General features: G+C 52.9%; 45 protein-coding genes, 2 tRNA genes, 1 rRNA gene and 1 riboswitch. Of the genes, 31 read left to right on the plus strand and 17 right to left on the minus strand.

Annotated features, from left to right (window positions below; all coding sequences use genetic code 11):
• The 6 genes from rrf to aceK form a co-directional block, all read left to right on the plus strand.
• Positions 1-98 (plus strand): 5S ribosomal RNA (gene rrf / locus QWJ20_RS12510); the annotation flags it as partial.
• 117 nt (positions 99-215) lie between these two features.
• Complete coding sequence (locus tag QWJ20_RS12515) at positions 216-587, plus strand: YjaA family stress response protein (protein WP_120358800.1); 372 nt, start codon at positions 216-218, stop codon at positions 585-587.
• 138 nt (positions 588-725) lie between these two features.
• Positions 726-1,655, plus strand: a complete 930-nt coding sequence (gene metA, locus QWJ20_RS12520; RefSeq protein ID WP_433992669.1) for a homoserine O-succinyltransferase MetA — start codon at positions 726-728, stop codon at positions 1,653-1,655.
• Positions 1,656-1,938: 283 nt separating this feature from the next.
• The gene (gene aceB / locus QWJ20_RS12525) at positions 1,939-3,537 is read left to right on the plus strand and encodes a malate synthase A (protein WP_433992670.1); all 1,599 of its coding nucleotides are present in this window, start codon (positions 1,939-1,941) and stop codon (positions 3,535-3,537) included.
• A 31-nt stretch (positions 3,538-3,568) separates the two neighbouring features.
• The gene (gene aceA / locus QWJ20_RS12530) at positions 3,569-4,876 is read left to right on the plus strand and encodes an isocitrate lyase (protein ID WP_109411574.1); all 1,308 of its coding nucleotides are present in this window, start codon (positions 3,569-3,571) and stop codon (positions 4,874-4,876) included.
• Between the two features lie 49 nt (positions 4,877-4,925).
• Positions 4,926-6,701, plus strand: a complete 1,776-nt coding sequence (gene aceK / locus QWJ20_RS12535) for a bifunctional isocitrate dehydrogenase kinase/phosphatase (RefSeq protein WP_433992840.1) — start codon at positions 4,926-4,928, stop codon at positions 6,699-6,701.
• Positions 6,702-6,974: 273 nt separating this feature from the next.
• On the opposite strand, the gene iclR is transcribed toward aceK, so the two are convergent.
• The gene (iclR, locus tag QWJ20_RS12540; RefSeq protein ID WP_039462458.1) at positions 6,975-7,805 is read right to left on the minus strand and encodes a glyoxylate bypass operon transcriptional repressor IclR; all 831 of its coding nucleotides are present in this window, start codon (positions 7,803-7,805) and stop codon (positions 6,975-6,977) included.
• Between the two features lie 316 nt (positions 7,806-8,121).
• Here iclR and metH point away from each other — a divergent pair, with 316 nt between their 5' ends.
• A complete protein-coding gene (gene metH / locus QWJ20_RS12545; protein ID WP_433992671.1) occupies positions 8,122-11,805 on the plus strand; it encodes a methionine synthase in 3,684 nt (1,227 codons plus the stop codon).
• Positions 11,806-12,404: 599 nt separating this feature from the next.
• Here metH and QWJ20_RS12550 read toward each other — a convergent pair.
• Positions 12,405-13,424 (minus strand): IS110 family transposase, encoded by a 1,020-nt coding sequence (locus tag QWJ20_RS12550; RefSeq protein WP_275208354.1) that lies wholly within the window; start codon positions 13,422-13,424, stop codon positions 12,405-12,407.
• A 363-nt stretch (positions 13,425-13,787) separates the two neighbouring features.
• Here QWJ20_RS12550 and QWJ20_RS12555 point away from each other — a divergent pair, with 363 nt between their 5' ends.
• Positions 13,788-14,744, plus strand: coding sequence for a helix-turn-helix transcriptional regulator (locus QWJ20_RS12555; RefSeq protein WP_095700734.1), 957 nt, complete (start codon positions 13,788-13,790; stop codon positions 14,742-14,744).
• A 191-nt stretch (positions 14,745-14,935) separates the two neighbouring features.
• Positions 14,936-17,044, plus strand: a complete 2,109-nt coding sequence (gene foxA / locus QWJ20_RS12560; protein WP_433992672.1) for a ferrioxamine B receptor FoxA — start codon at positions 14,936-14,938, stop codon at positions 17,042-17,044.
• Positions 17,045-17,115: 71 nt separating this feature from the next.
• On the opposite strand, the gene QWJ20_RS12565 is transcribed toward foxA, so the two are convergent.
• Complete coding sequence (locus tag QWJ20_RS12565) at positions 17,116-18,570, minus strand: DASS family sodium-coupled anion symporter (RefSeq protein ID WP_433992673.1); 1,455 nt, start codon at positions 18,568-18,570, stop codon at positions 17,116-17,118.
• 306 nt (positions 18,571-18,876) lie between these two features.
• On the opposite strand from QWJ20_RS12565, the gene QWJ20_RS12570 reads away from it, so the two are divergent.
• A complete protein-coding gene (locus QWJ20_RS12570) occupies positions 18,877-20,523 on the plus strand; it encodes a Na/Pi cotransporter family protein (RefSeq protein WP_039320606.1) in 1,647 nt (548 codons plus the stop codon).
• 43 nt (positions 20,524-20,566) lie between these two features.
• Here QWJ20_RS12570 and lysC read toward each other — a convergent pair whose 3' ends face one another.
• Positions 20,567-21,943: a lysine-sensitive aspartokinase 3 gene (lysC, locus tag QWJ20_RS12575; RefSeq protein WP_433992674.1), complete on the minus strand. Its 1,377-nt coding sequence runs from the start codon at positions 21,941-21,943 to the stop codon at positions 20,567-20,569.
• A gap of 114 nt (positions 21,944-22,057) precedes the next feature.
• Positions 22,058-22,251: riboswitch (Lysine riboswitch) on the minus strand.
• Between the two features lie 198 nt (positions 22,252-22,449).
• Between lysC and pgi the strand changes: the two genes are divergently transcribed.
• Entirely contained in the window at positions 22,450-24,099 is a 1,650-nt protein-coding gene (gene pgi / locus QWJ20_RS12580; protein ID WP_433992675.1) for a glucose-6-phosphate isomerase, read from the plus strand.
• A gap of 43 nt (positions 24,100-24,142) precedes the next feature.
• Positions 24,143-24,487, plus strand: a complete 345-nt coding sequence (locus QWJ20_RS12585; protein WP_039487234.1) for a DUF4156 domain-containing protein — start codon at positions 24,143-24,145, stop codon at positions 24,485-24,487.
• Positions 24,488-24,553: 66 nt separating this feature from the next.
• Here the strand turns inward: QWJ20_RS12585 and epmB are convergent, their stop codons facing one another.
• Positions 24,554-25,606, minus strand: a complete 1,053-nt coding sequence (epmB, locus tag QWJ20_RS12590) for an EF-P beta-lysylation protein EpmB (protein ID WP_433992676.1) — start codon at positions 25,604-25,606, stop codon at positions 24,554-24,556.
• A 41-nt stretch (positions 25,607-25,647) separates the two neighbouring features.
• On the opposite strand from epmB, the gene efp reads away from it, so the two are divergent.
• From efp to QWJ20_RS12605, 3 genes are all read left to right on the plus strand, one after another.
• The gene (gene efp, locus QWJ20_RS12595) at positions 25,648-26,214 is read left to right on the plus strand and encodes an elongation factor P (protein WP_039279757.1); all 567 of its coding nucleotides are present in this window, start codon (positions 25,648-25,650) and stop codon (positions 26,212-26,214) included.
• A gap of 183 nt (positions 26,215-26,397) precedes the next feature.
• Positions 26,398-26,529, plus strand: a complete 132-nt coding sequence (locus QWJ20_RS12600; RefSeq protein ID WP_005972977.1) for an entericidin A/B family lipoprotein — start codon at positions 26,398-26,400, stop codon at positions 26,527-26,529.
• Positions 26,530-26,642: 113 nt separating this feature from the next.
• The gene (locus QWJ20_RS12605) at positions 26,643-26,996 is read left to right on the plus strand and encodes a DMT family protein (protein ID WP_005972979.1); all 354 of its coding nucleotides are present in this window, start codon (positions 26,643-26,645) and stop codon (positions 26,994-26,996) included.
• A 39-nt stretch (positions 26,997-27,035) separates the two neighbouring features.
• Here QWJ20_RS12605 and QWJ20_RS12610 read toward each other — a convergent pair whose 3' ends face one another.
• The 5 genes from QWJ20_RS12610 to frdA form a co-directional block, all read right to left on the minus strand.
• The gene (locus tag QWJ20_RS12610; RefSeq protein ID WP_226300320.1) at positions 27,036-27,620 is read right to left on the minus strand and encodes a lipocalin family protein; all 585 of its coding nucleotides are present in this window, start codon (positions 27,618-27,620) and stop codon (positions 27,036-27,038) included.
• A gap of 125 nt (positions 27,621-27,745) precedes the next feature.
• Positions 27,746-28,102 carry a fumarate reductase subunit FrdD gene (frdD, locus tag QWJ20_RS12615; protein WP_039487228.1) on the minus strand — a complete coding sequence of 119 codons (357 nt, stop codon included), beginning with the start codon at positions 28,100-28,102 and terminating at the stop codon, positions 27,746-27,748.
• A gap of 14 nt (positions 28,103-28,116) precedes the next feature.
• A complete protein-coding gene (gene frdC / locus QWJ20_RS12620; RefSeq protein ID WP_433992841.1) occupies positions 28,117-28,512 on the minus strand; it encodes a fumarate reductase subunit FrdC in 396 nt (131 codons plus the stop codon).
• A gap of 13 nt (positions 28,513-28,525) precedes the next feature.
• A complete protein-coding gene (locus QWJ20_RS12625) occupies positions 28,526-29,263 on the minus strand; it encodes a succinate dehydrogenase/fumarate reductase iron-sulfur subunit (RefSeq protein ID WP_095700727.1) in 738 nt (245 codons plus the stop codon).
• A complete protein-coding gene (gene frdA / locus QWJ20_RS12630) occupies positions 29,256-31,052 on the minus strand; it encodes a fumarate reductase (quinol) flavoprotein subunit (RefSeq protein ID WP_095700726.1) in 1,797 nt (598 codons plus the stop codon). The genes QWJ20_RS12625 and frdA overlap by 8 nt, the downstream gene beginning before the upstream one ends.
• Before the next feature lie 473 nt (positions 31,053-31,525).
• On the opposite strand from frdA, the gene epmA reads away from it, so the two are divergent.
• A complete protein-coding gene (gene epmA, locus QWJ20_RS12635) occupies positions 31,526-32,503 on the plus strand; it encodes an elongation factor P--(R)-beta-lysine ligase (RefSeq protein WP_109411584.1) in 978 nt (325 codons plus the stop codon).
• A 50-nt stretch (positions 32,504-32,553) separates the two neighbouring features.
• Here the strand turns inward: epmA and mscM are convergent, their stop codons facing one another.
• The 3 genes from mscM to rsgA all read right to left on the minus strand — a co-directional run bounded on the left by mscM (position 32,554) and on the right by rsgA (position 38,159).
• Complete coding sequence (gene mscM / locus QWJ20_RS12640) at positions 32,554-35,877, minus strand: miniconductance mechanosensitive channel MscM (RefSeq protein WP_433992677.1); 3,324 nt, start codon at positions 35,875-35,877, stop codon at positions 32,554-32,556.
• Between the two features lie 55 nt (positions 35,878-35,932).
• The gene (gene asd / locus QWJ20_RS12645) at positions 35,933-36,961 is read right to left on the minus strand and encodes an archaetidylserine decarboxylase (RefSeq protein WP_095700723.1); all 1,029 of its coding nucleotides are present in this window, start codon (positions 36,959-36,961) and stop codon (positions 35,933-35,935) included.
• Between the two features lie 148 nt (positions 36,962-37,109).
• On the minus strand, positions 37,110-38,159 hold the full coding sequence (gene rsgA / locus QWJ20_RS12650) for a small ribosomal subunit biogenesis GTPase RsgA (protein WP_095700722.1): 1,050 nt from the start codon (positions 38,157-38,159) through the stop codon (positions 37,110-37,112).
• Positions 38,160-38,342: 183 nt separating this feature from the next.
• Here rsgA and orn point away from each other — a divergent pair, with 183 nt between their 5' ends.
• The 4 genes from orn (at position 38,343) to QWJ20_RS12670 (ending at position 40,342) form a co-directional block, all read left to right on the plus strand.
• On the plus strand, positions 38,343-38,885 hold the full coding sequence (gene orn / locus QWJ20_RS12655; RefSeq protein ID WP_010283124.1) for an oligoribonuclease: 543 nt from the start codon (positions 38,343-38,345) through the stop codon (positions 38,883-38,885).
• A 216-nt stretch (positions 38,886-39,101) separates the two neighbouring features.
• Positions 39,102-39,177: transfer RNA gene (locus QWJ20_RS12660), tRNA-Gly, on the plus strand.
• A gap of 76 nt (positions 39,178-39,253) precedes the next feature.
• Positions 39,254-39,329 (plus strand) — tRNA-Gly (locus tag QWJ20_RS12665).
• Positions 39,330-39,796: 467 nt separating this feature from the next.
• On the plus strand, positions 39,797-40,342 hold the full coding sequence (locus QWJ20_RS12670; RefSeq protein WP_095992977.1) for a hypothetical protein: 546 nt from the start codon (positions 39,797-39,799) through the stop codon (positions 40,340-40,342).
• 96 nt (positions 40,343-40,438) lie between these two features.
• On the opposite strand, the gene QWJ20_RS12675 is transcribed toward QWJ20_RS12670, so the two are convergent.
• Entirely contained in the window at positions 40,439-41,044 is a 606-nt protein-coding gene (locus QWJ20_RS12675; protein WP_433992678.1) for a hypothetical protein, read from the minus strand.
• 186 nt (positions 41,045-41,230) lie between these two features.
• On the opposite strand from QWJ20_RS12675, the gene QWJ20_RS12680 reads away from it, so the two are divergent.
• Both QWJ20_RS12680 and QWJ20_RS12685 read left to right on the plus strand, forming a co-directional pair.
• Entirely contained in the window at positions 41,231-42,427 is a 1,197-nt protein-coding gene (locus QWJ20_RS12680; RefSeq protein ID WP_433992842.1) for an MFS transporter, read from the plus strand.
• A complete protein-coding gene (locus QWJ20_RS12685; RefSeq protein ID WP_277517159.1) occupies positions 42,424-43,119 on the plus strand; it encodes a YjjG family noncanonical pyrimidine nucleotidase in 696 nt (231 codons plus the stop codon). Before QWJ20_RS12680 ends, QWJ20_RS12685 begins: the two co-directional genes overlap by 4 nt.
• Positions 43,120-43,223: 104 nt before the next feature.
• Here the strand turns inward: QWJ20_RS12685 and QWJ20_RS12690 are convergent, their stop codons facing one another.
• Positions 43,224-44,873 (minus strand): DUF1963 domain-containing protein, encoded by a 1,650-nt coding sequence (locus QWJ20_RS12690; protein ID WP_433992679.1) that lies wholly within the window; start codon positions 44,871-44,873, stop codon positions 43,224-43,226.
• 336 nt (positions 44,874-45,209) lie between these two features.
• On the opposite strand from QWJ20_RS12690, the gene QWJ20_RS12695 reads away from it, so the two are divergent.
• The 3 genes from QWJ20_RS12695 to QWJ20_RS12705 are packed head-to-tail and all read left to right on the plus strand — an operon-like array spanning position 45,210 to position 47,824.
• Positions 45,210-46,229, plus strand: coding sequence for an ABC transporter substrate-binding protein (locus QWJ20_RS12695; protein ID WP_433992680.1), 1,020 nt, complete (start codon positions 45,210-45,212; stop codon positions 46,227-46,229).
• A 15-nt stretch (positions 46,230-46,244) separates the two neighbouring features.
• On the plus strand, positions 46,245-47,009 hold the full coding sequence (locus QWJ20_RS12700; protein WP_095992971.1) for an ABC transporter permease: 765 nt from the start codon (positions 46,245-46,247) through the stop codon (positions 47,007-47,009).
• Positions 47,006-47,824 carry an ABC transporter ATP-binding protein gene (locus QWJ20_RS12705; protein ID WP_433992681.1) on the plus strand — a complete coding sequence of 273 codons (819 nt, stop codon included), beginning with the start codon at positions 47,006-47,008 and terminating at the stop codon, positions 47,822-47,824. The genes QWJ20_RS12700 and QWJ20_RS12705 overlap by 4 nt, the downstream gene beginning before the upstream one ends.
• Positions 47,825-47,893: 69 nt before the next feature.
• Here QWJ20_RS12705 and QWJ20_RS12710 read toward each other — a convergent pair whose 3' ends face one another.
• Positions 47,894-49,060 (minus strand): MFS transporter, encoded by a 1,167-nt coding sequence (locus QWJ20_RS12710; RefSeq protein ID WP_433992682.1) that lies wholly within the window; start codon positions 49,058-49,060, stop codon positions 47,894-47,896.
• Between the two features lie 18 nt (positions 49,061-49,078).
• Positions 49,079-49,963, minus strand: a complete 885-nt coding sequence (locus QWJ20_RS12715; RefSeq protein ID WP_095700711.1) for a LysR substrate-binding domain-containing protein — start codon at positions 49,961-49,963, stop codon at positions 49,079-49,081.
• 251 nt (positions 49,964-50,214) lie between these two features.
• Here QWJ20_RS12715 and QWJ20_RS12720 point away from each other — a divergent pair, with 251 nt between their 5' ends.
• The 6 genes from QWJ20_RS12720 to QWJ20_RS12745 all read left to right on the plus strand — a co-directional run bounded on the left by QWJ20_RS12720 (position 50,215) and on the right by QWJ20_RS12745 (position 57,614).
• Positions 50,215-50,832 (plus strand): LysE family translocator, encoded by a 618-nt coding sequence (locus tag QWJ20_RS12720; RefSeq protein ID WP_095700710.1) that lies wholly within the window; start codon positions 50,215-50,217, stop codon positions 50,830-50,832.
• Positions 50,833-50,971: 139 nt separating this feature from the next.
• On the plus strand, positions 50,972-52,021 hold the full coding sequence (locus QWJ20_RS12725; RefSeq protein WP_095700709.1) for an NAD(P)-dependent alcohol dehydrogenase: 1,050 nt from the start codon (positions 50,972-50,974) through the stop codon (positions 52,019-52,021).
• A gap of 217 nt (positions 52,022-52,238) precedes the next feature.
• Positions 52,239-52,781: a LemA family protein gene (locus QWJ20_RS12730; RefSeq protein ID WP_130621362.1), complete on the plus strand. Its 543-nt coding sequence runs from the start codon at positions 52,239-52,241 to the stop codon at positions 52,779-52,781.
• A gap of 4 nt (positions 52,782-52,785) precedes the next feature.
• Positions 52,786-54,846: a DUF2207 domain-containing protein gene (locus QWJ20_RS12735; protein WP_433992683.1), complete on the plus strand. Its 2,061-nt coding sequence runs from the start codon at positions 52,786-52,788 to the stop codon at positions 54,844-54,846.
• Positions 54,847-54,911: 65 nt separating this feature from the next.
• Positions 54,912-56,618, plus strand: coding sequence for a DUF6138 family protein (locus QWJ20_RS12740; RefSeq protein WP_433992684.1), 1,707 nt, complete (start codon positions 54,912-54,914; stop codon positions 56,616-56,618).
• A gap of 69 nt (positions 56,619-56,687) precedes the next feature.
• Positions 56,688-57,614, plus strand: coding sequence for a D-2-hydroxyacid dehydrogenase (locus QWJ20_RS12745; protein ID WP_095700707.1), 927 nt, complete (start codon positions 56,688-56,690; stop codon positions 57,612-57,614).
• Positions 57,615-57,671 lie beyond the last annotated feature (57 nt).

Raw genomic sequence — 57,671 nt, forward strand, 5'->3', positions numbered from 1 at the left:
GTGGTCCCACCTGACCCCATGCCGAACTCAGAAGTGAAACGCCGTAGCGCCGATGGTAGTGTGGGGTTTCCCCATGTGAGAGTAGGGAACTGCCAGGCATCAAATAAGTGGAAAGCCTCTGTCGAAAGACAGGGGCTTTTTGCTATGGGGAATTTGGGTGGATTTCACCGTTTGTACGTCGAAACCCATACGGAATAATAAATATAGGGAAATAAATGACGATCTTATATATCCAGATCCGTAAGAATAAAATGGTTGTGCGTAATCCTGAGACGCATCAGGAAGTAAGTGACTCTAGCCAGGTTTTTAGTAATTCACGCTTATTGGTTGCTGACTTTTTTCGTGCAGAGAAGGTTCTTCAGGATTTAGCCCACAAATTTATCAAACGTGGCTGGTTTACATTCGGCCAGGATGTGCTGGTTATGCATGCGCTTGAAATGAACGAAGGGGGGCTATCACAGGTTGAAGAACGTATTCTTCTGGAAATAACTGTTGCGGCTTCACCGAGAGCACGGCTGATTATAATAGAACACTCCCGGGTGTTGGTTGATGCGGAAGTGATTGAGCTGGCAAGGAAAAAAAGATAAAGCATGTGGCGCGTTCTCTGGACACAGTGAAACATTTTCACCTTATGCGCTGAGCACTCGACATTAGTACAAAAACTCGCTATCTTCGGGCATCTGGATGTCTAAACGTTTAAACGTATGCTTTGAGGATATAAGGTTATGCCAATTCGGGTTCCTGATGAGTTACCAGCTGTCAATTTTCTGCGGAATGAGAACGTCTTTGTGATGACGTCCTCGCGTGCTAAAACGCAGGAAATTCGCCCCCTCAAAGTGCTGGTGCTGAACCTGATGCCTAAAAAGATCGAGACTGAAAACCAGTTTCTGCGCCTGTTATCCAATTCCCCCTTACAGATCGATATCCAACTGCTACGTATCGATAGCCGCGAGTCGAAGAATACGCCGGCTGAGCATTTGAATAACTTTTACTGTAATTTCGACGATATTCAGGACGAAAATTTTGATGGCCTGATTGTGACTGGCGCACCGCTGGGATTGGTTGATTTCTGCGATGTTGTTTATTGGCCACAGATCGCACGTGTCATCGAATGGGCAAAAGAGCATGTTACCTCCACATTGTTTGTGTGTTGGGCTGTGCAGGCTGCTCTCAATATCCTTTACGGTATTCCCAAGATGACCCGCAAGGAAAAGCTATCCGGCGTTTACCTACATCAAACGTTGCAACCTCATGCGTTGTTGACACGCGGCTTTGATGAAACATTCCTGGCACCACATTCACGCTATGCGGATTTTCCGGCCGATGTAATTCGTCAGCATACGGATTTAGAGATTCTGGTTGAGTCTGAGCAGGCTGGAGTCTACCTGTTTGCCAGCAAGGATAAGCGTCTGGCGTTTGTTACCGGACACCCAGAGTATGATGTTTTGACGCTCGCAGGCGAGTTTTTCCGCGATTGCGATGCTGGATTGGATCCGGCCGTTCCGGTGAATTATTTCCCCAATGACAACCCTGAATTGGCACCGAAAGCGAGCTGGCGTAGCCACGGTCATCTGCTTTTTGTTAACTGGCTGAATTACTATGTTTACCAGATTACGCCTTACGATTTACGCCGGATGAACCCTACGCTGGACTAACCCATTCCCCTTCTTTTCTCTAAGGCACCTTCAAGGGTGCCTTTCTTTTTTGTGCTGAACCCTTTCATTTCTGTTGGTTAGTGAAAGTCATTTCTCTTCCTTTTTGATTTTAATTTTCATTTTTATCATGATGTTACTTTCTGTTTTTAATTAAAATGGAAATTGTTTTTGATTTTGTTTTTTATTGTATTACGCTTAATCCTGTCGGCTAAGAAATGTACATACTGGTTTGCCGATTTGGCGGTTGTTGATAAATGAAGCGGAATCTGAAAAGGAACCACGAATGATGCAGCAGACGATAAACAGAGAATTGGCCTTTAGTCAGCGTTTTGGCGAAGGTGAGAAGCAAATTCTTACGGAAGAAGCGATTGATTTCTTAACGGAGCTGGTCGCGCATTTCACGCCAGCCCGTAATCAATTACTCGCCGAACGGCAGGTACAACAGCGTAATATCGATCAGGGTAAGTTGCCTGATTTTATTTCAGAAACAGCTTCCATTCGTGATAAGGCATGGACAATACGCGGTATTCCCGATGACCTTCAGGATCGTCGTGTTGAGATTACCGGTCCGGTCGAACGCAAGATGGTGATCAACGCATTGAATGCCAACGTGAAAGTATTCATGGCGGACTTTGAGGATTCGTTGTCACCGAGTTGGGAAAAGGTGATCGACGGTCAAATCAATTTGCGTGATGCCGTACGCGGTACGATTTCCTATATCAATGAAACAGGAAAAATCTACCAGCTGAAACCCAATCCTGCCGTATTGATTTGCCGGGTACGCGGTTTGCATTTGCCTGAAAAACACGTGTCCTGGCAGGGAGAAGCGATTCCCGGCAGCCTGTTCGACTTCGCGCTGTATTTTTTCCACAACTATCAGGAGCTGCTGAAGAAAGGTAGCGGCCCTTATTTCTATCTGCCTAAGACCCAATCATGGCAGGAAGCGGCCTGGTGGAATGATGTCTTCTGCTACACGGAAGATCGCTTTGACCTGCCGCGCGGGACGATCAAAGCGACAGTATTGATTGAAACGCTGCCTGCCGTTTTCCAGATGGACGAAATTCTCTATCACTTACGTGACCATATCGTTGGGCTGAATTGCGGCCGCTGGGATTATATCTTCAGCTATATCAAAACATTAAAGAACCACAGCGATCGCGTCCTACCTGACCGCCAGTCGGTGACGATGGAAAAACCGTTCCTTAGTGCTTATTCGCGGCTGTTGATCAAAACCTGTCATCGCCGTGGCGCGTTCGCCATGGGCGGGATGGCGGCGTTCATCCCAAGTAAGGATGCGGAACGCAATAACTGGGTGTTGGATAAGGTACGTAAAGACAAAGAGCTGGAAGCTCACAATGGTCATGACGGCACTTGGGTGGCCCATCCTGGGCTGGCCGATGCGGTGATGGAGGTGTTCGATCGGGCGTTAGGCGAGCGTAAAAATCAGCTCGAAATCAGTCGTGAACACGATGCGCCCATCCGTGCAGAAGAGTTGCTTGAGCCTTGCCCGGGAGAGCGTACGGAAGTGGGGATGCGCGCGAATATCCGTGTGGCGGTGCAGTACATCGAAGCATGGATATCCGGCAATGGCTGCGTCCCGATTTATGGGCTGATGGAAGATGCGGCAACGGCAGAAATTTCCCGTACCTCAATCTGGCAGTGGATTCGCCACGGCAAGACATTGAGCGATGGCCGTGTGATCACCAAAGCGCTGTTCCGCCAGATGCTGGCCGAAGAGATGTTTGTGATTCAAGAGGAGCTCGGTGATGCCCGTTTCAGCGGAGGGCGCTTTGATGAAGCTGCGCGGCTGATGGAGCAAATCACCACGCAAGATGAGTTGATCGACTTCCTGACGCTACCTGGCTACGCATTGCTTGATTAATCCTGACTGATAATAAAAAGGAACCTCTGCTATGACGACCTCTCGTACCCAACAAGTCCAGCATATCGAAAAAGAGTGGAAAACCGCCCGCTGGGAAGGTATTACGCGCCCCTACAGCGCAGAAGATGTGATTAATCTACGGGGATCGGTGAACCCGGAATGCACGCTCGCGCAGCTCGGCGCGGCAAAGCTATGGAACCTACTGCATGGTGACTCTCGCAAAGGCTATGTGAATTGCCTGGGCGCGCTGACGGGAGGACAGGCTTTACAGCAGGCGAAAGCGGGCATCGAAGCGATTTATCTTTCCGGCTGGCAGGTGGCGGCGGATGCCAATCTGGCGTCCAGCATGTATCCCGACCAGTCGCTCTACCCAGCGAACTCCGTACCTGCGGTGATTGAACGCATCAATAACACCTTTCGGCGTGCCGATCAGATTCAGTGGTCGAATCGCATTGAGCCGGGCGATAAGCGTCATACTGACTACTTTCTGCCGATTGTTGCGGATGCGGAGGCGGGGTTTGGCGGCGTGCTGAATGCGTTTGAGCTGATGAAATCGATGATCGAAGCGGGTGCTGCTGCGGTTCACTTTGAGGATCAGCTGGCATCGGCGAAGAAATGCGGGCACATGGGGGGAAAAGTACTGGTGCCGACGCAGGAAGCCATTCAGAAACTGGTTGCGGCGCGTTTGGCGGCGGATGTCTTGGGTGTGCCGACCTTACTGGTTGCGCGAACCGATGCGGATGCGGCGGATTTGCTGACTTCCGATTGCGATGAATATGACCGTGATTTCATCACCGGAGAACGTACGGTGGAAGGCTTTTATCGTACGCGTGCAGGGATCGAGCAGGCAATCAGCCGTGGTCTGGCGTACGCACCGTATGCCGATTTGGTGTGGTGCGAAACCTCAACGCCGGATTTATCGCTGGCGCGTCGTTTTGCTGAGGCTATCCACGCGAAGTTCCCCGGTAAGCTGCTGGCGTATAACTGTTCCCCTTCCTTTAACTGGAAGAAGAATCTGGATGACAGCACGATTGCACGTTTTCAGGACGAGCTGTCGGCGATGGGCTACAAGTACCAATTCATTACGCTGGCTGGCATTCACAGCATGTGGTTCAACATGTTTGACCTGGCGCACGCCTATGCACAGGGCGAGGGGATGAGGCACTACGTAGAAAAAGTGCAGCAGCCTGAATTTGAGGCGATTAAAGATGGCTATACCTTCTCATCGCATCAGCAGGAAGTGGGTACCGGCTACTTCGATAAGGTGACGAACATCATTCAGGGAGGCGAGTCTTCAGTGACGGCGCTGACGGGATCGACGGAAGAACAGCAGTTCTGATCCTAACCCGGTCAGTGTTCGGCTGGCCGGGTTTCATCGGGAGATCATGATGACGCGTGACCTTGAAAAGCTGGTGGCGCAGACGATCCTGCAAGGGTTTGATGCGCAATATGGACGTTTTCTCGAAGTGACGGCGGGTGCGCAGCAGCGCTTTGAACAGGCTGACTGGCCTGCCGTACAACAGGCAATGAAACAGCGTATTCACCTATACGATCACCATGTTGGTCTGGTGGTCGAACAGCTGCGCTGTATTACCGGTATCCGCTGCGATGATGCAGATTTTTTGGCATGCGTGAAGCATATCTATACCCGCTTACTGCCGGACTATCCACGTTTTGAAATTGCTGAGAGTTTCTTTAATTCTGTCTACTGTCGGCTGTTTAACCATCGGGAACTGACGCCTGATAAGCTGTTTGTTTTCAGCTCTCAGCCTGAACAACGCTTTCGTGAAATTCCCCGGCCTATCGCCAAGACGTTTGTGCCCACTGACGGCTGGCAGAACATGTTGGAAAAGCTGCTGAGCGATGTGCCGCTGCGTTTACCGTGGGAAGACTTGCCGCGTGATATTGGTTATATCACTGCGTATTTGCAGCGCACTTTCTCAGCGGAGCAGCTTGCGCAAGCGACGTTACAGCTGGCTAATGAGCTGTTTTATCGTAATAAAGCGGCCTGGTTGGTGGGAAAACTGTCGCTCCCTGACGGTGTTTTTCCGTTCCTGCTGCCGATTCACCACAACGAACGCGGGGCGCTATTTATTGATACCTGCTTAACCAGTCAGGCAGACGCCAGCATTGTGTTTGGTTTCGCCCGCTCTTACTTCATGGTGTATGCCCCGTTGCCGTCGGCGCTGGTAGCCTGGCTGCGGGACATTTTGCCGGGGAAGACAACGGCGGAGCTGTATCTGGCCATCGGCTGCCAGAAGCACAGTAAAACCGAGTATTACCGCGAGTATCTGCACTACATTGCCGAATCAGAAGAGCAGTTTATTATCGCGCCCGGCGTGAAAGGTATGGTGATGCTGGTGTTTACGCTGCCTTCGTTCGATCGCGTATTTAAGGTCATCAAAGATCGCTTCGCGCCGCAGAAAGAGGTAAGTGCAGAGCGGGTAATGGCGTGCTATCAGCTGGTGAAAGAGCACGATCGCGTGGGGCGCATGGCGGATACGCAGGAATATGAAAACTTCGTCATCGATAAGCATCGTATCAGTCCAGAATTGCTGGATGAGCTTTGGCGTGAGGTACCGGAAAAGCTGGAAGATCTGGGCGATCAATTGGTGATCCGACACTTGTACATGGAACGCCGAATGACGCCGCTGAACCTCTATCTGGAGCATGCAAGCGCACAGCAGCTGCACGATGTGATTGAAGAATACGGCAATGCCATCAAACAGCTGGCTGCGGCGAATATTTTCCCCGGCGACATGCTATTCAAGAATTTCGGCGTCACACGTCATGGACGAGTCGTCTTTTATGACTACGATGAGATTTGCTACATGACTGAAGTGAATTTCCGCAAAATTCCGCCACCGCGTTACCCAGAGGACGAACTGGCCGCCGAGCCGTGGTACAGCGTCGCGCCGAATGACGTGTTTCCCGAAGAATTTCCGCATTTCCTGTGCAGTGATCGCCACATTCGCACGCTGTTTGAGGAAATGCACGGTGATCTGTTTTGCGCGGATTACTGGCGAGCATTACAGCAGCGTATCAGAGACGGGTACATTGAGGATGTTTACGCCTACCGACGCCGCAAGCGTTTCAGTCAGCGTGCTGAGCCGCTATACACCACAACTGAGAATGACTCTGGCCTTTGTCGTTATCCGGCGTAAAAAATTATGCTGAGGAGATAGCAGGCTTAGGATGAGCCGCAGGACGCGGCGAAAGCTTGCGCCACGTAGGGAACGTGTCGCAAGCGGTCCGTTAAGCCTGATACCGACGAAGGCACCGCGTCAGCGGCATAATTCCCGCCGAAAGCCTGGGTACACAGGGCGGCGGCGACTGAGCGCCCTGTGTCGGGCGCGTGCTACGACGTAGCATGAAAATAACGGTATTATTGCGCACGAAACCTTCCCACAGTCTGCATAAACATGCGCCTAAAAGGCTTATAACCCGCTGTATTCCTGCATGACCTGCTTCGCGGCTTTGATCACCAGTGCGCCGAGTTCCGTGACGCGGTCGTCCGTTATGCGTGATACGGGGCCGGAGATGGAAATGGCGGCGAACGCTTCATGATGTTCATCCAGAATACAGGCCGCGATACAGCGTAATCCCAGCGCGTGCTCTTCGTCATCAAACGAATAGCCCTGTTTGCGAATCAGAGACAGGTTTTCTTTCAACGCTTGTGGCGAGCTGAAGGTATGTGGCGTGTAGCCGTGCAGCCCTTTCTTGTGCAGCAGTTGAGTGACCTGAGCATCGGGTAAATGCGCCAGAAACGCTTTCCCTGCACCCGAAGCATGCATTGGCAACTTACCGCCGATCGGTGCGGACATGCGCATCAGCGCCGTACACTGTACCTGATCGATGATGATCGCCTGGCTGTCGGTCTGATCGAGCACGGCCAGATTGACGGTTTCACCAGAATCTTCCATTAACTTGCGTACTATCGGATGCACAATCGCCAGCAGGTTGCGGCTTTGCAGAAAGCTGCTGCCGACGATAAACGCGTGTGAAGCAATCGTCCACAGCCCCAAGTCGCCAACCTGACGCACAAAGCCCTGTTGCTGCATGGTGGTGAGCAGACGGTGGGTCGTGGAATTCGGTAAACCGGCCTGCTGAGCGAGATCGGTTAGCGCCACGCTGCCGTTGGCTTTGGCGATATATTCAAGCAGCGTCAGGCCACGGGTCAGCGACTGAACCTGCCCAGTTGGCTGTGCGGCGGTGCCTGCGCTGGCTCTGGGTTTTTTCCCGCGTTTAGCTGGCTCTGGTGGCGTCATGGCGTCGATTCCTTTTTATGGTAATGGAATTGATTTTCGTTTTTTTACCGCAGAATGCAACTCTTCTTTCTCTGCGCTTTTTATCGGCAAATGACCTGAAAAAGTCTCATGCTACACCGCGTTAGCGTGCTCATAACTTATGCTAGGATATACCCGTCATACTCCAAGCTGCATGTGCGTTGGCTTCTCTTACTCACCCCAGTCACTTACTGATGTAAGCTCCTGGGGATTCGTGCGATTGCCGCCTTCCTGCAACTCGAATTATTTTGGGTAGAGACACAACATATCGTATTTATTGGCCGGGAATGGGGTTCGCGTGAGTAATCGGGTAGACGAATTGCGGCGTCAGTTGGCGCAACGCATTATGGTGCTGGATGGTGGTATGGGAACCATGATCCAGGGTTATCGCCTGGAGGAAGCAGATTATCGCGGCGAGCGCTTTGCTGACTGGCCGAGCGATGTGAAAGGGAATAACGATCTGCTGGTGCTGACCAAGCCTCAGGTGATTAGTGAAATCCACGACGCCTATCTGGAAGCCGGTGCCGACATTCTCGAAACCAACACCTTCAACGCCACCACCATTGCAATGGCGGACTATGATATGCAGGCGTTGTCGGCGGAAATTAATACCGTTGCTGCACAGCTGGCGCGTGCTAGTGCGGACAAATGGACGGCCTTAACGCCGGATAAGCCGCGTTATGTTGCCGGAGTGCTCGGCCCGACGAACCGTACCGCGTCGATCTCTCCCGATGTTAACGATCCAGCGTTTCGTAACGTTAGTTTTGATCAACTGGTGGAAGCGTATCGCGAATCGACACGCGCACTGATCGCGGGCGGCGTCGATCTGATCATGATCGAAACCATCTTCGATACGTTGAATGCCAAAGCGGCGAGTTTCGCGGTAGAAAGCGAGTTTGAAGCCTTAGGGATCACACTGCCAGTGATGATTTCCGGCACGATCACGGATGCGTCAGGGCGTACGCTATCCGGTCAGACAACAGAAGCGTTTTACAACTCCTTACGCCATTCCCGCCCGCTATCTTTCGGCCTGAACTGTGCGCTGGGGCCGGATGAACTGCGTCAGTATGTCGCTGAACTGTCACGTATTTCAGAATGCTATGTGAGTGCGCACCCGAACGCAGGGCTGCCCAACGCCTTTGGAGAATACGATCTGGATCCGGCCGATATGGCGAAGCATATCGGCGAATGGGCGCGATCCGGTTTTCTGAATATTGTCGGCGGCTGCTGTGGATCGACACCTGCGCATATTGCCGCGATGGCAAAAGTGGTGGAAGGCGTGCCGCCACGCAAGCTGCCGGAGATTCCGGTGGCCTGCCGCCTGTCTGGTCTGGAACCGCTGAATATCGATGCCAACACGCTGTTTGTTAACGTTGGGGAGCGGACGAATGTCACCGGCTCCGCACGTTTTAAGCGTCTGATCAAAGAAGAAAAATATAACGAAGCGCTGGACGTCGCCCGTCAGCAGGTGGAAAGCGGTGCGCAGATCATCGACATCAATATGGATGAAGGCATGCTGGATGCGGAAGCGGCGATGGTCCGTTTCCTGAATCTGATTGCTGGTGAACCGGATATTGCCCGTGTGCCGATCATGATCGACTCCTCTCGGTGGGAGGTGGTTGAGAAGGGGCTTCAATGTATTCAGGGCAAGGGAATTGTTAACTCGATTTCCATGAAAGAAGGCGTTGAGGCCTTTGTGCATCACGCCAAACTGGTTCGGCGCTACGGTGCGGCTGTGGTGGTGATGGCGTTTGATGAAGTCGGTCAGGCCGATACCCGCGCACGTAAAATTGAAATTTGTAGTCGGGCGTACCGCATCCTGACGGAAGAAGTCGGTTTCCCACCGGAAGATATCATTTTCGATCCGAATATTTTTGCTGTGGCAACGGGGATCGATGAGCACAACAACTACGCGGTGGATTTCATCGAAGCCTGTGCAGACATCAAAGCGCAGCTGCCGCATGCGATGATCTCCGGCGGCGTATCCAACGTTTCCTTCTCATTCCGCGGTAACGATCTGGTGCGTGAAGCGATCCACGCCGTCTTCCTGTATTACGCGATCCGCAATGGTATGGACATGGGGATCGTGAACGCCAGCCAGTTGGCGATCTATGACGATCTTCCTGTTGAACTACGCGATGCCGTTGAAGATGTGATCCTTAACCGTCGCAGCGATGCCACCGAGCGTATGCTCGATCTGGCGGAAAAGTATCGCGGCAGCAAAACGGAAGATGAAGGCAGCAAAACGCAGGCGGAGTGGCGCGGATGGGACGTGCGGAAGCGTCTGGAATATTCGCTGGTTAAAGGAATTACCGAATTTATCGAGCTGGATACCGAAGAAGCGCGCCAGCAAGCGACGCGGCCGATCGAGGTGATTGAAGGCCCGCTGATGGACGGCATGAACGTGGTCGGCGATCTGTTCGGCGCGGGGAAAATGTTTTTGCCGCAGGTGGTGAAATCTGCCCGTGTGATGAAGCAGGCGGTGGCCTACCTCGAACCTTATATTGATGCCAGTAAAGACAAAGGCTCGTCCGCTGGGAAAATCCTGCTGGCGACGGTAAAAGGCGATGTCCACGATATCGGCAAGAATATTGTCGGCGTGGTGCTGCAATGTAACAACTACGAGATTATCGATCTGGGCGTGATGGTGCCGACGGATAAAATCCTGAAGACCGCGCGTGAAGAGAATGTCGATATTATCGGGCTGTCTGGGCTGATTACGCCGTCGCTGGATGAAATGGTCAACGTGGCGAAAGAAATGGAGCGTCAGGGCTTTACGCTGCCGCTGCTGATTGGTGGCGCGACGACGTCTAAAGCACATACCGCCGTGAAGATTGAGCAGAACTATAGCGGCCCGACGGTCTACGTGCAGAATGCCTCGCGCTCTGTGGGCGTGGTATCAGCGCTGCTGTCCAGTGCGCAATATGACGACTTTGTTGTACGTACCCGTAAAGAGTACGAAACCGTGCGTATTCAGCACGCGCGTAAAAAGCCGAGAACGCCACCGGTGACGCTGGAAGCGGCTCGCGCTAACGCCTCCGATCTGGACTGGGAAAATTATACACCGCCGGTTGCGCATCGGCTGGGTGTTCAGGAAGTGACGGCCAGTATTGAAACGCTGCGCAACTACATCGACTGGACGCCGTTTTTTATGACCTGGTCGCTGGCCGGGAAATATCCCCGCATTCTGGAAGATGAGGTGGTGGGTGAAGAGGCTAAGCGCCTGTTTGCCGATGCCAACGCGATGCTGGACGATTTGTCCGAACGCGGTGCGCTGAATCCGCGTGGCGTGGTTGGCTTATTCCCGGCGAACCGCGTTGGGGATGACGTCGTGATTTATACCGATGAATGGCGTGAAACGGTGCTGTCAGTGAGCCACCATCTGCGTCAACAGACGGAAAAAACCGACTTCGCGAACTACTGCCTGTCCGATTTCGTGGCACCGAAGTCCAGCGGTAAGCCGGACTATCTCGGGGCGTTTGCGGTGACCGGTGGACTGGAAGAAGATACGTTGGCCGACCAGTGGGAAGCTCAACATGATGATTACAACAAGATCATGGTGAAGGCGATCTCCGACCGTCTGGCGGAAGCCTTTGCGGAATACCTGCATGAGCGTGTGCGAAAGGTCTACTGGGGCTATGCGCCGAATGAGAACCTCAGTAATGAGCTGCTGATCCGCGAGAACTATCAGGGCATCCGTCCTGCGCCGGGTTATCCGGCTTGCCCTGATCACACGGAGAAAGTGCAAATCTGGCAGTTGCTGGATGTGGAAAAGCATACTGGCATGAAGCTCACCGAATCCTATGCTATGTGGCCGGGCGCGTCGGTATCCGGCTGGTACTTCAGCCACCCGGACAGTAAATACTTCGCCGTCGCGCAAATCCAGCACGATCAGGTAGAGGATTACGCGGTGCGTAAAGGGATGGATGTGAGCGAGGTGGAACGCTGGCTGGCGCCGAATCTAGGTTATGATGCAGATTAAGAGGTTGAGTAAGTAGCTTACAATATTGCTGCCTGAATTATGCATTGTCGGGGGGCGTTTCGGGCGTGATGAGCCACATGATTTCTCTGTGGCGCTCGCACCACGCCCGCTCAGGGCGCTCAGTCGCCGCCGCCCTGAGAACCCAGGCTTTTTGGCGGAAATTATGCCGCTTTGCGGTTCCTTCGGCATTCGAGAACGCTAATCGTGCCGCTAGTGACGCGATTACTCGCCCCATAAATGGGACTCGCCCTTCGGGTCAGCACAAGTGCTGTTCAAAAACGTCTTTGACGTTTTTGTCCGGCGCGCAGCACTAGCTTTCGCAGCGTATATGGACGCTCCCGGTTGAACAAGGCATTTTTCAGCAAGATGTAAAATCGGTAACTGCAGGCATATATCCGGTTTCTGATGAGGCTTCTGCGCCCCGAACCATGATGAAATCCGCCAGGTGAGAACCAAGCATCCACTACGGGCTATCGTGCCCATCGGCGAACCGGTTTACCTCACCTGCGGTCTTACCTGTTTTGCCATCTTTTTGATTACACCTGCAATTCCGGACTGCGTTTTACCCTTTGTGAACCCCAGCAAAGACTGAGCGGTACTCAGGCTACCGCAGGGGGGCGATATTCGGTTTCATGGACCAGCATCGACCACAGTATCCGCGCTGTTTTACTCGCCTGTGCCACTACTGCAACATTGTAATTTTTGCGTTTCAGCAATCCGTCGAGCCACCGCATGTCTTCCCTGTGTCGCTCAATCACGGAAGCGACTGCCCGGGCTCCGTGAACCAGAAGATAACGGAAGTAACCATCGCCCCGTTTGCTTATCCGCCCCAGATGCTGTTTGCCTCCGCTGGAATATTCACGCGGTGTCAAACCCATCCAGGCTGAGAACTGTTTTGCACAGCTGAATTGCTTTCCGTCACCCACTGATGCGACCAGATACGTCGCCGTCAGCAGTCCGACGCCGGGCACTTTTGTCATGCGTTTACAGGCTGCCTGTGTTTCGGCCCATGACTTCAGTTGTTGTTCGATAAGCTCCAAATGGTCATCCAGCGCATCAATATGCGCGATCTGCCGTAATGCGCTGGCACGAACGAACGGGGATAGCTCATTTTCTCCGTCTTCAAGAATTTCTGGAACGCCCTGCTTCAGCGCTTTTCTGCCTGTTGCCATCACAAAACCAAACTCGCTCAGCATGGCCCGCAAGCTGTTCGTACAGGCGACCCGTTCCCGGATAATGATATCCCGCTCCGTATGAAGGGCGAGTACAGCCTGCTGGTCAACGGTTTTGACCTGAACAAAACGCATATTGGGCCGAGTAACGGCTTCGCAGATGGCTTCCGCATCCGTCGCATCGGTCTTGTTGGTTTTGACGTAAGGCTTGACGTACTGCGGTGGCATCAGCCTGACCTGATGGCCGTGGCGGATAAACATGCGGGCAAAATGGTGGCTGGATGAACACGCCTCCATCCCAATAAGACAGGGTTCGAGACGGATAACGAACTCAGCAAACTTTGCCCGCGAGAGTTTCTTTTTCAGAACGGTCTGGCCGGTGTGATCGACACCGTGAAGAACGAAAACGTTTTTTGCCAGATCGATACCAAGGGTAGATACTTGCATTTGGACGCTCCTTCTTTTGAGATTTGACACTCAAACTTTGGCACATCTGATGCCGTAAAGATGGAGCGTCCATCTCATTATCCATGCGGCTCACACGGCGTCCTCGCTCGCCTCAGCATAATTTTTAACGCCACTTGAAAAGCAAAACCGGTTAGGACGCAGATGTTTTCTACTTCTTAGCCTGTCGCCATGCAAGATCGATTGTGATGAGAATAGTTATCAGTCTTATTGATGAGATTTCATGGTAATGGTAAGGTGAGCACCAATTAAGCAGAAAGCATTTTTCTGTCTTCATTCCACGCATTCCCGCTAACCGCTGGCCTGATTCTGGGCGTTAAACAGGATGAGGGTATCTTCCCGCTCATGCTAAAACGACTCTTTTCCATTGAGGATTTCTTCGACATCGGTGAACGTTACGGGATTGATTACCACTTCCCGCAGCTGTCGTCCTGCCGTGAGCGCGCGAAAGAAAAGCGTATCGTGGTGCAGGGTGACGTCGAAGAGATGACGCTATCCTCTGGGATTTGCCTGACGAATTCCAACGTGCAGGTGTTGCAGCCTTACGAATCGACGTCGTTGCACTGCTGCCCGTTTTATACGCTGGTGGTGCTGGAAGGTCGCGTTGCGCTGCGCCTGAATGGCAAGGAATTTGTTGTTCGGTCTGGTATGGCATTCAGCACCCGGCTGGGTGACCCGTTAGTCATGAACGCCAGCCACCTCGCGGACTGTCATCTTCGCACCGTATCACTGGGTATTTTCCCCACCACTTTTGCTTTGGATCCACTGTTAGGCTCGCTGCTTAATGAGTGGGAGCAGGGCGGTAATCCGACATTTTTATGGCAGGTTCCCGGCTATTTATTATCTGGGTTGCAGCATGCGCTGGAAAACACCGTGCCGGGATTATCGCGCCAGCTGATGCTGGAAGGCGTGATGCTACAGCTGCTAGGGCAAGGTCTGTCATTCGGACAACGTGGGGGAGAGCGGCGCGTCTTACCTCCGCCCGGCGAGCAGGATCGGCTGGAGAACGTTCGACGGCTTCTGGCGCAACAGCCTGAAAAAGAGTACACCCTCAATGAATTGGCGCAGCTGGCCGCGATGAGCACCAGTAGCCTGCGCACCAAGTTTCGTCAGGCGTATGGCCATTCGGTCTTTGACTATCTGCGCGATTGCCGTCTGGAACTGGCTCGGCGCTATCTGTTGCAGGGATACAGCGTTCAACAGGCGGCCTGGATGTCGGGCTACCAGCACGCAACCAACTTTGCCACGGCTTTTCGGCGGCGTTACGGCATGGCACCGAGCGATGCGCGCATGGTCAGCTAGCGTTTCCTTTCTTATCACTCTCCTGAGCCTTATTTGTGCCAGATATTGTCACTTGGCTACCCGCTTGACGCTTTCTCGCTGAGTTCCCGTTTTGTCATTGCGCATACACAAGTTGTCACTGCGCATAGCTATCGCAAGACTAAAAACGGTAATAATTCTTATTTACAATAATAAGGTCTGTGGAGATTCCCATGTTCAGAAAAACGCGGCTGGCGCTGGTGGTTGGCTGTTTCACCAGTGGATTAACGGTGTCGGCACTGGCGCAGGATACGCCATCCTCTTCTTCTCAGGGCGATACGTTAGTCGTGACGTCTCAAACGCAGCGCGGCGCGACTAAGCTGGAAACGCCCGATATCGAGACTCCTCAGGCCGTTTCTATCATTACGCGCGACCAAATTCAGGAACAAGGTGCGACCAGCGTTCGTCAGGCGGTCGGCTATACGCCGGGCGTATACAACAACCAAATCGGCGCGTCCAACCGCTTTGACTACATGGTGCTGCGCGGCTTTTCCGACGGCAGCCTCGATAACGTCTATCTCGACGGGCTGAAGATGATGGGGGATACCAACTCCCATAGCTCGCTGGTTATCGATCCCTGGTTCCTCGACAGCATTGAAGTGGTCAGAGGCCCGGCGTCCGTACTCTATGGCCGTTCTTCTCCGGGTGGGATTGTGGCGCTGAATTCCCGTCAGCCGTCGTTCGATCGCAGCGGACAGATCAAACTGTTTGCAGGTAATAATGCACAGCGCGGTGCGGCGTTTGACGTTACCGGTCCGCTGGATGATGACGAGCGTTTTGCGTTCCGTCTGGGCGGGATGGTGCGTGAGGCGGATACTCAATTTGGACCGCTGAAAGAAGAACGCTATGCGATTGCGCCTAGCCTGCTGTGGCGGATTTCCGACAAAACTCGTCTGGAGTTGATGGCGTACCTGCAACGCGATCCTGAAGGCGGCAGTCACTCGGGTTTGCCGTATGAAGGCACGGTGGTCGCGCACAACGGGCGGAAAATCTCGAACACCTTCTATGAAGGGGAAGAGAACTATGAGAAATACGACCGTAAGCAAAACATGGTGGGATACAACGTTGAGCATGGTTTTGATAGCGGCTGGGCAGTGCGCCAAAAAGTGCGTTATCTGCGTACCAAAGTGCATTTGGATCAGGTGTACGCCTATGGCTGGACGCAGCCGACCGCTGATACGTTGACCCGCTATTACTCCGGTTCCCGCGAGTCGCTGTCTGCGCTAACGTTAGATAATCAGCTCGATGGCAGCGTGGATACCGGTGCGGTGAACCACCGTCTGCTGGTGGGGATTGATTATCAACAACGTCATAATGATGTGGATTGGCCTTCGGGTTCCTTCCCGGCGCTCGACGCGTTTAATCCCGTTTACGGTTCCGGTCCAACGGCCATGTCCGGCACGCTGGAAAAACACAAGCTGCAACAGACGGGGATCTATCTACAAGATCAAATGAGCTGGGAGCGTTGGCGTTTAACGTTGGGCGGTCGTCACGATCAGGTAAAAATCACCACTATCAATAAAAATAGCGGTGACCGTGGTGAGCTGGATGAGAATAATTTTAGCTCACGTGCCGCATTGCTCTACCTGTTTGATAATGGCTTTGCGCCTTATGTGAGCTATTCCACGGCCTTCACGCCAACCAGCTTTGCTGATGCGAGTGGCAACATCCTTGAACCGATGAAAGGAAAACAGTGGGAAGCGGGCATGAAGTATCAGCCGGAAGGATCGCAAAACCAGTATAGCCTGTCAGTATTCCGTATTAATCAGAAAAATGTCGCGACGAAGAATCAGCCCAGCGATCCGTATCGTTCCATCGGTGAAATTGAATCGGAAGGCGTGGAGCTGGAGGCTGTGAGTCATATCACCGAAAACCTTCGTTTGCAGGCGGCCTATACCTATACGGATATCCGCTATAAGAAGAGTGATGATGTGAATGAACAAGGCCGACGTGCGGTTTACGCACCGCGTAATCAGGCTAGCGCCTGGGCTAGCTATGATGTCAAAAGCGGTCCGCTGGACGGACTGACGATTGGCTCCGGCGTGCGTTACGTGAACGGTGTGACCTCCGATCGTGCCAACACCCACACGCTGCCTTCTTATACGCTGGTGGATATGGCGGTGGGATACGATCTCTCGAAGGTCGGTCTGAAAGGGCTGAGTGCGCAGCTTAACGTCAATAACCTGACCGATAAACGCTACGTAGCAGCCTGTAACTCGCTGGAGTTCTGCTACTTCGGTGCGGAGCGCAGCGTGGTCGGCAGCGTCTCTTATTCGTTCTGATCGCGCGTGTTGCGACAATGAAACGAAAGCCGGGGAAACCCGGCTTTTTCACATCTTATGTGAACTAACGATCAATACAGGCCAATCGCTTTCCACCACAGCAGACCCGCGCTCATGAAGATCGCCTGATTCACCAGACTGACGACGAAACCGGTGCGCCACCACACCGCGGTGGGTACGTAGCCCGCGCCGAACAGGATGGGGCCGCGAGCGTGGGTATATTGCGTCAGTGAACAGTACAGGCTGCTGGTAAACGCCAGCATGAATGCCATCGGCACTGCTGGAATATTCAGGTTGATCCCGACACTGAGGAACACGGCAAAAAGTGCGGCGATCTGCGCGTTGCCGCTGGCAAAGAAATAGTGGGTGTAGAAATAGGCCGCATTCAGCAGCAGCAACACCAATACCCAGCTGGTTCCCTGCATCAAGTGACCGATGTTGCTGCCGATGAGATCGCCAAACCAGTTGGTGAAACCGAGCTTTTTCAACTGATTCGCCATCATCAGTAGGGCGGCGAACCAAATCAGCGTATCCCAGGCTCCTTTCTCGCTCTTCACGTCTTCCCAGCTCAGTACGCCGGTTAGCAGCAGGAAAGACAGCCCGACGAACGAGGCGGTCGTGGCATCCACGCCTAATTTATCGCCAAAAATCCACAGCACCAGCAGCAGGACAACAGTGAATGCCATCAGCCATTCACCGCGGCTCATGTTGCCCATTTTTGCCAGTTCGGCGACGGCCAGTTTTGGTGCATCTGGCGTATGGCGAATTTCCGGCTTGGTCAGCCAGTAGACGAGCAGGGGAACAACCGCCAGAGAAATCAAACAGGGCACGAGCGCTGCCAGAAACCAGCTTCCCCACGTGATGGTCACGCCCGCGTTGGCGGCGAGCTTCACTGCCAGCAGGTTGCCGGTGTAAGCAGTCATAAACAGCGCCGCCGTCACGTCGTTAACGTTACCGATGCAGGTAATCAGGAAGGTGCCAATCTTACTGCGCGAGGCATCTTCCGGTTTGGAGTCGAAGCTGCGCGACAGCGAATCGGCAATGGGATAAATAATCCCGCCGCAGCGTGCGGTGTTGCTCGGCATTGCGGGGGAAAGCACCAGATCGGCAAAGGCCAGACCGTAAGCCAAACCCAGCGTGCGTTTTCCCAGCATGCGGATCATCTGCAAGGCGATGCGGCGACCCAGCCCTGTTTTGATAAAGCCACGGGCGATCATGAAGGCGACAACAATCAGCCAGATCAACGAGCTGTTCAGGTCGCTGAGCGCGGTTTGTATCGCACCGCTGGCCGTTGTATCTCCCGCAGCGTACGTCAGCGCAAAGAGCGTGATACTGATAATACCGATAGCCCCAATCGGGAGAACATTCGCGACAATGCTCACGATCGTGGCGACGAAGAGGACGGCGGAGTGCCAGGCTGCGGGGCTTAAGCCAGTTGGGGGTTCCATGTGCCAAAAAGAGGCGGCGATGGCGAGAATAATGATTAGCGGAAGCCAGTTCAGTCCATATGAGGTTTTCGTTTTCATCCATTTTCCTTACTCGAGGGCTGCAAGATTGTGCAGCGTTATAACCCATAAGAGTTATAGGGATAAAAAGAGCATAGCGCTAACCGGGAAAGGCGTGAGGCAAAATTATGGGCTTATTGATTTGGATTCTGTTTTTTAAATATTGTCAGTTAAGTAATTTTTATACGTCATTGACCGCTGCACGATTTTGCTTTGGCGCGGGCTGCCTCGCAGTACGGTCCGCCAACATCTGGTAAGATGGTCGTTCATTACGTCATCAACACATTCTATTTCATCAACACACGTTTAGCTGGAGGCGAGGACTTTTTGTTAACACTGCTGAATCTCCTTTCTGCGATTGCGTTACTGGTGTGGGGCACTCACATTGTCCGTACCGGTATCATGCGGGTTTATGGCACCCAGTTACGGCGGGTTCTCAGCGATAGCGTTGAGAAAAAACCGTTGGCTTTTATGGCCGGCATTGGCGTAACCGCGCTGGTGCAGAGCAGCAATGCGACCGCGTTGCTGACGACCTCTTTTGTCTCACAGGGGCTGGTGGCATTAACGCCTGCGCTGGTGATTATTCTCGGGGCGGATGTTGGTACGGCACTGATGGTGCGAATTCTGACTTTCGATCTGTCCTGGCTTTCTCCGCTGCTGATTTTCCTGGGCGTAATATTTTTCCTTAGCCGTAAGCAGACGCGGGTGGGTCAGGTTGGTCGCGTGGCGATTGGGCTCGGGCTGATTTTGCTGGCGCTGGAAATGATTGTCGTGGCCGCGGCTCCGATCACGCAAACGTCGGGCGTGAAAGTGCTGTTTTCCTCGTTGACGGGCGACGTCATGTTGGATGCACTGGCTGGCGCGTTGTTCGCGGTGATTACCTATTCCAGTCTGGCAGCGGTGCTGCTAACGGCAACCTTGACGGCAAGCGGTGTAATTTCGCTGGAAGTGGCGATGTGTCTGGTCATTGGTGCCAATCTGGGCAGCGGATTACTGACGATGATGAGCACCTCGACGCAGAATGCAGCAGGCCGACGCGTGGCGCTCGGCAGCATGTTGTTCAAGCTGATAGGCTGTTTGGTCGTACTGCCGCTGGTTGAACCGCTTTCGCGCTGGCTGACGCGTATTCCGTTAAACGCCGAAGAGCTGGTCATCTACTTCCACCTGTTCTACAACCTGATTCGCTGTCTGCTGCTGATCCCGCTCACCGGCGTGGTGGCGCGGCTGTCCTGCGCGATGATTGCTGACTCGCCGCAAGTCGATCTCCAGATGAAACCGCGCCATCTCGATACCAGCTCTCTGGATACGCCAGCGCTGGCATTGACCAACGCCGCGCGGGAAACGCTGCGCATTGGCGATGTGCTGGAGCAAATGCTGCGTTTGTACCGCGAAGTGTTGCAGGGCGACCATATGCAGCGGCGTGAGATTCGTCGACTCGATGATGATGTCGATATCCTTTACACCGCGATTAAGCTTTATCTGGCGCAGATTCAGAAAGACGGATTGGATGAGCGAGATTCCCGGCGCTGGGCAGAAGTGATTGAAGTGGCGCTGAATCTGGAGCAGGCGGGAGATATTATCGAACGCATGGCAGATGACATTGCCAATCATTCCTCTGGTGTACGCATGGCGTTTTCCGCGCAGGGTCTGGAAGAGTTGAACCATCTGCATGAACAGCTGCTGGCGAATTTGCGTCTGGGGCTATCGGTTTTCCTGTCGGAGGATGTCACCAGCGCGAAACGCCTGCGCCGTGCCAAACACCGTTTCCGCATTATGAACCGCCGTTATGCCCATGCGCATGTCGACCGCTTACATCAGCACAACGTACAGAGTCTGGAAACCAGTTCGCTTCATTTGAGCTTACTTGGGGACATGAACCGACTGAATTCACTGTTCTGTGCGGTAGCGTATAACGTCTTGATTGTGCAACAGGATGGGGACGAAGAGCGCGAAGAATCACCGCTGACGTTATGACAGAATCTTGTGGGGGAGGTTTCCCCCACAAGATAGACGTTGCTTACTCGAATAGGCTGCGGTGCAGCGTTTGCACGACTCGCTCGGCGTCATCACCCGGTACCAGGAAGCACAGGTTGTTGCTGCTGGCGCCGTAGCAGATCAGGCGAATACGGAAGGGTTCCAGTACGCCAAATACTTCTTTCCCGACGCCACAGGCCTGAGACAGATTGTTGCCGATCAGCGCGACCAGCGACAGATTCTCTTCAACCTCAACCCGACACAGCGATGACAGCTCGGTCAGCAAGGCGCTGGACAGCAGGCTGTCGCCCGTTGAGGTGGAGCCAGTTGTGTCGAGCGTCAGCGCGACGTTGACTTCTGACGTGGTGATCAGGTCAACGGAGATGTTGTGACGCGCCAGAATGCTGAACACTTCGGCCAGAAAACCGCGTGCGTGCAGCATGTTCAGGCTATACAGCTTAAGCAGCGTTTGTTTACGACGCAGCGCCAGCGCGCGGAACAGCGGCGGGTTTTCGGTTTTATTGCACACCAGCGTACCGCCAGCGGCCGGATCTTTGCTTGAGCCGACGAACACAGGGATATCGCTACGCACCGCAGGCAGCAGCGTGGCAGGGTGCAGGACTTTCGCGCCAAATGTCGCCATTTCGGCGGCTTCTTCAAACATGATTTGGTCGATGCGTTTTGCCGTCGGCACCACGCGTGGATCGGTGGTGTAGATGCCGGGAACATCGGTCCAGATATCAATCCGGCTGACGTTGAGCGCTTCGCCCAGCAGCGCCGCCGTATAATCGCTACCGCCGCGACCCAACGTGGTCGTGCGACCTTTCGCTTCGCTGCCGATAAAGCCCTGAGTGATCACCAGACCTTGCTCAAGACGCGGCTGCAACTGGCTACGAGTTAGCTCGCCTAAAACCTCGAAGTCCGGCTGTGCACGGCCAAAGTGATCGTCGGTACGCATGATTTTGCGCACATCGAACCATTCTGCAACGACATCACGCTGGCGCAGAATCTCGACAAACAGCAGGGTAGACATCAGTTCGCCGTGGCTGACCAGTTCATCGGTCAGGGCGTTTGACGTCGCGAGCGCCGTCGCTTCCGACAGGGTGGTGATGCTGTCCAACATGCGATCAATCTCATCGCGAATAACGCTTTGGTCAGTCAGTTTGTCGATGATGGCGTATTGGATTTGGCGGATTTTCGCCAGATGCTCGTCGCGCGTTTCCGGCGTTTGGCCTTCCGCGAGCGCGACCAGTAAATTCGTAATACCCGCTGATGCTGACAGCACCACAACGCGCACATTCGGGTTGGATAACACCACATCAGCACTGCGATTCATGGCGTCAAAGTCCGCCACGCTGGTGCCGCCAAATTTGGCAATAACGGTAGAGTTCGCGTTTGCGGATACTTCAATTGCAGACATGTCAAAAAACCTCGTGTCAGGGGGTAGGCTGTTTTCAATAAACAGCATTCCATTAATCAGCCTTGGCACAGGGGGAGAGCAAAGTAGGGGGCAGGCGTAGAAAATGACTACGATACACCCAGAAGCGCTCCACCTTGCTGGACGTCCATCAGGACAAATCCGGTGACAACCCAGAGGATTCAGCCTCTGTAGTCGACAGGGTGAAAACCGTATTTTCACCCCATCTCGGCGTCGCTCCCCCTCGGATATCATCAGCGGATTACGGTTCCTCCGATATCTTACCTGGGCGACGCGCCTCTTCTGGCTTGCACACCGAGTGTGCAAGTACGGTGTTAGAAATAACGGGTTATGCCGTTTCTGTCAATAAACAATCTGTCTGTAAACAATCTGTCAGTGAACTACAGGGCATAAATCGCTTTTAGCAAGAAAAGGGATCTCAATCTGGATTTTAAGGGATACAATCGATTCAGTCACTTTGAACTCATGCTTAGAGAGAAAGTCGCATTATGAAAAATATTAATCCAAGCCAAACTGCCGCCTGGCAGGCATTACAACACCATTTTGACGCGATGAAAGACGTGCAAATCAGTGAGCTGTTTGCACAAGATAGCGATCGTTTCGCGCATTTTTCCGCGACGTTCGACGATCAGATGCTGGTGGATTACTCCAAAAACCGCATCACGGTAGAAACGATGGAAAAACTGCACGCGCTGGCACGAGAAACCGACCTGTCTGCGGCGATTCAGTCCATGTTTGCCGGCGAGAAAATCAACCGCACGGAAGACCGCGCGGTTCTGCACGTTGCCCTGCGTAACCGCAGCAATACGCCGATTCTGGTGGATGGCAAAGATGTGATGCCGGAAGTCAACGCGGTGCTGGCGAAGATGAAAGATTTCAGCGAACGCGTGATTGGCGGTGAGTGGAAAGGCTATACCGGCAAAACAATTACCGACGTGGTTAATATCGGTATCGGCGGCTCCGATCTCGGCCCGTTTATGGTAACGGAAGCGCTGAAGCCTTATAAAAATCACCTCAACATGCACTTTGTCTCCAACGTTGACGGCACGCACATCGCTGAAACGTTGAAGCCGCTGAACCCAGAAACCACGCTGTTCCTCGTCGCGTCGAAAACCTTCACCACGCAGGAAACCATGACCAACGCGCACAGCGCTCGCGACTGGTTCCTGAAAACGGCTCAGGACGATAAGCACGTCGCCAAGCACTTTGCTGCGCTGTCCACCAACGCGAAAGCCGTCGGCGAATTTGGTATCGATACCGACAACATGTTCGAATTCTGGGACTGGGTTGGCGGACGCTACTCTCTGTGGTCGGCGATTGGGCTGTCGATCATTCTCTCTCTGGGCTTTGATAACTTTGAAAAACTGCTCAGCGGCGCGCACGCGATGGACAAGCACTTTGCTTCCACGCCAGCGGAGAAAAACCTGCCTGTGCTGCTGGCGCTGATCGGCATTTGGTACAACAATTTCTTCGGTGCTGAAACTGAAGCGATTCTGCCGTATGACCAATACATGCACCGTTTTGCTGCCTATTTCCAACAGGGAAATATGGAATCCAACGGGAAATCGGCCGATCGCAACGGCAATCCAGTGGATTACCAGACTGGACCGATTATCTGGGGTGAACCGGGTACGAACGGCCAGCATGCCTTCTACCAGTTGATCCATCAGGGTACCAAGCTGGTTCCGTGTGATTTCATTGCGCCGGCGGTTAGCCATAACCCACTGAGCGATCACCACAGCAAGCTGCTGTCGAACTTCTTTGCACAAACGGAAGCGCTGGCGTTCGGGAAGAGCCGTGACGTGGTGGAAGCCGAATTTGCGGCGGCAGGCAAAAGTCCAAAAGAGGTGGAACACGTCGCGCCGTTTAAAGTATTCGAAGGCAATCGCCCGACCAACTCTATCCTGCTGCGCGAAATCACCCCGTACAGCCTGGGAGCGTTGATTGCGCTGTATGAGCACAAGATCTTCACTCAGGGCGCGATCCTGAACATCTTCACATTCGATCAGTGGGGCGTGGAGTTAGGGAAACAACTGGCGAACCGTATTCTGCCAGAGCTGGAAAATGACAGTACGATCGACAGCCATGACAGTTCTACCAACGGACTGATCAACCGCTTCAAGGCGTGGCGTAACTAATCGGGCCTGTGCCCTTTGGTTTTTCAATCGCAAGGAGGAAGACATGCAGGTTCGTATTTTGTTGGGGCTATCAGCCGCCGTTTTGCTGGCGGGGTGCAGCAGCACCAGTCAACTCAGCGCTGCTGGGCAAGCCGTGGCGTTCACGGATACCAAACCAGGAAGCGAATGTCAGCTGTTGGGGCAAGCCAGCGGTAGCCAGTCTAACTGGCTGGCAGGAAACCATAGCGACGGCAGTTCTATGCGCAGTGCGGCAAACGATCTGCGCAATAAAGCGGCGGCGATGGGGGGCAATACCATCTATGGCACAACCAGTTCGAGCGAAACCTTCTGGTCGAGCTTTGCGCCGCTAGACAGCAAGATGAACGGCAGCGTCTACAAATGTCCTTAAGCTAAAGAAAAACCCGGTGAGAGTGGAGTGATCCGCTCTCACCGCATCATTCACTCACTCGGTCGCTCAACGTAATAGATCGGCATCGTCCTGATGCTGCTTCATCCCTAAATCCAGCGGCGTTTTGCTGGCTTCCCCACCAATTTCCCGCGCCAGACGGGGCACCAGATAGCCAGATACCTTCTTCAGCAGCGCTTTAACTAAGACGCGTGCCTCGTTGTCATCTACCAGAAAATGCGCGGCACCCTGAACCTTATCCAGTACGTGCAGGTAATAAGGCAGAATGCCTGCGTCAAATAGCGCATTACTGAGCCTGGCGAGTGTCTCTGCACTGTCATTCACCCCGCGCAGCAGCACGCTTTGGTTGAGCAGCGTCACGCCCGCACGGCGCAAGCGTGCCATACTTTGTGTTAAATCAGGATCAATTTCCTGCGGGTGGTTAATATGCGTCACCAGTAGCACCTGAAGTGAACTGCGTGACAGGCGATCGCATAGCGCGTCGGTAATGCGCGCAGGGATCACCACCGGCAAACGGCTGTGAATGCGCAGACGTTTCAGATGTGGGATGTTTTCCAGCTCGGTGATCAGCCAGTCCAGCTCGTGGTCTTTGGCCATCAGCGGGTCACCACCGGAAAAAATAATTTCATCCAGTTCTGGGTGCAGGCGGATATAATCCAGCGCCTGACGCCAGTTTGCCTTGTTGCCCTGATTATCCTGATAGGGAAAATGGCGGCGGAAGCAGTAGCGGCAGTTTACCGCACAGCCGCCTTTAACCAGCAGCAGGGCGCGGTTGTGATATTTGTGCAGTAGCCCCGGCACGACGCTGTGTTGCTCCTCAAGCGGGTCATGAGTGAAGCCTGGGGTGGCGATAAACTCTTCACGCGCGGTCAATACCTGTAGCAGCAACGGATCGTCAGGATTGCCTTTTTGCATCCGTGCAGCGAATGCGCGCGGTACACGCAGCGCAAAAAGCCTGCGCGCATCACTGCCTTGCCGAAGTTTAGCGTGATCGTTCAGTGCCAAAAGTTGCAGTAATTCATCAGGATCGGTAATTACGTCTGCAAGTTGCTGCAACCAATCTTCTCTGGAAGGTATATTTAGGGTTACAATGTGTGCCATTTTTTGGCTTCGTACCAGTATTAAAATTATAGAGGGCCTTTATGGCGACTTATTCTAGCAACGATTTCCGTTCCGGTCTTAAAATCATATTCGAAGGCGAACCGTATGCCGTCGAATCCAGTGAGTTTGTTAAGCCGGGTAAAGGCCAGGCTTTTGCTCGCGTAAAAATGCGTCGCCTGTTGACGGGCTCTCGCGTTGAAAAAACCTTCAAGTCTACCGATTCTGCAGAAGGCGCAGACGTCGTCGATACCAACATGAACTACCTGTACAACGACGGTGAGTTCTACCACTTCATGCACCCTGAGACGTTTGAACAGCATCAGGTTGAAGAGAAGACCGTTGGTGACGCCGCAAAATGGCTGCAAGACAACGCAGAATGTATCGTTACTCTGTGGAACGGTAGCCCAATCACCGTTCAGCCACCGAATTTCATCGAAGCTGAAATCACCGATACCGATCCAGGCCTGAAAGGCGATACTGCCGGTACCGGTGGTAAGCCAGCAACGCTGAGCACTGGCGCAGTTGTTAAAGTGCCATTGTTCGTGCAGATCGGCGAAGTTGTCAAAGTTGACACCCGTTCTGGCGAATACGTATCACGCGTTAAGTAATTAATGCGAAAAAGGTCGCCTTCTGTGAGGGCGGCCTTTTTAATTCATTTTTTCCTCACTCAAGCCTTCCCCTGCTTTGCTCCTCGTCCGAAAAAACCTCCACAAGAATTAAAATTGGCTACGCTTAAAAAGCAGTCACTTTCGTACCGTTGAAATCCTACTCTCATAAAGAAGGAACCGAGTATGTTGAAGAAAGCTTTTGTTGCCATTTTCTCTCTGGTTATTCTCTCTGCGGTGGTTGGGTGCAATACCACCCGAGGCGTTGGGCAAGATGTTGAAGCGGGTGGGAAGGCTATTCAGCGCAGCGCCCAATAGATAACGTAGGAAATAAGTCGTAATAACTTTTCCGAGTGGAAGAAAATGCCGTTTATGGTGTTTTCTTCCCCGCGGCGAGATAATGTGAAAGTGGATCACTCGGAGAAGTAATAATGTCGCCTCTTTTCATTACTGTCGGCATGCTGACGTTGAGTAATATATTTATGACGTTCGCCTGGTACGGGCATTTACGCTATTTCAGTGGCCGAACGTGGATAATTGCTGCGTTGATCAGTTGGGGTATCGCATTATTTGAATACCTTCTACAGGTGCCGGCCAATCGGATTGGTTATCAGGTTGCCTCTGCCGGTCAATTGAAAATATTGCAGGAAGTGATCAGCCTTTCCGTATTTATCCCTTTCTCCATGTTCATTTTAAAAGAACCGTTCCGCACCGATTATATTTGGGCGGGGTTGTGTCTGCTGGGCGCGGTTTTCTTTATGTTTCGCGATAAGATTATGGGATAACGCACCGGTTATCCCATTGTTGCGCCCAATACGCTTAAATTACTGATTGACCCAGATAAGCGCTTCTGTCGGGAAGCCGTAGCGTTTGGCTGTGGCGACGAGTTTGTCGCGTGTCGCAGCATCTAACGTTGGCGTGCGTGAGAGAATCCACAGGTAGTCGCGGTTCGGCCCGCAAATCAGGGCGTAGCGGTAGTCGTCGTCCAGTTCAATAATGTTGTAACCGCCATAGAACGGCCCGAAGAACGACACTTTCAGTGCGCCCTGCTGGGGCGAACCCGTGAAATACGCTTTCCCAATGCTCTCTTTCCATTCCTGTTTTTCGACGTTAAAGCCGCGATTGATCACTTTGATACCGCCGTCATCCCGCGGGCTGTAGGTTGCCGTCACGCGTTCCATATTGCGTTCAAAGCGGTGGTCGAGGCGGGCGATCTCATACCATGTGCCGAGGTAACGATTGACGTCAAAATTTTCCACGACGGTGACGTTATCGGGCGGCGTTACGCTACAGGCGACAGAAAAGAGTGCTATCAGCGCGGCAATGCACGCTTTCCCACGTCGTCTAATTTTGAAGAGAAGGCTTTTGAATAACGTGGTGTTAAAGCGAATAGCGTTAAAGGGCATCATATTGACATCTCATCGTTTTCATCTTTGTTCCAGTGTAGACGATGGATGTGGTCAGGCGGGGAAATAATACGGCCTGCAATATCGTGCAGGCCGTTAAGTACAGATTCACATCTACAGCGTTGTATCTACAGTGTAACAACACCGATGACGGTAACCACACTCAGGATGGTTGCCAGACCGTAGAACACCCATTTCCCCGCAGGGACGTGGATTTTCAGATCATGCATCGCGTGGTGGATACGGTGCAGGCCACACCAGAGCGGCAATACAATCATCAGCAGTAAAAAGACACGGCCGATAAAGCTCTGGCTGAACGCGGCGATGCGTTCATAGGTTAACGCGTCTGGGAACAAGCCCAGAGGCAGCATCACCCCGACCAGCAGAATGATCACCGGGGCGAAGAACGCGCTCCACATCCCACCGGCGCCGAACAGGCCCCAGAAAGGCGGTTCGTCAGAACGTTTTGGCGTTGGGTTAATCACGTTATTTCTCCTGTTCAGAATAGTAAGGCGATCGCCAGAACGGCTACGGTTACCACCACGGTGACAGCCCACAGCCCTTTAATGATCGGCTCTGGCCCCATTTTTTCATCTTTAATCACGATGATGCTGGCCTTCGGTGCCAGTTCAAACCAGGTTTTGGTATGCAGCGCGGCAGCAAGCAGAGCAACGACATTGATCAGCAGCACCAGTGGGTTTTGCAGGAAGCTGACGAAGCCTGCCCAGCCTTCTGGCCCGTTTTTCAGCGCGAAAACGCCGAACATCAGTACGATGCTGAACCAGACGGCAGGGACGGCAGTCCCTTCACGCACCATATAAAAGCGGTAGAACCCCAGCTTTTTCCACCAGGTCGGCGACATACCGCGAACATACGCTTTACGTTTAGATGTCATCATTGTCCCTCCCTTATTGTGGTTTCAGCATGGCGATCATGAAGTCTTTCGCGCTTTCGACTTTGCCTTGCTGGATAGCCGCGGCAGGGTCGACGTGCTTCGGACACACTTCTGAGCAGTAGCCCACAAACGTACAGCTCCAGACGCCGTTATTCCCGTTCAACTGCGCCATACGCTCTTTCTTGCCGTGATCGCGGTTGTCTAGGTTATAACGGTGCGCCAGCGTAATTGCCGCCGGGCCGATGAACTCAGGGTTCAGGCCGAACTGCGGGCATGCCGCGTAGCACAGACCACAGTTAATACAGCCGGAGAACTGGTGATACTTCGCCATTTGCGCCGGAGTCTGCTTATTCGGGCCATCAGCAGGTTTACGATCGTTGCCGATGATATACGGCTTGATGGCTTCCAGACTCTCGATGAAGTGGGTCATATCGACCACCAAATCGCGCTCGATAGGGAAGTTGCCCAGCGCTTCGACCTTCAGACCGTTCGTGTATTCACGCAGAAAGGTTTTACAGGCCAGTTTAGGGACGTTATTCACCATCATGCCGCAGGAACCACAGATTGCCATACGGCAGGACCAGCGGTAGGACAGATCCGGTGCCAGGTTATCTTTGATGTAACCCAGCGCATCCAGCAGGGACGTCTGCGTGTTGTACGGAACATCGAACGCTTCAAAATACGGTTCGCTGTCCTGTTCAGGGTTATAGCGCATGACTTCCATTTTCAGGGTTTTGATCATCTCAGCCATTCGCCTGCTCCTTCTTGCTGCCTTCCTGCGCATCACCTTCTGCACCGTATACGCGTTTGGCCGGTGGAAGTTTGGTAATCTTCACATCGCTATACTCCAGACGAGGTGCGCCTTCCGGGTTATAGAACGCCAGCGTATGCTTCAGGAAGTTAACGTCATCACGCTCGGTGCAACCGTCATCCAGACGCTGGTGGGCGCCGCGAGATTCTTTACGGTTGATCGCCGAGTGCGCCATACATTCCGCAACATCTAGGCTATGGCCCAGCTCAACGGTGTACAGCAGGTCGGTGTTGAACACGCTGGAGCGGTCGGTGATTTTCACGCGTTTGAAGCGTTCTTTCAGCTCAGCCATCTTATCGACGGTTTTCTGCATCAGATCGGTGGTGCGGTAAATACCACAGCCTTCTTCCATCGACATGCCCATTTCATCGCGGATTTTCGCCCAGCTTTCGGTGCCTTCCTGATTCATCAGATCATGCAGGCGTTGTTCGATGTCGCGGGTTTGTGCGTCCAGCGCGGTGCCATTGGCCGGTGCTGCCGCCTGCGCGCGCTGTACGGCGTGCTCACCTGCAACGCGACCGAAGACCACCAGTTCGGCCAGCGAGTTGGAACCGAGACGGTTCGCGCCGTGCAGACCAACCGAGGAACATTCGCCGACGGCGAACAGACCCTTGATGCGGGTTTCGCAGTTCTGATCGGTTTCAATGCCGCCCATCGTATAGTGCGCAGTAGGACGGATAGGAATCGGCTCTTTCACCGGATCGACGCCGACATAGGCTTTTGCCAGTTCGCAGATGAACGGCAGACGTTCCTGAAGTTTCTTCTCGCCGAGGTGGCGCAGATCGAGGTAAACCACATCGCCCAACGGGGTTGAGACAGTGCGGCCTGCGCGCCATTCGTGCCAGAATGCCTGCGAGACTTTATCGCGCGGCCCCAACTCCATGTATTTGTTTTTCGGTTCGCCGAGCGGCGTTTCCGGGCCCATGCCGTAGTCTTGCAGATAGCGGTAGCCATCTTTGTTGACCATGATGCCGCCTTCGCCGCGACAGCCTTCGGTCATCAGGATACCGGAACCGGGCAAGCCGGTCGGGTGATATTGAACAAATTCCATATCACGCAGCGGAACGCCGTGGCGGAACGCCATGCCCATGCCGTCGCCTGTGACGATGCCGCCGTTGGTGTTGTAACGGTACACGCGACCTGCGCCGCCTGTCGCCAGCACCACGGCGTTAGCGCGGATCTGAATCAGCGAACCTTCCATCATATTGATGGCAACGAGGCCGCGCGCCTGGCCGTCATCGACCAGAACGTCGAGGACAAAGTGCTCGTCGAAGCGTTGGATTTGCGGATATTTAAGGGAAGTTTGGAACAGGGTATGCAGCATGTGGAAGCCGGTCTTATCGGCGGCAAACCAGGTGCGTTCGATCTTCATCCCGCCAAAGCGGCGAACGTTGACAGAACCATCTGGTTTACGGCTCCAGGGGCAGCCCCACTGTTCCAGTTGAATCATCTCTTCCGGGCAGCGCTTGACGAAGTGCTCAACAACGTCTTGTTCACACAGCCAGTCGCCACCAGACACGGTGTCATTGAAGTGATAATCGAAGCTATCGTGTTCCTGAGTCACTGCTGCTGATCCACCTTCTGCCGCCACGGTATGGCTACGCATTGGGTAGACTTTTGAGATCAGCGCAATTTTCAGTTGAGGGTTGGCTTCCGCGGCAGCAATTGCTGCTCGTAGGCCAGCGCCTCCAGCCCCGATAATGGCTAAATCGGCGTTAAAGGTTTGCAATGCATTCCTCCAGTTACTTAAGTTAATTAAGTTAAAATAAAAAAATAATATCTATTCGTTTCTGTCTTTATATCCGAGCTTAATATCAAACCCGCTGAAAATTATGTGATAGATGTATAAAGAATAGATAAACCTATAATTTTTGTGTGGGAATGATTATACCGAATTATGGGTAGATGAAATTTGATGTGATCCTGCATTTTGCGGTTTTTTCAGTGGGTCGCGTATTTATTGATAAAAACGTGATCGAAAGGCTTATTTAGGGGGGAATAATGCTTTTATTTCTTTAATAACCCTTTTGAGGTGGATATAAGAAAATGATCCACTGGATATAATTTACGGCTGCTATCTTGATCGCTCCCTCCTAGAGGGTAGAGCAGCATTGCTGAAAAGCGCGTCTGGCCTTTTTTCCGCTGGAATTTTGGGCTGATGCGGGTAGACTGCACCCCCTGTTTGACTTTGGAGTAAGAACCATGAGCGAGACGACAAGTTGGCAACCTAGTGCTTCTGTCGCTAATTTGTTGAAACGAGCGTCGATCATTGCTGCTGTCCGACGTTTCTTCACCGATCGTGGTGTACTGGAGGTCGAAACGCCCGCGATGAGCCAGGCTACGGTAACGGATATTTTCTTATACCCGTTCCAGACCCGCTTCGTTGGCCCCGGTGCTGCGGATGGCATGACGCTGTATTTGATGACGAGCCCGGAATACCACATGAAACGTCTGCTGGCTGCCGGCAGCGGACCGATCTTTCAACTGGGCCGCAGTTTCCGCAATGAAGAATCAGGCCGACACCACAACCCAGAATTCACGATGCTGGAATGGTATCGCCCTCACTATGATATGTACCGCCTGATGAATGAGGTCGATGACCTGTTGCAGCAGGTACTGGATTGTGAAAGCGCGGAAATGCTCTCCTATCAGCAGGCGTTTTTACGCCATCTGGAGATCGACCCTCTGTCTGTTGATAAAGCGCAGCTGCGCGAAGCAGCAGAAAAACTCGGGCTGGGCGATATCGCCTGCCGTGAAGACGATCGCGATTCTCTGGTACAGATGCTGTTCACCTTTGGCGTTGAGCCGCATATCGGGCGTGACAAACCGGCGTTTGTCTATCATTTCCCGGCAACGCAGGCCTCACTGGCCGAGATCAGTTCGGAAGACCATCGCGTCGCCGAGCGTTTTGAAGTCTATTTCAAGGGGATCGAGCTGGCGAACGGCTTCCGTGAATTGACCGATGCCGATGAGCAACGTCAGCGCTTCGAGCAGGATAACCGCAAGCGTGCCGCGCGTGGTCTGCCACAGCAGCCGATTGATGAAAATCTGCTGGCGGCGCTGAAACACGGTCTGCCGGAGTGTGCCGGTGTGGCGTTAGGTGTGGATCGTTTGATCATGCTGGCGCTGAATGCCGAGAGGCTGAGTGATGTGATCGCGTTCTCCGTCGATCGCGCGTAATCCGTTTGAAGTAGGGCGGGGCCAGATCTGGCCCCGCCCGTTTTCCCTTCTTATAAGCTGCCCGGCGTCCGCTGCCGTGGCGTCAGCGTTTTTCCACTGCGCGACAGATTGTCCATTTTCACCTGGAACGGTGGGAAAGGAAGCTCCAGATTATGTTTGCGGTAGTTTTCCAGAATCAGCTGATGCAGTTCGTGGCGCAGCGGCATACGGTGCCCCATTTCGGCGGCGAACACGCGCAGCTCGAAAATCTGAATCCCCTGTTGCAGGTCAACCAGGAAAGCTTCGGGCTCTGGCGTATCCAGAATCAGCGAACAGCGCTTCACTGCGTCCATCAGCAGTTCCGTGACTTCCTGACTGTTCGCGTTCGCCGGAGCTGGCACCGTCATCACCACACGCGTGACCGAATCCGACAGCGACCAGTTGATAAACTGCTCGGTGATAAATGCCTTGTTCGGCACGATGATCTCTTTGCGATCCCAGTCGGAAATGGTGGTGGCGCGGGTATTAATACGCATGACGCTACCCGTGAGATCGCGGATCGTGACCGTATCGCCGATGCGGATCGGTTTCTCAAACAGGATGATCAGGCCGGAGATAAAGTTGGCGAAGATCTCCTGCAAGCCGAATCCGAGTCCCACACCCAGTGCGGCAACCAGCCATTGCAGTTTCGACCATTCGATCCCGATCAACGAGAAGCCCATCAGACAGCCGATCAGCATCAGAATATATTTGCTGATGGTGGTAATGGCGTAGCCGCTGCCCGGCGACAGATCCAAATGCTGTAGGATCGCCAGCTCCAGCAGGGCGGGTAGGTTACGTACCAGCTGTGCGGTAATAATGAAGATCAGAATCGCGATCAGCACCGATCCCAGCGTAATCGCCTGCACGCTTTCCACGCCTTTGACCGTGCTGGAGACATCCCACAGGCTGATATTTTCCAGGAATGCGAAGGCAGAATGAATTTCCGACCACAGCGCGATAACGGAAACCAGCGCAATCAGCGTCAGAATGGAGCGTACCAGCTGCAAGGATTTGGCGCTGATGGCATCCAGATCGACGACGGGTTCTTCTACCGCTTCCGAACTACTTTCATGGGACGACGCAGACGTCGTGTCTTCTTCACCTTTGGCACGCTGCGCCAGAATTTCTGAACGTCGCTGTTTGGCGCGATCGAAAGCGATGCGGCGACGCTGAATTAGCATCCAACGGCGAATAATGTGGTAAACCACCAGCAGGAAGAACCAGATAGAGACGGAGGTTTCCAGGCGTGCCAGCAGCGCCTGGGCGGTCGCCAAATAGCCGATGCAGGAGGCCAGCGCGGCAACGAGCGGCATGGCGATCAGGATGTTCCACATCGCACGGTTAACGGAGTTTTCCCCCGAACCTTCTTTATCCAGATGCAGCGGGATACCAGCGCGTTTTAGCCCAGCGGTGACCAAACTCAACGCCATACAGAGCAGGATGAAGCAGAGCCGCCCCAGCGTGCTGGAAAACTCGCGATCGTTGAGTTTATCGAACGTAATCAGCGCCATAATCAGCGGCACGATAAAGGCGATGGAGAGGCGATAGTAGCGCATCGCTCTGGCTACGTGCTCCGGCGACCAGCGGAAGTGGACAATGAACAGCCCCTGCGGATGCGAGAATGAGGCGCTGATCATAACCAGCCACATCAACGGCACGGTAGCGGTCACGCTGTCGCCGATAGCGACGGCAATCGGATAAGGCCAGGCGTTTTGTAGCCCGTATCCCAGCGCGGCCCAGAGCACTGGCAGCGGCAGGGCGGTAAGGATGGACCAGAACACGGTACGCAGCGTCAGCATAAAGTGATCGAGTGTGACCTTGCCGACGCGGCTGCTAGCACGCTCCATAAACGCATGATAGTGACGACGAGAGCTGATACTAAAGCCAACCAGCAGCAGTGCGCCCAGCAGCGGCAGCACGGTTTCCTGGCTGGTCACCATCATCACCAGCGCGCTACCCAGCTGCGTCAGCGTATCTAATGACAGCAGGCGCGTCAGATCCTGTACCAGTTTGAGCGGATAAGCGAACGTCACGGGCTCGACATCCGCAACCCAGAACAGGTCACGATGAGCCGCTTCCCGTGTTTCGGTTAGTGCATCCGACAGCTGGTTATTGGCGACTTTGAGTTTGGTTAACTCCAGTATTTGCGAATCACAGCCGGAGATCAGTGAGGTCAGCAGGTCGCGCTGGGTTCGCATCTGGTCGGCCAGAATGCGCTGCTGTTCGCTGGTCAGCGGATCGCCGTTATCCTGTTTGGCGCTATCAGGATCCTGCGGTTTGTTGATCAGATCTTCAAAGTGCAGGCGCTGTACGCGCAGCTGTGCCATGTCGCTATCCAGCAACTGAGGCTTGGGCATTTCCGGCAGGCGGGCGATCTGTGCCCGTAAGGTTTCACCCAATATCGGTGAAACACCGAGCCACTGTGCCTGTTCGCGAATGGTGCTCAGCGCCTGACGAACCTGAATGGTGTGCGTGGCAGCCTGACGCTGCTGAGAAGCAATGAGGTCCATCCGCTGTGCTTGCTGGTTCAGCGCGACGGAGAGCTCGCGATTAACCTGTAGCTGCTTGCTGATGACGCTAGGTAAATCGCCACTTTGTTCGGCGAGCAGCTCTGTGCGCTCTAATGCCTGTTCGGCTTCACGCTGGCGCAGGTTGTTGAGTCTGCTGCGTAAATCCTGTTGCAGCAGATCCATCCTGTCGTAGCGCTTTTTATACAGTTCGACACGTAGCCGAGACAGCTCCTGACGATTGCTGGCTGACAGCTGTGCCAGCTCCAGTTCGTCCACCCGGCTTTTGCGCAGGGCGGATTCGGCCTGAAGCGCGACGAGTTGCGCTTGCCCCAGCGGGGTAGCAGGCGTACCGAGAGACTGAATACGGCGTTCCGCATCGTTTTGCATGCGGCTGGCTTCAGTTTGCTGCTGCGGAAGCTGGCTCAGTGAGTCGCTGATTTCACGCAGCCGATCTTGTTCCTGCTGGAGCTGGCGGGCCTGTTCCAACAACTGGCTGCTGGTTTGCAGTAACTGCTGTTCGAGATCGTTACTGGAGAGACTTTCTGAAATAGACGACGATTTGCCATCTTCGGCATTCAGCTGGCGACGCAGCTCTTGAACCAGCTTAGGGAAATCATCAATGACGCGCTGATACTGTGTGGCGCGCTCCAGTGACTCTTTGCGGTCCTGCAGGGTGTTCAGTGCAGCCTGATATTCTTCAATGACTTTCGCCTGATCGGCTGCACCTTTGTTGGCTTCCGCCTGCTGTAGCTGCTGGCGTAACTGCGCCTCATTGGGCGCAGTGGCAGCCAACGCGGCAGTTGATAATAAACATCCCAAAAGAAAAGTCAGAATCAGACGCACGTTAGCTACCTTTTTACAAACAACACTCTTACAAGCGACTAAAGTCGGACGTTATTTACGGCGCGTCGGGTTTGTGGCCCGTCTGGCCGGCTGCATCAGCTGCAGGATTTTGTCCCTCAACCTGAGCTGGCTCAGATGTTACAGCGGCAGGCGACAGTGCGGCGTCGTTGGCTTCCAGTTCGGTTCCTTCTGGGAAGACAACAGGCGCTTGCTCATCCTGACGGACTTCGGCAAACGGTTCGCCCATACGCGTCACGCTCATGGTATTCAGGTGTGCGGCAAACTGGAGATTATTGCCGGCAGCAAACAGGTTAATCACGGTTGAGCCGAGCTTGAAGCGACCCATTTCCTCGCCTTTCGCCAGCACGACTGCACCTTCTTCACCCGCCTGCGGGTAAGTCCAACGCTTGATGATGCCTTCACGCGGTGGCGTCACAACGCCGGACCACACGGTTTCGATGCTGCCGACAATGGTCGCACCGACCAGAATCTGTGCCAATGGGCCGAATTCAGTATCAAACAGGCAAATGACGCGTTCGTTACGCGCAAACAGATTCGGCACGTTATCGGCCGTCAGCAGATTGACAGAGAACAGGTCACCTGGCACATAAATCATCTCGCGCAGCACGCCGTCGCACGGCATGTGGAGGCGGTGATAATCACGTGGAGAAAGATAAATGGTGGCAAACAGGCCGTCGCGGAACAGATCGGCCATCACATAGTTGCCAGCCAGCAACGCTTCCAGCGTGTAGTCGTGATTCTTCGCCTGAATCAGCTTGCCGTCGGTAATGGGGCCAAACTGCGACAGCACGCCGTCAGCGGGCTGCACCAGACGGTGCGCATGAGGATCGACAGGACGAATGCCTTGGCGCAGAGGGCGAACGAAAAATTCGTTAAACGTGCGGTAGGAGGCGGTATCCGGCTGCTGCGCTTCCTGCATGTTGACGTTGTATTGGCGGACAAACAGATCGATCACCAGCTTGGTGAGTTTTCCTGCACGCTTATTTGCTCCCCAGCCCGCTAAGCGGGTCAGCCAGATCTTGGGAAGCCAATACTGTAATTTGATTTTGATATTATCCAGCACTGTGAGCCTCTTGGATTAATAGTGCGCCATAAAACAAGCTTTCTGGGGGAACACGCTTAGCTTAGTGCTGTCAGCGGTAGCCCAGAGAGAATAAGCGGATTCACTTATCCTCAAAGGGGGCGCATTGTAGCGACGGTTATGATAAATGTCAGTTATCTGTATCCGAAAAGCCTTTACGCGTTTTTACTTGCGCCATGCTCTCCAGAATCCGGTGATAGTTATCAAAGCGCTCTGTGGCAATCTCTCCGCGCGCAAGTGCGGCATTGATCGCGCAGCCTGGATCGTTTTCATGTTTACAGTCGCGGAACTTACACGAGCCGATGTGTTTACGTAACTCAATGAAACCACTCGTCACCTGTTCAGGCTCCAGATGCCACAGACCAAATTCACGCACGCCCGGTGAGTCGATCACGTCGCCGCCATGCGGGAAGTGATAAAGCCGGGAGGCGGTGGTGGTGTGTTGCCCCAACCCTGAGTTATCAGACACCTCATTTACCAGAATGCGTTCTTCACCCAGAGCAAGCAGCGCATTAAGCAGGCTGGATTTCCCGACACCTGACTGTCCGGCGAAAATACTGATACGGTCAGTGAGTGCCTGCTCCAGTTCAGGGATACCCTGTTGAGTATGGCTGGAAACCATCAGCACGCGATAGTCGAGGGCGCGGTAGATATCCATTTGTTTATCAACAAACTGGCGGGATTTGTCATCCAGCAGGTCAATTTTGTTCAGCACGATCAGCGGGTCGATCTCCAGCGTTTCGCAGGCGACCAGATAGCGATCGATAATGTTCAGCGACAGCTCAGGCAAGATCGCCGAGACGATCACGATCTGATCGATATTGGCGGCGATCGGTTTAATGCCATCGTAATAGTCGGGGCGAGTCAGGACGGAATGGCGGGGGTGAACGGCTTCCACGATCCCGCTGATGCCAGCGAGTGATTCATGGCCGGGGCGCCAGACGACGCGGTCGCCCGTGACCAGCGATGAAATGGTCCGACGAATGTTGCAGCGGTGCACCACGCCATCGGCGGCTTCCACATCGGCGTGCATACCGAATCGGCTGATGATAATACCTTCCTGCGCATCGCCCAGTTGGCTATCTTCCCATTCGACTTTGCTTTCCGTTTTTTTCAGGCGACGCTGGTGGTTTGCGCTAACCCGACGCTGCTGACCTTTCGACAGTTTCTTTTTGCTCACTGAGCCTCACTTAAGACGATTTATCGTTCACGACAGCGGGTTGTCGCTCGCCGCGTTTGAACGGACTATAATACACCCTATTTGATTTTAATTAACTGATACCACCTTGTCGGTATCAGCATTGAGATTGTTACTGGTATCCTTGTATCGACGATAGGGCACAATGCAACAGGAATTCCCACGATGGTAGATGAAAATAACCTGATCTGGATCGATCTCGAAATGACGGGTCTGAACCCGGATCACGATCGCATTATTGAGATCGCAACGCTGGTGACGGATGCAAACTTGAACGTGTTGGCTGAAGGGCCGGTCATGGCGGTGCACCAGTCAGACAGCCAACTGGCGCTGATGGATGACTGGAATGTGCGTACGCACGGTGCCAGCGGACTGACGGATCGCGTCAAAGCCAGCACCACGGATGAACGCGCTGCCGAGCTGGAAACGCTGGCGTTTCTACAAAAATGGGTACCGGCGGGTAAATCGCCGATCTGTGGTAACAGCATCGGTCAGGATCGTCGCTTCCTGTTCCGCTATATGCCAGAGCTGGAAGCCTACTTCCACTACCGCTATCTGGATGTCAGCACGCTCAAAGAACTGGCGCGACGCTGGAAGCCAGAAATTCTGACAGGCTTTAAGAAGCAAGGTACGCATCAGGCGATGGACGACATTCGCGAATCACTGGCGGAACTGGCTTATTACCGTGAGAACTTTCTGCGACTGTAGTCGGTGAAGCAAAACGGGTAGGGTGTGATGCACAGCGATCTGCTGCTATTTACGCCATAACGCCTGTTTTGCCAGCGTATTGTTTTTTTTATCAGCAGTCAGACAATTTTTCATTTTGGGGGGCTTGCGGTTAAACGGATTTCTCGTATAATGCGCACCCCATACCGATGAAGAATTTCAATTAAAGAACTTCAACATCGCGTAAAGATTTCCCGGGCGGGAATAGCTCAGTTGGTAGAGCACGACCTTGCCAAGGTCGGGGTCGCGAGTTCGAGTCTCGTTTCCCGCTCCAAGTTTTATCACTGTTTGTCACCATACAAGCAGTGCGCAGTAATCAGACGTAACGCCTGTTAGTGTCTGTTCGATATGCGGGAATAGCTCAGTTGGTAGAGCACGACCTTGCCAAGGTCGGGGTCGCGAGTTCGAGTCTCGTTTCCCGCTCCAATCTTTTAGTCTCTTTCTTTGATTCAGTATCCTTTTCTCTTTTGACGTATAAAACCCGTTAGACATTTTCTGCTTTTTTCATCGCGTAAGAAACCCATGCTGTACGCTGAGTGATGTCTCTGGGTTGTGCCTTGATCGTTGATATCGTAGATAAATCATTTTATTAAATACTTAGCTTGATTATATTTATTCTGATGTCTGTTTCTATTTTATTTTTTTGTGTCGGTTTGATTTTGACGTAATATCAAAATCTGACTATGTTTATAACCAGAATGAATTTATAAAATCACGTCATTTAAAATGATGCTGGTTATTATCGTGCTTTTTCAGTGATTTGTTTTTCTATCCGAGCTTATCTGGGAAATACCTTTAAAATTTCATGAAGTATCCCGGTTAGTTATTTAATAATTAACGGATTGTTAGCATGGTTCATATGGTTTTCCTGTAGATAAAAGAGGATTGAAAAAATGAACGCAATGAATAGCACTATTTTACACGTTGTAGCAACGGCAGCCTTGGTGATGAGTGGGTTTGCTCAGGCTGATGACATGGCAAAAGCACATACCGGAAAAGACCAAGTTGAATTAAAACATATTCATGCTGTCCTGCAAAATGGAACGCCTAGCCCGCAGCACGATGCGATGTGTGAGAAACAGCTGAATATGCCTGAATCAAAATACGTCGGTATGAAAGTGACAACAGAATATAACATTAATACCCAGTCAATGATGATGTCAGCAAAATCCATGTTCCCTTCGCCACACAGTACGCAACCCATGGAATTAACGGCTGACTTATCCCCTCTCGGTTTATCTGATAGCTACTCGTTTGGTGCATTTAAACCTAGTTCCTTACCAAATGCTTATATTATTTTCTCTGTTGATAAAAAAATGAAAAACCCGGTGAGCACTTTTATGGTTATTAATGAAAGTGAAACTTACAATTGCGTTATTAGCAGTTCAAAGGATGGCCTAAGCAAAGAGGCAATGAAAAGCATTGAAATGAAGAAATAATAATTCTTTATTTTCTACCGTAAATTGCAGGTTGTTGCCTGCAATTTACGTTTATAAAACAGAGTTGTGTGAACTTCACCATAGATTATAAACCATTCAAGCCGAAAGAAAGTTAGCTAGCCGACTAAACGCATTAGGTTCACGTCTGGAAGCCGGTTTTGAGAGCAGTAGATGATAGTCATAAGCATGCAGGGTGCTTTTAACTGCATTGGTTGAAACCTGGCTAAATAGTGCCGATTCACTAAAATCACTCTCAATAGTGACAATCGAATATTGTCCTTTTGTACTCCATTGATTAAAGCGAACGACTACGGAGTCCCTTAATATCATGGCCCCTTCTTTCTTATCCTCTGAAAAATAAAAATCAAAAGCAGGTTCAGCAATCCCATCAGCTAAACAAACTGCCTTATAGCATTTCAAAAGAGAAATAAGGCTCGCTCCCCGTCCTATTGAGAAGCCGCTTCCGGCATTTTCATCGAGATAAAAATAGCGTTTAAAAACAATATTCAGCTTTTTATTATGGTAGCCAACAACATAGTCCTTCTCATAAAAATGGAAATCGGTCGGATCGCCGACTAACTCATATCCTTGAGAAACCAGTTCTGTCGGTGAAAAGTCCTTAAGACCAAAAATGTCTGGATGCCGAACGGTCGATGCTTTTAGATACCTGATAAAGAGACTAAAGAAAGAGATTCTCAACATTGTTTGCCCACCGCGTATTGCGCCCCTGAGCACAATGTTACCTGTTTGTATAAGAATGTGATGGTATCATCTCTGTTCAGATGGCCAAATTTAGTGTGTTACTCCATTCCGTGTGTTACGACAGGCCAGTGTTACAGGTAAATAATTATTTTGAGTGCAAATCGAATCCAAACCCCGTCTCTCCCCGTGTTAAAGCTCCTCGCACTTGCGACAGCCGCGTTTCTGACCTTACTGACTGAGATCATGCCGGCAGGGCTCCTCAGTTCGATCGCGACGGGTCTTGATGTCTCTGAAAGTCTGGCCGGCCAGTTCATTACCGCGTTTGCTCTGGGGGCGCTGTTATCTGCGATTCCTGCTACGGCGCTGACGCGCGGCATGCGGCGTAAACCTCTGCTGCTCATCACGATTAGCGGATTTGCCGTCGTGAATGCGGTGACCGCCTTTTCAGACAACTACGTTTTATCACTGGCCGCCCGCTTTGTTGCAGGCCTGTTCGGTGGCGTGGTCTGGTCGATGCTGGCCGGGTACGCCTCGCGTATGGTTCCGAGATGGTTACTCGGGCGTGCAATTGCCATTGTCGGTGCGGGCTCGACGGCAGCGCTGGTTCTCGGCGTACCGATTGGCGGCCTTCTCGGTTCAGTCATCGGCTGGCAGGGCGCATTTGGACTCGTGTCGGTTATCGCGGTACTTCTTGTGGTCTGGATCGCGCTTTTTGCTCCCGATTTTCCGGGTGAATCGGCCGATAAACGGCTATCGCTGCCTCAGGTTGCCGCCAAGCGTGGCGTCGGGGCGACGCTTGCGCTGATCCTCACCTACATCGTCACGCACAATATTCTGTATATTTACATCGAGCCTTTCCTCGTGGCTTCCGCCATGGGGGACTGGCTCAACGGTGTGCTGTTCATTTTCGGTGCGGGTGCGGTCTTTGGCCTTGTACTGTCAGGCATTATCGTTGATGGAAATCTTAAGCGTCTCGGCCCTGCTGAGGTGTTCTTATTCGCCGCGGCGACGCTCCTTCTGGGCCTTTGGTCCGATGTACAGGTCATTCTGATTCTGGCAGTCTTTATGTGGGGCATCTCTTTCGGGGGATTCTCCGTCGTCACGCAAACGGCAATGACTCACCTTTCTTCTGACGCCGTGGACGTCGCACAGTCGATGTCTACCACATCGTGGAACACTGCGGTGGCTTCAGGGGGTGTCATTGGAGGATTACTTCTCAGCAGCGCAGGCCCAGGCGCGTTTCCGTGGGTGATGATCGGGCTATTGACGCTATCATTCCTCGTTGTGCTTCTGGGGGTTAACCGTGCGCTGACCGCCGCTAAGCCAGCGCAGTCCGTCTCCGTCAGAAGTGATTCCTTGATGCAGAGTAACCAACATTTATGAAATACCGCCATTTCCTGTTTGACCTTGACGACACGCTGTTGGATTTCAAAGCCTCTGAGCGTCTTTCGTTTGCGCGTACGCTGACGAACCTTGGCGTCGATATTGAGAATACGACCCTGTTCGCAGACTATCAGCGCGAGAATTCCCAGCTATGGAGCGAGTTTGAGAAGGGGGAAATCTCCAAGGATCTCCTGAAAGTAGAACGATTTCGGCGCACGTTTTCCCTTCATGGCATCGATATCGATCCCCACAAAGCGAGCAATCTCTATCTGGAATGCCTGCCTGAGACCGTGGTGTTGGTGGATGGCGCGGTTCAGATCTGTGAAGCGCTTGCCGAGATTGGTGAAGTTGGCATTATTACCAACGGTATTGAGCATGTGCAGGCGAAGCGGGTGGCGAACTCGGGTCTGGCGGATTGGCTCTCGTTTGTCGCCACTTCTGAGGCTTGCGGCTTCGCCAAGCCGGATGCACGCTTCTTCGAGTTCTCCGCCAGCAAGTTCAGTTCGTTCAAAAAAGCCGAGGCGATCATCGTGGGCGATAGGCTCGATGCCGATATTCTTGGGGCGAACCTCTACGGCATCGACAGCTGCTGGTTCAATGCAGGTGGAGCCGCCAACGATTCGGATATCGCGCCAACCTACGAAGCCGCAACCCTGCAAGCTGTCTTCACGCAACTCAGCGCCAAGTCTTAAGCCTGCACCACGCCACATCGACGACAATCACCACGATTAGCACACTGTGGGTTGTCGTCGCGCTTATCAAGATTGCTCACTTAGCTTTGGCAACATGCACATCCTCAGTAGTCGCAGACCAGAAATATACGGTCAAAGCGTAGGGCTGCAAGGTCGGTACGATGAATGATGAAATTCAGCGTGCCGTCATCCCACTGAAATTGTCCGTCCAGACAGACCTGAAACAGCACCAGCCAGTCCTGCGCTTCGCCGCCCAATTTCTGTGCTGCCTGCAACTCGGGTAATTCATGCTGGCTGAAGCCACAGCCGTTGATTCGGGCAATGCCCTGATACTCGGGCAATGGGGCATCAGGCGAAAAGTCTGACGGCAGCATCTCCCTTTCGACCATCCAGGCGATTTGCTCTTCCGCCGCTTTACTATTAGGTAATAGATTGAATGCCCCCAGTTGCCGTAACTGCCAGGCGTAATATTGGGCAAAGCCAAGGCGGGACAGCGCATCGTCATATACATCATTGTCCAGCTCGGCCTGCTGTTTCAGGCTCATACGCGAGCACAATAGGGCTTCAAGATGAGGATTTTGGCGCAATGCGTAAAAGCTGGGGACGGCGACGCTGGCTCTCGGATGCAGTTTGAATGCGGGCTTCTGCCCGAGCGTCTTCTCGTCATTGAAAGCAAGATCGGCAAAGCGCATGCCGCTGCACAGACGTGCGGCATCCTGCACATAGATGACTTTCCCTCGGGTTGTTACAGGGCTGCTTCCACATTCCAGAAAGAAGAATAACGTGCCTTCGCGCGGTAAATAATCTTGCAACGGTGCCAAAGCGTAGCAGTCTACCTGTGCAATAAATTCCAGCGGTACACGATAGCTCTGTGTGACGTCGTCCCAAGGGAAAATGCACTCGTCTTTTTCGTCTTCACCTTCTTGCCAGCATTCCTCGTATTCGAGCAAGGTGTCTTCTGTGACGCTGACGCAAGGGTAGGGGATATCGACGGGTAAATCCGGCAGACCGCCGAGTCGGTGGTTGCCCAGCGCTGTCTGATCGTCCTCTGCGCCATGATAGAAATCGACGCTGCTGCGTAAGGTGCCAGCCACGGCATGGACTATAGGGGCGATGGCATCCGCCGAGAGCAGCGCATCCACAAGGTGCCGCCGTAACGGAGAATGCTCCGCCAGCAGCGGGTGCAAGGCTGGATCGATGGGCATAGGGGGAGGCGTCTCGGTTGTCTTTTCCTGCTTTTCTATCTTGTTTTCCTGAACTGCGTTGGCCCCCGCTTCTTCTTCCCCTAATGCTTTTCGATGGTGACTCAATGCCATCTCTGGGGTTGTGGTGATAATCCGCAGGCTGCGCAGCGCGGTTTCTAGGGTTTTGAAATGTTCTTGTCGCTGATCCTGCGGGCAGTATCCCCCAGCGAAAAGGCAAACCGTGTCCGTTAAGCGGATAAACGCGAACAGGTAGGCAAAGCCGTAAATCCCTTCAGCCGTCATTAATAATGCACTGTCGTTTTCGAGGGTTAACGTCTTTTCCTCAAGCCAGATGAGTTTGCCATAGCTTTTACTGCAAAAAGCGCGATATCGCTCTGCCTGCCCCGTTTCTACTTTATGCAGCAGTTCCCCACTCACCGGGTAAATGTTTAGCGCAACGACGCCATCGTCAGTGGCGTACTGGCCGAGTCCCCCTTGTCCTATCTGCTCAATGGATGTGAAAGTTGAGGGGAAATCTATAGATAAAACATCCGTGTGCATGATTGGCATGACAATCCCTAACGTAGAAAAGCATATCGCCTCTGATGGATTTTTTATGATGCCACATTTGTCTGCATCAGCAAGAAGGCGATGTGCTGACGGCGAGTCACTCTGCATCACTCGCAATGCATTTTTGTAACGTTTTGCTTTTTTTTGGTGCGCTAACGCAGCCGGATCGGCGTGTTTTCTGGGGTTTTATGGCGCTAATAAACATGGCACGGCCTGTGCTTAGTCTTACATACCATCTTGTGTACAAGATGGCGCGACTCAGGCAATCGACCTGATCGGTTTTTTCAGGCTGGTGGTTATCGGCTGTTGTTAGCTCACCGTTGAAGGGGGAATACAATGAAAAATAACAATGACAAGATCGATCGTAAACGCAGGCAGTTGATGAAGTGGTCAGCAGTTAGCGCGGGCGCGTTGACGCTAAGCGGCTTGCTGCCAGGAATGGCTTTTGCCGCCGAAGGGGAAGAAATCCGCATTGGTTACTGGCCGATTGTGGGCGGCTTGCCTTTATATGTGGGCGTTGAGCGGGGCTTTTTCAAAGAAGCAGGGTTGAATGTGCGAGCGGTGAAATTCGCCAGCCCGCAACAGATTGTCGAGGGGATGATCACGGGCCGCATACACGGATGCGCCAACGGTACGGCCACCGGCGCATTGGGATTAGGAGCGATTACCTCACCCGGCCTGTTCAAGATCATTTGCTCGAATCCTTCTAATCATCGGATGGTATTAGATGAATTTCTGGTGCCGTTAAACAGCGATGTAAAAAGTATCGCGGAGCTGAAAGGCAAGCGCATCGCCTGTGGGCCGGGTATTCAGAATGTGGTGATGACCAAAATCATTCTGGAGAAAAATGGCTTTACGGCGGACGAGCTGCGCGTGACGGAATTGCCGGTTGGGCAACATGTGGCTGCGCTGGCCGCGGGTCAGATTGACGGTGTTTATACTCTGGAACCTACGGGAACCGTCGGCCGGCTGAAAGGGCTATCGCGTACCCTGGAAACCGGTGTGGTCTCGCGTTATGTACTCGATAACCCCGATGCGCCGTGGTTTGGTGGTGCGGCGGCGTTAAATAGCGGTTTTATCGAAAGTCGGGCGGCGGATGCAAAACGCTTCACGCAGGCCTATGCCAAATCGGTGCAGTTTATTCAGCAGAATCCAGAAGCCGCTCGCGATCACATCACGGGTTACACCAGCATTGAGGCCGAACTGAGTAAAGAAGTGCCTTTGCCGGGGTTTGTCATGTACGACGAGCTAAAAGGCGACAATCTGGCGTGGTTCCAGAAGTTTTATGACGTGTTCACTGAAAGAAAAATCTTCCGGCAGCCGGTAGATGTCAGCAGCCTGATTTATCAGCCTTAAGGGAGGTGCTCGATTATGCGCCAGCATTGGACGTCTAAATTATTACCCGCTGTCGGACCGATTCTGCTGTTTCTCTTTTGGCAATTGGCCGTCAGTGCGAAATGGTTGAACCCTATCTTATTGCCCTCGCCCGTCGAGACGCTGGGTTATATGTTCCAGTCTTTCGCTGATGCCAGCATGCGTACCGATATCGGTGCGACGCTATACCGTACGCTGGTGGCGTTTGGTTTTGCTGCACTGATTGGCGTGCCGCTCGGCGTCATTTTAGGTAGCAACGAAAAGATCTACCGCAGTCTGGAGTTCTTGATCGACTTCTTCCGCTCTACGCCGTCATCGGCGCTGATTCCGCTATTTTTGCTGATTTTCGGGATAACCGACGCGAATAAAATTGCCATTTCGGCGTTTGCCGCTGTGCTGGTGATTCTGTTCAACAGCGCCTATGGCGTGATGAATGCAAAGAAAACCCGTCTGATGGCGGCGCAGGTCATGGGAATTTCTCGCTGGCATATTTTTAAAGACATCATGCTGCTGGAAAGTCTGGCGCAAACCTTTGTCGGCCTGCGCACGGGTGTGTCGATGGCGTTGGTGATCGTCATTGTCGCGGAGATGTTTATTGGTTCGGAAACGGGGCTGGGGCACCGCATCATTGATGCTCAGCAGGTGTTCAATATTCGGGATATGTACGCCTCGATTCTGATTACGGGCGCACTGGGATATCTGCTTAACGTCCTGTTTTTAGTGGTAGAGAAACGAATTGTTCACTGGAGTGGCAAAGCATGATGACATCTCATACAGCGCAAGTGGAAAAACCGGATACCGCTTTTCCGCCTTATCCGGCACCGAACACCCACGTTACCATTCGCGGCTTGAACAAGTCGTTTGCGGGTCAGCCGCTCTATACCGATCTGAATCTGGATTTACCGCGCGGCAAAATCGTGTCTATTTTCGGGCCGAATGGCTGTGGTAAATCGACGTTGATGAACATGATTGCCGGGCTGATTCCCGTCGATAGCGGCGATATCCTGTTTGATGGCAAAACGCTGTCAGAAACCAGAATTGGGTATGTGTTTCAAAACTATCGTGATGCGCTTTTCCCCTGGATGAGCGCCTGGAAGAATATTGCTTATCCGCTGGTGCGCAGCGGCATGTGCAAGCAAGACGTTCAGGCGCGGATGGATGAGCTGATCGCGATGTTTGATATTCGCTTCGATCTTCAGCGCTATCCGTATGAGCTTTCAGGTGGACAGCAGCAGACGGTATGTATCATGCGCGCGCTGGCGACGGGGCCGGAGGTCATGTTTTTGGATGAGCCGTTCTCCGCGCTGGATTTTGAAATGACGCTGTTCATCCGTGACAAGCTGCAAGAAGTTCAGGTGGCGACCGGTGTGACGATGGTCATCGTGTCACACGATTTAGAAGATGCGGTATTCCTGGCGGATGAAATCCTGCTGCTGACGCGCCGGCCAACGACGGTGTCGGAGATTATTCCGTTCAATTTGGCGCGCCCGCGCGGTGCAGAGGCGATGAGCGATCCTGAGTTTATCCGCGTCAAAGCACACACGTTGGCGGTGTTCAAACGCGAAATGGCTGCCTAAGTAGCCCATCTGGCGCATCTATTTCTGGCTCCCAAGCCGTAGCAGGTTTGGTGAGCCAGATTTCTATATTTACTCTTCACCCAACGAGCGCGATACGCGTTCTTTTCTTAATACGCCCTGTATGCCGACAAACAGCACGCCGGTTAGCAGCAAGATGGCGATGAGGCCGTCGTATCCGTAAAACGTGATGGCGGCACCAGAGAAGAGCGGCCCGCTGATACTGCCAGCAGACCACACCAGCCCCAGAAGTGAATTCATCACAATCAGCCGCTGACCGGCAAATTTCTGACCCGCTCGAACCAGAGACAGCGTGTAAAGCCCGCCTGCCGCTGCGCCCAATACGATACAGACGGGGACCAGAAGTGAAGGGGAGGAGAACGAGAAGGTGATCAAGACCAGCATCACACAGAAAAGGATTCCGCAGCTGATGTGGATTTTGATGATGCCGCATTTGTCTGCCAGCCAGCCAATCGGCGTCTGAAATACGGCATCGCCCAGAAAAATGAGTGTGACCAGTAAGATCGCGGATTTTTCGTCCAAGCCCTGTTCCATGCCGTAAAGCGGAAAGAGCGAAAGGATACTGGCATCGAAGAAGGAGAAGCAGAGCACGCCAGAGGCGATTGCCGGGAGAAAAGGGACAAGATCTCGATAAGACGATGAAGACGATTCATCTGCCTGAACCATCGTGGCGCAGTTTCTCAGCATGAACGCACACGCGGCGGATATCGCGCAAATCAGCCATAGCGCATAGGTTTGCATCGGCTCGCCAGCGGCAATGAGCAGTGGCCCTATCAGCTGACATCCTGTGAAAACGGCGGCATAAAGCCCCGTCAGCGTCGCTTTGTGTTTGTCTGACGCCCGGCTGGTGACCCAGGTTTCTCCCAGTACCACCAAAACCCCCGAGGCGAGCCCGGTTAACAGACGAGGGAAAATGAGCGAAACCGGGTTTGACAGCAGGCACGAGGCAACGGTTGATGCTGCCAGAATGATCAGGCTGCCGGATAACAGATAGCTGGCGTGCAGGTGGCGGCTGAGCCACGGCGTAACGAAAGAGGATAGCATCATCCCCGCCGCTGGAAGGGCTGCCAGAATACCGAGCGTTGCCGTGCTGTGCCCGTGCTCGGCCAGCTTAAGGCTGATTAGCGGCAGCGTGTACCCTGTGACCAACCCCACGAGTGAGGCGGCGATAATCATGTTGATTGTCGTGAAATTGGCTTCACGGGAATGTGCTGTCATTGTCTTTCCAGTGCGGTTTTAACAAGCATTTTCAACCCCAGAAAGGCAGGTGGACACTTCCTGCATTAGCCAGGTATGAAATCGTACGTACTTCTCATTTTGTTCAAGGGGGATGGGCGATAACAGATAATAAGCAGAACCCTCCCGCGCAAATCCATACGGTGCATGAAGTTGCCCGTTTGCAATTTCGTCCTGCACCATCAGGAAAGACGCCATTGCCATGCCTAATCCCGATACAGCCGCCTGAATACACAGATAAAAGTGCTCATAGTCTGCTCTGGTGCTGCCTTTGAGTGATACATGCGTCTGTCGTTGCCAGGTTGCCCACGCTTTTGGTCGCGTTCCGGTATAGAGCAAACGCATTCCCTCCAGACTGTCCTTGCGATCGGCTTTGTCGCGACTTACCGGCCCCATCCATTCGTCACACACCTTTACCCCATGCGTTTGTGGATCCCAGTGAAAGTCGTCACGTCGCAGCGCGAGATCAACGCCGCTACGCACAAAATCAATCGGCCCGCCCGCCGCCACCAGATGAAGTTTGATATCGGGATTCGCCTGATTAAAAGCCGGTAGCCGCGGAATCAGCCATTTCATGGCAATCGTGGGTTCGCATGACAGCGTCAGCACGTCATCCTGCGCACCTTGCTGTAGCCGATAAACTGCGCCTTCGAGCTGTTCAAAAACGGACTGCGTGACCGTATGCAGAGAACGGCCCGCTGCGTTTAAAAAGATCGCGCGGTTACGTCGTTCAAATAGCTCAACCCCCAGCGCATCCTCCAGCAATCTGATCTGCCTGCTGACGGCACCATGCGTGACATGCAGGGACTCGGCGGCTTTAACAAAGCTACCGGTTTGTGCGGCCGCTTCAAAGAAGCGAAAAGAGGCTAACGAGGGAATTTTCATATACACGATGAAATTTGACAGATTTATACCAAGATAAATCGCTTTTTTGCCACATGCAAACGCTGAATAATCACACTGCCTTCAAGTTTAAAAAGCCTAATGGCCTAAATAATGAGGAAATGTCGTGGGATTCGCATCTTTGCTAGCCGTATTACGTCAGTGATTTTTGCATTCCTCCTTTAGTCTGTCTGTTACCCATCTGTGCAAAATCATCGTGAAAAGTGATGGCTTGCCGAACAAGGAAAACGTTAATGAATGAGTTAATTGCCGTCGCGACGATCACCATTTTGGCGGTGATCAGTCCGGGGCCTGATTTTGCTATGGTGACTCGCAACAGCTATGCCTTTGGCTCGCGCGCCGGTTTACTCAGCGCGTTTGGCATTGCCTGCGGCGTCCAGATCCACGTGATGTATACCGTTTTTGGCATCGCGGTATTCATTGTGAACTCTCCGATGCTATTTATGGCGATGAAGATTTTGGGCGCGTCCTATCTGATTTATCTGGGATATAAATCATTAACCAATACGACAAAAATAACATTAGAAGAAGCGTCCGGTCATGCGCCGTCATCGCTTGCTGCGTTTCGCATGGGCTTTCTCACCAACGCGCTTAACCCAAAAACCATGCTGTTTGTCGTCGCTACCTATACCCAGGTTGTGCAGCCCGGTAGCCCAATGAGCCATAACTTTGGCTACGGGTTATTCATGTCGGTGGCACACTGGGTCTGGTTCAGTATTGTTGCGCTGTTTTTTGCTGCACCGGCTATGCGCCGCCGACTTATCGATCGTCAACATTGGGTCGACAAAGGTATTGGTGTTGCGCTGATTGCGTTAGGCGCGTCTCTGGCGTTCACCAAAATTACTCTCTGATAAGGGGAAATTTACCGGATCAGGCAAGAAAACCATCGGAATGCTATACCTACCTGCTGAGGGATTTAGGAAAATAGTCGATTTCTTAACATGATCGATTCTCAACATGATCGGTTTCTCAACAGAAAAGGAAATAGCCATGCTTGTACATGCGTATGGGGCCCATGCGGGCGATAAACCTCTTGAACCGTTGCAGATCGTCCGTCGTGCGCCGGGAGCCCACGATGTCCAGATTGAGATTGCGTACTGTGGCATCTGCCACTCGGACCTGCATCAGGTGCGTGCTGAATGGGCAGGAACACAGTTTCCCTGCGTGCCTGGCCATGAAATCGTCGGGCGAGTATCGGCGGTAGGGGCCCATGTCTCCGCCTTCAAGGCGGGCGATCTGGTCGGTATTGGCTGCATCGTGGACAGCTGTCGGCACTGTGAAGAATGCGACGATGGCTTAGAAAACTACTGTGATGGGATGGTCGGCACGTATAACGGCCCGACTGCGGATGAGCCCGGCTGGACGCTTGGTGGCTATTCTCAGCAGATCGTTGTGCATGAACGCTATGTGCTGCGCGTCCGTCATTCCGAGGCGGAGCTGGCTGCGGTCGCGCCTCTGCTGTGTGCAGGGATTACGACTTATTCGCCGCTGCGCCACTGGAATGCCGGGCCGGGTAAGAAGGTCGGCGTTGTGGGTATCGGCGGGCTTGGTCACATGGGGATCAAACTGGCGCATGCTATGGGTGCTTATGTTGTAGCGTTCACCACGTCTGAATCCAAACGTGAAGATGCCAAGGCGCTGGGTGCAAACGAAGTCGTGGTGTCTCGTAACTCGGAAGAAATGGCAGCGCACGCGGGCAGCTTCGATTTAATCCTGAATACTGTGGCTGCGCCGCACGATCTGGATGCGTTTCTGGTTCTGCTGAAGCGCGATGGTGCGCTAACGCTGGTCGGTGCGCCTGCGTCACCGCATCCTTCTCCGAACGTGTTCAACCTGATCATGAAACGCCGTACGGTGGCGGGATCGATGATCGGTGGCATTCCTGAAACGCAGGAAATGCTGGATTTCTGTGCCGAGCACGGGATTGTTTCCGATATTGAGCTTATCCGCGCTGACGAAATCAATGAGGCCTACGAGCGGATGCTCAAAGGCGATGTGAAATACCGCTTCGTCATTGATAACGCCACGCTGAACGCCTGATTGGCCTAGGCCCCACAGCACGATTTCTCCGTGCTGTGGGGCTGTCATGACATGATTTATCACGCCTTCTCTACATCATGAGAAAAACCAAACCATCGTAATTTCCTGTCACCAACGATGCGTGAATGCAGTACTATTCTTCGGTACTATTCCTTGTCGCGCCTTTACACCAACGCGTTGATTTTCCTTCTCTATCATAGCGAAAAGACAGTTTAAAATGGAAATTTATCTTGGTTTAGCTCTGGTTGGTCTGGTGGTTATCTGGGCGATTTTTACCTATAACCGATTGATATCTCTGCGACGTTTTAAAGATGAAGCTTGGAGCGGCATTGCGGTGCAGTTGAAGCGCCGTCACGATCTAGCCCCCAATCTTCTGACGTTGGTCAAGCGCTACGCACAGCACGAAAAAGATCTGCTGGAAGCCATTTCCCGTCAACGTGCCAATCAGACTGGCAGCATGCGCCAAATTGCCCAGAATGAACGGGAATACTCAGGAACGCTGGGGCGCTTTTTTGCGCTAGCAGAGGCTTATCCTGACCTGAAAGCCAACCAAAATTTCCTCGCCTTGCAGCAATCGCTCTCTGAAATTGAAGAACAGCTTCAGATGTCACGCCGTTATTTCAATGCCACGGTGCGGGATTTGAATATTCAGGTGGAATCCTTCCCCGGTCTGTTAATCGCCAACCTGTTCCAGTTTAAAACCGAAACGTTCTTTGAACTGGAGAATCCCGCAGAGGGTGATGTTCCACGGATGGAGTGACGTGATGGCAAGGTGGGTGGACGCTCTGCGCCGTTGCGGCTGGCTGGTTTTACTCGGGTGGAGCGCTCTGGTTCAGGCAAACGTGCTGGATAAGATGTTTATCCCCGGGGTTAGCGTTGCGCCGGGAATGACGGCTTCTCAGCAGACGGCGGACGAACGTATTTTGCTGTTTGATTCGCAGGCTCGCTTCCAGACGGATGGCACCATGCTGGTGGATGAGACCATTCAGGTTCAGTCGACCGGCGAGCAGGTCAAACGAGGGATTTTCCGCATGCTCCCGCAAGTTTGGCATCGGCAGGACGGCAGCACGTTCCGGCTGGCGTACCAGATTACACAGGTGCTGCGAGATGGCGAGCCGGAAAGCTACAGCATCGAGCAAACGGGTGAACAGATTAAGTTACTGATTGGTCGTGCCGATCGTCAGCTGCAACCCGGAGTCTATCGCTACCGTATTCAGTATCAGGTGAGTAACCATTTCAGCCGCTTTCCCGATTGGGATGAGCTGTATTGGAACGTCACCGGCAATGGTTGGAGTTATCCAATAAATCAGGTGCGTTTTCGCTTGCTCCTGCCGGAGCAAGCGGCGTTTCTCTCCGCCAGCGGTAAAGATTCTCGTCTGCAATCGATTGACGTCTATACCGGTCCGGTGGGTTGGAAAGGCGATAACGCCCGTATTCTGACTGATGGCAGCATCGAGACGCTCGCACCGCTGCATCCGGGGGAAGGCGTAACGGTCGCCTACACCTGGCCGCGGAGTATTCTGGCTTCCGCCCCGGCACCGCAAGAGGATTCTCTGCTGGGGAATTGGCTCTCGCCCGCGTTGAAAAGCGGGATACTATGGTTTCCTCCCTTTCTGATCGTGGCTTACTACCTGTTTTGGTGGAGTAAGCATATAACCCCCCTTGGCTTAACGAAACCCGCAGTCGTGCCGTTGTATAGCGTTCCCAATGGCATTTATCCCGGCTATGTACGTTATCTCTGTCAACGAACCTACGATAACGTGGCTTTCTCCAGCGATGTCTTGGATCTGGTTGCCAGGCGTGCGATTGCGCTGACAAAAGTCATCCATAAGCCGAGAAAAAGCCGAAGTGGTATGACGCAGAGGCGAGAAGAGCAGTGGCTCACTCGCTTACCTGAAATCGGGTCTATGAAGCTGACACCTGAGGATAAAAAGCTCCTCAGCACCTTGTTTCCCGGCAAGACGAAGAAACTGGATATTACGGAAACCAGTATGCGTTCGGTACCAATGCAGAAGGCGCGCAAGGCTCAAGAGGCGCATTATGAAAAAATGAACCCGACGCTGTTTTTATCGATTGCAGGAGCCGTGAGAGTGGGTCTCGCGCTAAGCCTGTTGGTTCCGGTGCTGTACGGCTTTTTCTTCAATCTCTGGACGGCAATAAGCACGGTCATCGGCATGCCTTTCCTACTGTTCAGTATGATGCTGTGTCTGCAATTAATTAAGTACGCACGCTTTTCCGCGCTGCTAAAGAATAGTGAGAAAAGTAAAGCCTCGCTTTTTCTGGTGGTGGCCGGGTTTCTCTTTACGCTGCCGTTTGGTCTCGGGCTGTTTCGCTTACTGACATCGTCTCAACTGCCGACAGACTATCAGGGTGCCTTATCGGTAAGCCTATTACTGTGTCTGGGTTTCTTCTGTATCGTCCCGCGCCATACCCAGAAAGGGTTGAATGGTTTGGCCATAGCCAAAGGGATGACCTTGTACCTCCGCGCCGCAGAAGAGCGCCGTTATGAAACGTTGTATCCGCCCGATGAGCGAGTGACTCATTTTGAACGTATGCTGCCTTATGCGCTGGCGTTGGGCGTGGGGGAAACTTGGGCCAATACGTTTGCTCAGTATCTGAAAAGCCACCAAATGGCCTCTGACGTGTTCTCCAACACGCAGTGGAACGGAATATCCCAGTTCAACCGCGTGTGTAGCGCCTCGTCGATAACGGTGGTGAGCTCCGGCTCTGGCGGTGGAGGTGGCGGCAGTTCCAGCGGTTCAGGCTCTTCCAGTAGGGGATCGTCGGGGGGCGGTTCCGGTGGAGGCGGTGGAGGCGGTTGGTAAATCTCATCAATACCGTGCTTTGGGGCAACATTTCATCTGCGATAAATAATAAGGAAAAATAGAAAGTGACGGATAGGCATTCAAACGACACTGGGGTATCACCACAACACGACCTGCCGATGCGGGATGAATCGCTTACGGCAATCAACAAATGGTTTGATACGCAGGAGCAAAGGGAGGGGCTTGATGAGATTATATCGCGAACAACATTGCAGGCTGGCATCCATGACGATTTGATACTGGATTATGCTCCGGGGCGTACGTCGATATCCCCTGAATCAAAAAGTGATGCCGACGGGCTGTCGCCCGGCAGCCGCAAAGGGGCACTGAGCGTCGCGCAGATACAGGAAAGTATCGTTCCTGTGCTGGCTCAGGCTATCGCGCAGCGTGTTGAGAAACTGGCAGATACGGCGCTGATTGACTATCGGTTTTGCTTCCGTGCCATCTTCCCAGCAACGGAGGGACGCCTGCTGGTTACGCTGTTTACATTCACCAATGAGGTGAAAAAACAGCGGCTACTTGAGTCTATTCACGCCTATACCGATCGGCACCTGACGCATGGCAATGCGCCGACGGAGTCGCTGCAAACGTTCTTTCTGGCTCGTCACCTGCTTGATGTACAACTATTTTCCTCGCAGGATATCCACTGGATCATGGCGCAATTTGAGCAAATTCAGCAGCGAAACGCCGGGCATGCGGAGTTGTCGGAGCATCGGCGCAATATTATCGGTGCATTAAAAACGTGGGTAGAACAGCAATTTCTGTTGCGGTATTGCGATGTGTCCCAGCCTGAGCATTCTTTTGAGCCGGAAATCTATACCCTCAAGCCCGGGATCACACTGGCGTTGCAGGATCCACAAACGCTTCACCCCATAGAGCTCGTCCTCTATGCCGCCATCATGATTCTGCGTTATGAGCCTTCCTACAGTAAGTCTCAGGCGCTGGAATATCTGGATATCGCGAAGCAGTTGGGCTACCCGCGTGCGTTAAGCATCATGGAAGAGGGAAGTGGTGCGTTTGAGAAAGCGCAGATTAACCTGAAGAACGAATCGCTGGAATGCGTGGCGAATGATGTGTTCTCGACCATCACCGTCCGTATTCGTCAGGAAAGCGCCGAAGCGTATGAGCAGGCGCTACTTTTTATTACGCGCTTACTGACGCTCGGTTTTCCAAAGAGCTACAAGATCGTCCTGAAATCGTCGGTGCGACAGTACCTTCCCATCAAGGGGTTGGCAAAATCAGATACCCATCGTTTTTTTGCTAACGCGTTGCAATATGCATCGAACTATCCGCTTCTTGAGGATTATGCGCGTACCGCGATTGAGGAATTTGAGTGGTACGCCGATTCTGAAGGTGAGAAGTGCATCATGCCGGGAAGCTATGCGGTATTTGGGCTGGGTCTGACCGATGCAGGGTATTTCACACTCGTAAAGGCGTATATGGAAAGCGTGGATGATGAGCATCAATCGGTACAGGATGCCTTCATTCGTGCGTTTTTCGATAAGCATAGCGTGACGGCGAAGAACGTGGTGACGCTGGTTGCCTGCCTGAGCCATGCAACAGAAAGCCTAAAATTGAATATGTTGCCTGCGTTAGAGGATGACGCGTTGTTCGAACAACTGGTCGAAGCAGTGCGGCTGCGGGAACCCGCCGTGATCGAACATATTTTATATCTCATCTGGGGCAACACCAAAAAGCTCGCTGCACTGGTGAAAAAATCGGAAGCGAAGCGCGGCGTGCTACTGACGTCGCTCATTCAGGCTTCTGCCTAATCGTAAACGTAATGACGACAATGATCTGAGTGAGGCTGAAGGTGCCTCACTCTGCTAAGGAACGTGCTTATGACCGCTATTCTGCTGCTGGACTCGCGAGCCGATGAGATTGGTTCTGTCTTAAATCATGCTGCACCGGAGCTTGAGCTGGTGCTCTCAAACGGTACGGCAGAGCAGGCTGCGAGCTGCCCGATTTGGCTGGGTGAACCTGATACCGCTGCCGCATTGCTGGCTCAGGGAGCCAAACCGAAGTGGCTACAGTCGACCTGGGCAGGGTTTAAACCGCTGCTGGCCAATGAGTTGCCGCGTGATTACCGTTTAAGCCGTGCCGTTGGCGTGTTTGGGCAGCCTATCGCCGAATATGTGATTGCCTACATGCTCAGGCATGAACTGCGTTTGGGAGAACGGCAAATCAGTCAGGAAGAGCGGCGCTGGGATCACCGTTTGCCAGGATCGCTGGCGGATAAAAACGTGCTGATTGTCGGTGCGGGAGAAATCGGCTGTGAGGTTGCAGGCTTTCTACGGCCTTTTGGCGTTGAGCTATACGGTATAGTCAGTACGCCAAGGCAGCGACCTGATTTTAAACGGATCATGAGCTTAGCGGAGTTACCCGCTGCGGTGCCGAAGGCCGATTATGTCATCAACCTTCTACCGGACACTTCAGCAACCACCGATATCTATGATGCCCGTCTGTTTGCTGCTATGAAGCCTTCGGCGCTGTTTATCAATGTCGGGCGGGGTAGCGCTGTGGTGGATGATGATCTGCGGGCGGCGCTATGTGATGCGCAGATTGCGGGCGCGGTGCTGGATGTATTCAGGCAAGAGCCGCTACCGTACAGTCATCCATTCTGGAACACACCGAATCTGACGTTGACGGCACACATTGCCGGACCGATGGTGCCGGGGCTGATGGGGCGATTATTTCTGGATAATCTTGCTCGCTTCCATGCCGATGACGCGCTGCGTGGCGAGGTGGATTTTAGTCGCGAGTATTAAACGATAAATTTATTGTTAGCCTTGAAATGATTAATTTTTATAATAGTAATATGTAGT

The organism is Pectobacterium sp. S5 (assembly GCF_051707265.1).
Lineage (GTDB): Bacteria > Pseudomonadota > Gammaproteobacteria > Enterobacterales > Enterobacteriaceae > Pectobacterium > Pectobacterium polare.

Coding starts and splice junctions, on each gene's coding strand:
- QWJ20_RS12675 (WP_433992678.1), bottom strand. CDS start 41,044: ATGTTGAGAATCTCTTTCTTTAGTCTCTTTATCAGGTATCTAAAAGCA.
- QWJ20_RS12565 (WP_433992673.1), bottom strand. CDS start 18,570: ATGAAAACGAAAACCTCATATGGACTGAACTGGCTTCCGCTAATCATT.
- QWJ20_RS12715 (WP_095700711.1), bottom strand. CDS start 49,963: ATGAAAATTCCCTCGTTAGCCTCTTTTCGCTTCTTTGAAGCGGCCGCA.
- iclR (WP_039462458.1), bottom strand. CDS start 7,805: ATGACGCCACCAGAGCCAGCTAAACGCGGGAAAAAACCCAGAGCCAGC.
- foxA (WP_433992672.1), top strand. CDS start 14,936: ATGTTCAGAAAAACGCGGCTGGCGCTGGTGGTTGGCTGTTTCACCAGT.
- epmB (WP_433992676.1), bottom strand. CDS start 25,606: ATGGCACACATTGTAACCCTAAATATACCTTCCAGAGAAGATTGGTTG.
- efp (WP_039279757.1), top strand. CDS start 25,648: ATGGCGACTTATTCTAGCAACGATTTCCGTTCCGGTCTTAAAATCATA.
- epmA (WP_109411584.1), top strand. CDS start 31,526: ATGAGCGAGACGACAAGTTGGCAACCTAGTGCTTCTGTCGCTAATTTG.
- QWJ20_RS12720 (WP_095700710.1), top strand. CDS start 50,215: ATGAATGAGTTAATTGCCGTCGCGACGATCACCATTTTGGCGGTGATC.
- QWJ20_RS12550 (WP_275208354.1), bottom strand. CDS start 13,424: ATGCAAGTATCTACCCTTGGTATCGATCTGGCAAAAAACGTTTTCGTT.
- QWJ20_RS12670 (WP_095992977.1), top strand. CDS start 39,797: ATGAACGCAATGAATAGCACTATTTTACACGTTGTAGCAACGGCAGCC.
- QWJ20_RS12710 (WP_433992682.1), bottom strand. CDS start 49,060: ATGACAGCACATTCCCGTGAAGCCAATTTCACGACAATCAACATGATT.
- QWJ20_RS12610 (WP_226300320.1), bottom strand. CDS start 27,620: ATGATGCCCTTTAACGCTATTCGCTTTAACACCACGTTATTCAAAAGC.
- QWJ20_RS12685 (WP_277517159.1), top strand. CDS start 42,424: ATGAAATACCGCCATTTCCTGTTTGACCTTGACGACACGCTGTTGGAT.
- QWJ20_RS12730 (WP_130621362.1), top strand. CDS start 52,239: ATGGAAATTTATCTTGGTTTAGCTCTGGTTGGTCTGGTGGTTATCTGG.
- aceB (WP_433992670.1), top strand. CDS start 1,939: ATGATGCAGCAGACGATAAACAGAGAATTGGCCTTTAGTCAGCGTTTT.
- QWJ20_RS12625 (WP_095700727.1), bottom strand. CDS start 29,263: ATGGCTGAGATGATCAAAACCCTGAAAATGGAAGTCATGCGCTATAAC.
- QWJ20_RS12555 (WP_095700734.1), top strand. CDS start 13,788: ATGCTAAAACGACTCTTTTCCATTGAGGATTTCTTCGACATCGGTGAA.
- QWJ20_RS12705 (WP_433992681.1), top strand. CDS start 47,006: ATGATGACATCTCATACAGCGCAAGTGGAAAAACCGGATACCGCTTTT.
- QWJ20_RS12745 (WP_095700707.1), top strand. CDS start 56,688: ATGACCGCTATTCTGCTGCTGGACTCGCGAGCCGATGAGATTGGTTCT.
- orn (WP_010283124.1), top strand. CDS start 38,343: ATGGTAGATGAAAATAACCTGATCTGGATCGATCTCGAAATGACGGGT.
- lysC (WP_433992674.1), bottom strand. CDS start 21,943: ATGTCTGCAATTGAAGTATCCGCAAACGCGAACTCTACCGTTATTGCC.
- QWJ20_RS12690 (WP_433992679.1), bottom strand. CDS start 44,873: ATGCCAATCATGCACACGGATGTTTTATCTATAGATTTCCCCTCAACT.
- QWJ20_RS12605 (WP_005972979.1), top strand. CDS start 26,643: ATGTCGCCTCTTTTCATTACTGTCGGCATGCTGACGTTGAGTAATATA.
- aceA (WP_109411574.1), top strand. CDS start 3,569: ATGACGACCTCTCGTACCCAACAAGTCCAGCATATCGAAAAAGAGTGG.
- QWJ20_RS12585 (WP_039487234.1), top strand. CDS start 24,143: ATGCAGGTTCGTATTTTGTTGGGGCTATCAGCCGCCGTTTTGCTGGCG.
- pgi (WP_433992675.1), top strand. CDS start 22,450: ATGAAAAATATTAATCCAAGCCAAACTGCCGCCTGGCAGGCATTACAA.
- metA (WP_433992669.1), top strand. CDS start 726: ATGCCAATTCGGGTTCCTGATGAGTTACCAGCTGTCAATTTTCTGCGG.
- QWJ20_RS12735 (WP_433992683.1), top strand. CDS start 52,786: ATGGCAAGGTGGGTGGACGCTCTGCGCCGTTGCGGCTGGCTGGTTTTA.
- QWJ20_RS12515 (WP_120358800.1), top strand. CDS start 216: ATGACGATCTTATATATCCAGATCCGTAAGAATAAAATGGTTGTGCGT.
- QWJ20_RS12600 (WP_005972977.1), top strand. CDS start 26,398: ATGTTGAAGAAAGCTTTTGTTGCCATTTTCTCTCTGGTTATTCTCTCT.
- aceK (WP_433992840.1), top strand. CDS start 4,926: ATGACGCGTGACCTTGAAAAGCTGGTGGCGCAGACGATCCTGCAAGGG.
- QWJ20_RS12700 (WP_095992971.1), top strand. CDS start 46,245: ATGCGCCAGCATTGGACGTCTAAATTATTACCCGCTGTCGGACCGATT.
- QWJ20_RS12725 (WP_095700709.1), top strand. CDS start 50,972: ATGCTTGTACATGCGTATGGGGCCCATGCGGGCGATAAACCTCTTGAA.
- QWJ20_RS12695 (WP_433992680.1), top strand. CDS start 45,210: ATGAAAAATAACAATGACAAGATCGATCGTAAACGCAGGCAGTTGATG.
- frdC (WP_433992841.1), bottom strand. CDS start 28,512: ATGACATCTAAACGTAAAGCGTATGTTCGCGGTATGTCGCCGACCTGG.